General features: G+C 66.6%; 50 protein-coding genes and 1 pseudogene (2 of these 51 only partly in view). 23 read left to right on the top strand and 28 right to left on the bottom strand.

What is annotated here, in order from left to right; all coding sequences use genetic code 11:
• From IEX72_RS08135 to tbsP, 6 genes and pseudogenes are all read right to left on the bottom strand, one after another.
• A protein-coding gene (locus tag IEX72_RS08135; protein WP_188786881.1) for an ATP-dependent helicase crosses the window boundary here: on the bottom strand, positions 1-565 show its 5' end (the start). Its footprint begins 2900 nt before the window's first position; only the first 565 of its 3465 coding nucleotides appear in the window; it begins with the start codon at positions 563-565; its stop codon lies off the left edge, out of view.
• Positions 562-1467, bottom strand: a complete 906-nt coding sequence (locus IEX72_RS08130) for a RecB family exonuclease (RefSeq protein ID WP_188786880.1) — start codon at positions 1465-1467, stop codon at positions 562-564. The genes IEX72_RS08135 and IEX72_RS08130 overlap by 4 nt, the downstream gene beginning before the upstream one ends.
• Positions 1464-3521 (bottom strand): PD-(D/E)XK nuclease family protein, encoded by a 2058-nt coding sequence (locus IEX72_RS08125; RefSeq protein ID WP_188786879.1) that lies wholly within the window; start codon positions 3519-3521, stop codon positions 1464-1466. Before IEX72_RS08125 ends, IEX72_RS08130 begins: the two co-directional genes overlap by 4 nt.
• A 247-nt stretch (positions 3522-3768) precedes the next feature.
• A pseudogene (locus IEX72_RS08120) lies at positions 3769-4019 on the bottom strand (IS1595 family transposase); the annotation flags it as partial.
• Between the two features lie 30 nt (positions 4020-4049).
• Positions 4050-4937, bottom strand: a complete 888-nt coding sequence (locus IEX72_RS08115) for a bifunctional methylenetetrahydrofolate dehydrogenase/methenyltetrahydrofolate cyclohydrolase (protein WP_188786878.1) — start codon at positions 4935-4937, stop codon at positions 4050-4052.
• Between the two features lie 84 nt (positions 4938-5021).
• Positions 5022-5837 (bottom strand): transcriptional regulator TbsP, encoded by an 816-nt coding sequence (gene tbsP / locus IEX72_RS08110; protein WP_188786877.1) that lies wholly within the window; start codon positions 5835-5837, stop codon positions 5022-5024.
• A 93-nt stretch (positions 5838-5930) separates the two neighbouring features.
• Here tbsP and IEX72_RS08105 point away from each other — a divergent pair, with 93 nt between their 5' ends.
• Positions 5931-7622, top strand: a complete 1692-nt coding sequence (locus IEX72_RS08105; protein WP_188786876.1) for a YcaO-like family protein — start codon at positions 5931-5933, stop codon at positions 7620-7622.
• 172 nt (positions 7623-7794) lie between these two features.
• Here the strand turns inward: IEX72_RS08105 and IEX72_RS08100 are convergent, their stop codons facing one another.
• Both IEX72_RS08100 and IEX72_RS08095 read right to left on the bottom strand, forming a co-directional pair.
• Positions 7795-8934 (bottom strand): DUF63 family protein, encoded by a 1140-nt coding sequence (locus IEX72_RS08100; protein WP_188786875.1) that lies wholly within the window; start codon positions 8932-8934, stop codon positions 7795-7797.
• 90 nt (positions 8935-9024) lie between these two features.
• On the bottom strand, positions 9025-9822 hold the full coding sequence (locus IEX72_RS08095) for an inositol monophosphatase family protein (RefSeq protein ID WP_188786874.1): 798 nt from the start codon (positions 9820-9822) through the stop codon (positions 9025-9027).
• Positions 9823-9951: 129 nt separating this feature from the next.
• On the opposite strand from IEX72_RS08095, the gene IEX72_RS08090 reads away from it, so the two are divergent.
• Entirely contained in the window at positions 9952-10233 is a 282-nt protein-coding gene (locus IEX72_RS08090; protein WP_188786873.1) for a hypothetical protein, read from the top strand.
• A gap of 203 nt (positions 10234-10436) precedes the next feature.
• On the opposite strand, the gene IEX72_RS08085 is transcribed toward IEX72_RS08090, so the two are convergent.
• Positions 10437-11384, bottom strand: a complete 948-nt coding sequence (locus tag IEX72_RS08085) for a biotin--[acetyl-CoA-carboxylase] ligase (RefSeq protein WP_188786872.1) — start codon at positions 11382-11384, stop codon at positions 10437-10439.
• 4 nt (positions 11385-11388) lie between these two features.
• A complete protein-coding gene (locus IEX72_RS08080; RefSeq protein WP_188786871.1) occupies positions 11389-13221 on the bottom strand; it encodes an acetyl-CoA carboxylase biotin carboxylase subunit in 1833 nt (610 codons plus the stop codon).
• A 202-nt stretch (positions 13222-13423) separates the two neighbouring features.
• On the opposite strand from IEX72_RS08080, the gene asd reads away from it, so the two are divergent.
• A complete protein-coding gene (asd, locus tag IEX72_RS08075; protein ID WP_188786870.1) occupies positions 13424-14458 on the top strand; it encodes an aspartate-semialdehyde dehydrogenase in 1035 nt (344 codons plus the stop codon).
• 84 nt (positions 14459-14542) lie between these two features.
• Here asd and IEX72_RS08070 read toward each other — a convergent pair whose 3' ends face one another.
• The 8 genes from IEX72_RS08070 to IEX72_RS08035 form a co-directional block, all read right to left on the bottom strand.
• Complete coding sequence (locus IEX72_RS08070; protein WP_188786869.1) at positions 14543-16174, bottom strand: PAS domain-containing protein; 1632 nt, start codon at positions 16172-16174, stop codon at positions 14543-14545.
• Positions 16175-16254: 80 nt separating this feature from the next.
• Positions 16255-16722, bottom strand: coding sequence for a hypothetical protein (locus IEX72_RS08065; RefSeq protein WP_188786868.1), 468 nt, complete (start codon positions 16720-16722; stop codon positions 16255-16257).
• On the bottom strand, positions 16722-18638 hold the full coding sequence (locus tag IEX72_RS08060; RefSeq protein ID WP_188786867.1) for an autotransporter outer membrane beta-barrel domain-containing protein: 1917 nt from the start codon (positions 18636-18638) through the stop codon (positions 16722-16724). The genes IEX72_RS08065 and IEX72_RS08060 overlap by 1 nt, the downstream gene beginning before the upstream one ends.
• The gene (locus IEX72_RS08055) at positions 18635-20068 is read right to left on the bottom strand and encodes an outer membrane protein assembly factor BamB family protein (RefSeq protein ID WP_188786866.1); all 1434 of its coding nucleotides are present in this window, start codon (positions 20066-20068) and stop codon (positions 18635-18637) included. Before IEX72_RS08055 ends, IEX72_RS08060 begins: the two co-directional genes overlap by 4 nt.
• A 204-nt stretch (positions 20069-20272) precedes the next feature.
• The gene (ilvD, locus tag IEX72_RS08050; RefSeq protein WP_188786865.1) at positions 20273-22027 is read right to left on the bottom strand and encodes a dihydroxy-acid dehydratase; all 1755 of its coding nucleotides are present in this window, start codon (positions 22025-22027) and stop codon (positions 20273-20275) included.
• A gap of 65 nt (positions 22028-22092) precedes the next feature.
• Positions 22093-22797, bottom strand: a complete 705-nt coding sequence (locus IEX72_RS08045) for a MogA/MoaB family molybdenum cofactor biosynthesis protein (RefSeq protein ID WP_188786864.1) — start codon at positions 22795-22797, stop codon at positions 22093-22095.
• 69 nt (positions 22798-22866) lie between these two features.
• Entirely contained in the window at positions 22867-23043 is a 177-nt protein-coding gene (locus IEX72_RS08040) for a 50S ribosomal protein L37e (protein WP_188786863.1), read from the bottom strand.
• Positions 23040-23273 carry an LSM domain-containing protein gene (locus tag IEX72_RS08035; RefSeq protein ID WP_188786862.1) on the bottom strand — a complete coding sequence of 78 codons (234 nt, stop codon included), beginning with the start codon at positions 23271-23273 and terminating at the stop codon, positions 23040-23042. The genes IEX72_RS08040 and IEX72_RS08035 overlap by 4 nt, the downstream gene beginning before the upstream one ends.
• 443 nt (positions 23274-23716) lie before the next feature.
• On the opposite strand from IEX72_RS08035, the gene IEX72_RS08030 reads away from it, so the two are divergent.
• A complete protein-coding gene (locus tag IEX72_RS08030) occupies positions 23717-25075 on the top strand; it encodes a ribonuclease J (protein WP_188786861.1) in 1359 nt (452 codons plus the stop codon).
• 1 nt (position 25076) lies between these two features.
• Positions 25077-26123 carry a geranylfarnesyl diphosphate synthase gene (gene idsA3, locus IEX72_RS08025; protein WP_188786860.1) on the top strand — a complete coding sequence of 349 codons (1047 nt, stop codon included), beginning with the start codon at positions 25077-25079 and terminating at the stop codon, positions 26121-26123.
• A gap of 124 nt (positions 26124-26247) precedes the next feature.
• On the opposite strand, the gene IEX72_RS08020 is transcribed toward idsA3, so the two are convergent.
• On the bottom strand, positions 26248-28137 hold the full coding sequence (locus IEX72_RS08020) for a PAS domain-containing response regulator (RefSeq protein ID WP_188786859.1): 1890 nt from the start codon (positions 28135-28137) through the stop codon (positions 26248-26250).
• A 722-nt stretch (positions 28138-28859) separates the two neighbouring features.
• On the opposite strand from IEX72_RS08020, the gene IEX72_RS08015 reads away from it, so the two are divergent.
• The 4 genes from IEX72_RS08015 to IEX72_RS08000 all read left to right on the top strand — a co-directional run bounded on the left by IEX72_RS08015 (position 28860) and on the right by IEX72_RS08000 (position 31422).
• Positions 28860-29243 carry a winged helix-turn-helix transcriptional regulator gene (locus IEX72_RS08015; RefSeq protein WP_188786858.1) on the top strand — a complete coding sequence of 128 codons (384 nt, stop codon included), beginning with the start codon at positions 28860-28862 and terminating at the stop codon, positions 29241-29243.
• A gap of 154 nt (positions 29244-29397) precedes the next feature.
• The gene (locus IEX72_RS08010; RefSeq protein WP_188786857.1) at positions 29398-30552 is read left to right on the top strand and encodes a DUF3179 domain-containing protein; all 1155 of its coding nucleotides are present in this window, start codon (positions 29398-29400) and stop codon (positions 30550-30552) included.
• Positions 30545-31150: a hypothetical protein gene (locus IEX72_RS08005; RefSeq protein WP_188786856.1), complete on the top strand. Its 606-nt coding sequence runs from the start codon at positions 30545-30547 to the stop codon at positions 31148-31150. The genes IEX72_RS08010 and IEX72_RS08005 overlap by 8 nt, the downstream gene beginning before the upstream one ends.
• Before the next feature lie 98 nt (positions 31151-31248).
• The gene (locus IEX72_RS08000) at positions 31249-31422 is read left to right on the top strand and encodes a DUF5786 family protein (protein WP_188786855.1); all 174 of its coding nucleotides are present in this window, start codon (positions 31249-31251) and stop codon (positions 31420-31422) included.
• A 275-nt stretch (positions 31423-31697) separates the two neighbouring features.
• Here the strand turns inward: IEX72_RS08000 and deoC are convergent, their stop codons facing one another.
• Positions 31698-32354: a deoxyribose-phosphate aldolase gene (gene deoC / locus IEX72_RS07995; RefSeq protein WP_188786854.1), complete on the bottom strand. Its 657-nt coding sequence runs from the start codon at positions 32352-32354 to the stop codon at positions 31698-31700.
• Between the two features lie 123 nt (positions 32355-32477).
• Between deoC and IEX72_RS07990 the strand changes: the two genes are divergently transcribed.
• From IEX72_RS07990 to IEX72_RS07975, 4 genes are all read left to right on the top strand, one after another.
• Positions 32478-33290 carry a DUF63 family protein gene (locus IEX72_RS07990; protein ID WP_188786853.1) on the top strand — a complete coding sequence of 271 codons (813 nt, stop codon included), beginning with the start codon at positions 32478-32480 and terminating at the stop codon, positions 33288-33290.
• A gap of 68 nt (positions 33291-33358) precedes the next feature.
• Positions 33359-33886, top strand: a complete 528-nt coding sequence (locus IEX72_RS07985) for a hypothetical protein (protein WP_229663787.1) — start codon at positions 33359-33361, stop codon at positions 33884-33886.
• A 182-nt stretch (positions 33887-34068) separates the two neighbouring features.
• The gene (locus IEX72_RS07980; RefSeq protein ID WP_188786852.1) at positions 34069-34797 is read left to right on the top strand and encodes a nucleoside phosphorylase; all 729 of its coding nucleotides are present in this window, start codon (positions 34069-34071) and stop codon (positions 34795-34797) included.
• Between the two features lie 3 nt (positions 34798-34800).
• Positions 34801-36297: an HPP family protein gene (locus IEX72_RS07975; protein WP_188786851.1), complete on the top strand. Its 1497-nt coding sequence runs from the start codon at positions 34801-34803 to the stop codon at positions 36295-36297.
• Positions 36298-36303: 6 nt separating this feature from the next.
• On the opposite strand, the gene IEX72_RS07970 is transcribed toward IEX72_RS07975, so the two are convergent.
• Both IEX72_RS07970 and IEX72_RS07965 read right to left on the bottom strand, forming a co-directional pair.
• Entirely contained in the window at positions 36304-37653 is a 1350-nt protein-coding gene (locus tag IEX72_RS07970) for an NAD-binding protein (protein WP_188786850.1), read from the bottom strand.
• Between the two features lie 55 nt (positions 37654-37708).
• Positions 37709-37936 carry a DUF7511 domain-containing protein gene (locus IEX72_RS07965; protein WP_188786849.1) on the bottom strand — a complete coding sequence of 76 codons (228 nt, stop codon included), beginning with the start codon at positions 37934-37936 and terminating at the stop codon, positions 37709-37711.
• Between the two features lie 242 nt (positions 37937-38178).
• On the opposite strand from IEX72_RS07965, the gene IEX72_RS07960 reads away from it, so the two are divergent.
• From IEX72_RS07960 to IEX72_RS07950, 3 genes are read left to right on the top strand one after another with little or no spacing between them, the layout of a single operon-like run.
• Positions 38179-38580, top strand: a complete 402-nt coding sequence (locus IEX72_RS07960; RefSeq protein WP_188786848.1) for an ArsR/SmtB family transcription factor — start codon at positions 38179-38181, stop codon at positions 38578-38580.
• Entirely contained in the window at positions 38573-39727 is a 1155-nt protein-coding gene (gene arsB / locus IEX72_RS07955; protein ID WP_188786847.1) for an ACR3 family arsenite efflux transporter, read from the top strand. The genes IEX72_RS07960 and arsB overlap by 8 nt, the downstream gene beginning before the upstream one ends.
• A 6-nt stretch (positions 39728-39733) precedes the next feature.
• Positions 39734-40171 carry an arsenate-mycothiol transferase ArsC gene (locus IEX72_RS07950; RefSeq protein WP_188786846.1) on the top strand — a complete coding sequence of 146 codons (438 nt, stop codon included), beginning with the start codon at positions 39734-39736 and terminating at the stop codon, positions 40169-40171.
• Between the two features lie 22 nt (positions 40172-40193).
• Here the strand turns inward: IEX72_RS07950 and IEX72_RS07945 are convergent, their stop codons facing one another.
• The gene (locus IEX72_RS07945; protein WP_188786845.1) at positions 40194-41120 is read right to left on the bottom strand and encodes a halo transducer protein; all 927 of its coding nucleotides are present in this window, start codon (positions 41118-41120) and stop codon (positions 40194-40196) included.
• 197 nt (positions 41121-41317) lie between these two features.
• Here IEX72_RS07945 and IEX72_RS07940 point away from each other — a divergent pair, with 197 nt between their 5' ends.
• The 6 genes from IEX72_RS07940 (at position 41318) to ppk1 (ending at position 49263) form a co-directional block, all read left to right on the top strand.
• Positions 41318-42493 carry a substrate-binding domain-containing protein gene (locus IEX72_RS07940; protein WP_188786844.1) on the top strand — a complete coding sequence of 392 codons (1176 nt, stop codon included), beginning with the start codon at positions 41318-41320 and terminating at the stop codon, positions 42491-42493.
• A gap of 69 nt (positions 42494-42562) precedes the next feature.
• Complete coding sequence (pstC, locus tag IEX72_RS07935) at positions 42563-43687, top strand: phosphate ABC transporter permease subunit PstC (RefSeq protein WP_188786843.1); 1125 nt, start codon at positions 42563-42565, stop codon at positions 43685-43687.
• Positions 43687-45297: a phosphate ABC transporter permease PstA gene (gene pstA / locus IEX72_RS07930; RefSeq protein WP_188786842.1), complete on the top strand. Its 1611-nt coding sequence runs from the start codon at positions 43687-43689 to the stop codon at positions 45295-45297. The genes pstC and pstA overlap by 1 nt, the downstream gene beginning before the upstream one ends.
• Positions 45290-46201, top strand: coding sequence for a phosphate ABC transporter ATP-binding protein PstB (pstB, locus tag IEX72_RS07925; RefSeq protein WP_188786841.1), 912 nt, complete (start codon positions 45290-45292; stop codon positions 46199-46201). Before pstA ends, pstB begins: the two co-directional genes overlap by 8 nt.
• 3 nt (positions 46202-46204) lie before the next feature.
• The gene (phoU, locus tag IEX72_RS07920) at positions 46205-46894 is read left to right on the top strand and encodes a phosphate signaling complex protein PhoU (protein WP_188786840.1); all 690 of its coding nucleotides are present in this window, start codon (positions 46205-46207) and stop codon (positions 46892-46894) included.
• The gene (gene ppk1, locus IEX72_RS07915; RefSeq protein ID WP_229663786.1) at positions 46894-49263 is read left to right on the top strand and encodes a polyphosphate kinase 1; all 2370 of its coding nucleotides are present in this window, start codon (positions 46894-46896) and stop codon (positions 49261-49263) included. The genes phoU and ppk1 overlap by 1 nt, the downstream gene beginning before the upstream one ends.
• A gap of 53 nt (positions 49264-49316) precedes the next feature.
• On the opposite strand, the gene IEX72_RS07910 is transcribed toward ppk1, so the two are convergent.
• Positions 49317-50003 (bottom strand): metallophosphoesterase family protein, encoded by a 687-nt coding sequence (locus IEX72_RS07910; RefSeq protein WP_188786891.1) that lies wholly within the window; start codon positions 50001-50003, stop codon positions 49317-49319.
• A 271-nt stretch (positions 50004-50274) separates the two neighbouring features.
• Between IEX72_RS07910 and IEX72_RS07905 the strand changes: the two genes are divergently transcribed.
• Entirely contained in the window at positions 50275-50547 is a 273-nt protein-coding gene (locus IEX72_RS07905) for a ubiquitin-like small modifier protein 1 (RefSeq protein ID WP_188786839.1), read from the top strand.
• A gap of 34 nt (positions 50548-50581) precedes the next feature.
• On the opposite strand, the gene IEX72_RS07900 is transcribed toward IEX72_RS07905, so the two are convergent.
• The 4 genes in view from IEX72_RS07900 to IEX72_RS07885 are tightly spaced (at most 19 nt apart) and all read right to left on the bottom strand, a layout consistent with a single transcriptional unit that may run on beyond the window.
• Complete coding sequence (locus IEX72_RS07900) at positions 50582-52597, bottom strand: SpoVR family protein (protein WP_188786838.1); 2016 nt, start codon at positions 52595-52597, stop codon at positions 50582-50584.
• Between the two features lie 19 nt (positions 52598-52616).
• A complete protein-coding gene (locus tag IEX72_RS07895) occupies positions 52617-53972 on the bottom strand; it encodes a YeaH/YhbH family protein (protein ID WP_188786837.1) in 1356 nt (451 codons plus the stop codon).
• Positions 53963-56260, bottom strand: coding sequence for a PrkA family serine protein kinase (locus IEX72_RS07890; protein ID WP_188786836.1), 2298 nt, complete (start codon positions 56258-56260; stop codon positions 53963-53965). Before IEX72_RS07890 ends, IEX72_RS07895 begins: the two co-directional genes overlap by 10 nt.
• Before the next feature lie 7 nt (positions 56261-56267).
• Positions 56268-57671, bottom strand: partial view of a PrkA family serine protein kinase gene (locus IEX72_RS07885; RefSeq protein ID WP_188786835.1) — the 3' portion only. It continues 666 nt past the right edge of the window; the window shows 1404 of its 2070 coding nt (coding positions 667-2070); its start codon lies off the right edge, out of view; it ends in the stop codon at positions 56268-56270.

Genomic DNA, 57671 nt, shown 5'->3' with positions numbered 1-57671 from the left:
CGGCAGACCCGAGGAACCCGTCGATGTCACCTGGCGAGATGTCGCTGCGCTTCATCGACCCAATAAAGCTGAGCAGCTTCGACGCAGCGCCGGACGCGTACCCGTCGCTTCCGTACACGTTGGGTTTGACCGACCGGTACTCGATATCATCCAAGACGTCCAGCACGATGGCGTACTTCTCGGCGTCCGTGGCGACCTCGAAGTCCGGGTCGATCCCGGCTTCGTAGGCGTAGTCAGTGAGGATCTCGTTACAGATCGAGTGGTACGTGTACGCGTCGACGTCGTACCCCGCGGTCCCGAGTTTCGCGTTGAGTTTCTCCCGCATCGAGTCCGCCGCGTTGTTCGTGAACGTCAACGCGAGAATCCGGTCCGGCGAGACGTCCTCCTCGTCGATGAGGTGCTCGATCTTCCGCACCATCGTGAACGTCTTCCCCGTGCCCGCGCCGGCGAGGACACGCACCGGATACGCGTCGGAATCGATGATCGTCTCCTGCTGGGGCTCCGGTGACACGCCTTCTTCCGGAACGGGGTACCACGACGGGTACTCGTCACTGTCACCGCTCATCGTCGCACCTCCGGCGACAGGCGATCAGCACACATCTCTCGGTAGTCACAGTCCGGACACGCCTCCTCGGTGATGAGCTCGAACGGTTCCGGCTCGTAGGCTTCACCCGTGATGCCGTCGTGTGCGTCCCGAATCAACGCCCAGATCGCGGCTCGGTGTTCGTGGTAAATTCCCGTGGTTTCTCGTGGGTACCCACGAGCAGACACCTCGTACCCGTCTGAACTGCTCTCGAACGACGTGCTGTTGAGGAGGCCGTAGAAACTGAACCGAACCGTCATTCCGTCCTCGTAGAACGGTTCGTTCTTCACCCCTTCGACGTATGTCGCCGTCTGGAACGCGTTCCGGACCCGCTTCGGTTCGTGGGCCTCACCGTCGAGATGCTCACCAAGGTACTCGGCCGTCCCCGACGACAGAACCCCGTCCGTGTTTCGCTTGTAGTCGAAAATATGCAGCCCATCGTCAGTCCGGACGACGTTGTCAGCTTTCCCGTGGAGTTTCCGACCATCCACCTCGCACTCCACCCAACATTCCGTGGCGACCGAGTAGCGGGCGTGCTCGATCCCGTCACCGCCGTCCGGATCGAAGAACGACGCGATGGCAGCGCGGTTCTCAGCTCGCTGGTACTCCTGATGCGCAGCGGATTCGTAGTCGTCCGGGATACTGTGTTCGTCCCACTTTGCATCGAAAATCCGCATCGCCCGGTTGTGTATCGTCTCCGGGTCGTCACCGCGGTCAGTCGCATCACACACGTCCTCGATAGTCTCGTGGTAGATCGTCCCTTGGTTGAGATACAGCTCCGTACGATCCGGTGTATTCACGTCCTGTACGTACCGGTAATCGTACAACCGCGGACACGTCGCGTAGTTCGCCAACCGCGACGGGGAGAGCGACTCCGAGCTCATCGCCGCACCTCCCCAGTAGCGAACTCGACACGCGCACGCAATGCCTTCCGAAGTTCCTCCCCACGCGCCCCGCTCTGATCGAGTAGGTCTTGTATTTCTCCGAGTTCCGCTTCGACCTCGTCGAGCGACACCGTCACGTCCTGACTGGTCGCGCGGCGTACCTCCGCGAGCGCGTCATCAACCCGCGACAGCAGGTACTGCTCCGCCGCGTGCTCACTCGTGATGTGTGGCTCATCGGCCTCGGTCACCCACGGAAGATCTGCATACGCCGCCGTGAGGAACCGCGACGCCTGCGCCTGCTCTTCGAGCGCCGTGTCTTCGTACTCGTAGAGACAACAGTAGAGCCGCTCTTCCGCCGCACCCGCACCGACAGCCAACCGTCGCCGCGCGTGCTCCGCGTGGTACTGCGCGAACGGTCGGCCTGACGCCGTTGACGTCGTCGGGAACGTCGCATCCACATCCGCTTCATTGAGTTCCGTTACACCAGGGTAGTCTGGCATCGACGCGACTCGCTCGCCCGGGAACAACCGTGTCAGGAACGGGTCGCCCGGGTACTCGCTGTCGACGAGATTCACGAGGAACACCGCGCGGAAGGACTCGTTCTTGATCGCTTGCAAGTGATCGACGCGGACACCACCGTCAAGCTCCGTCGCGCTTGTCTGATTCTGCTGCGGTGCGTACTCGTGGGCGCGTTCGAGCATTTCCCTGTAAGATTCCCACGTCGCATCCACGAACTCGGTCCCTTCGAGGAACTCGGCTATGCGGAACGCCCGTCGGACGTTCCCGAACTGCGCCCGTGCATCCAACGGGGCCGCCCGTTTCGCGATCCGCTCTTTTAACCCGGAGTCCGTTGCCCACCAGTGAATCGCGTCTTCGAGGCTCTCCGCCTCGCTGACACGGGCCAACCGGTCCGTATCGAGCTCCGGACCGTGCTCGGGCCCATCGTCTTCATCGTCAGCGAAATACTGAACAGCTGCGAGGAGTTCCCGAATCGCAGGGTCGTCACCGAACCCGGTGACGGTTGTCGATTCCGTCGGAATCCCGGCGCCCTCGAACGCTTCGATAGCGTCCGTAACAGCACTCCCGCTTTGCTTCGTGGCGACAGCGATGTCGTTGTACCTCCAGTCCGACTGTGCGACGAGTGCTTCGATCTCGTTCGCAATCTCGGCGAGCTGTTCGTCACTGGAGTCTGCAGCAAGGACGGACACCGACCCGGCTTCCGGATCTTCCGGAACCGTTTCGTCGGCGAAATAGGCTGCCGTCGCAGCCGGTCGCGTCGACGGCGTCCCCGATGCTCCACGTCGGGACTCGCTGAACGTGACGTAGCTCGTGACTGGCCCTGTCTCAACCCACGTCCGGCGCACACTCGCGTTCTCTTCGGCAACACAGACGAGGTCGCAGTCTCCCGCGAGCGCGTCGAGATACGCGCGATCAAGCGGGAAGAACTCCTCAAACTCGACTGCAAGCACCGCATCGAAATCAACGACCTCGTCGCGGGCATCCCCGGTGAGGACATCGAGCGCTTCCGAGATGAGTTGGCCGCGCTCCATGTGCCCGTGCTCGGCGAGCCACGCGTGGAAGCCGTCGAGCGCAGCCGTGATGTCACGGAGTTCAGGAGTCTCGTCAGGCCTGACCGTCTGCCAGGAGATCGTGCCCATCACGGCATCCACGTCCTCGATGAACGACGGCTGCGCAGACGCCCGTTGGAGGGACTCCGTTTCCCACTCGTAGTCTGCGAGGAACCGGTACAGGAGCTCTCGTCGTAGGGCGTCGGAGAGAATGACGCGGTCATCCGTCTGGTTGAGGACATCGGTCGCGTGCACCACCGACGACGTCACGTACGGCGTCGCCGCACCCGGCAGCTCCTCACCTACCGCTTCACGGAACGCGTCCGCGCTCGTCGGCGCACCGGTGATGACGAGCACATCCTCAGAATCGCGCTCGTCGAGAAGCATTCGGTATTCGTTTCGCGCTGTCCGTTCGACGTTTTCGCCCCCGAACGGGACCGTGACTAACGTCCCATCGAACTGCCGGTGAGATGAGTGATCAGACATAGCTAATCCAACTTCGAAACCTGTTCGCGCTTTCAAACTGAACCGCCGGCACCTAAATGCTCGCCTGGATATGCGGGTCGCGTTAAGTTGGAGGATGAGGCGGACGAGTTCTTTGTGTCGGCATTGTTGTGCTGCTACTGCGAGTCCTTCTTTGTAGGTCGCAGTGCTGTGTCTGATGCTGTACGGTGTTGGGTCTCGGTTCTCCAAATCCAGATTAGCTTCTTTGGCGATTTTCCGGAAGACATCTCGGAAGGGGTCTTTGTCTGTACGTTTCACGCCCGCGCGTGGAGAGGCCACGCAAGCGCGACCAGCCGTCGCGTTCGCGGCCTTTGCGTCCGGCTTTCACGCACCGTCGATCCCAACAGGCCCTTCGAGATGGGGCAGAGGCGCGTCCAGCGCCCGCAGGAAGCCCTGGACGCGCCGGTAGATCGTCTTGTGGGAAACGTCGAGTTCCACGTCAAGCTGTCTGAGACTCGTGTTGAAGCGGACGTAGGTGTGATGTCCCCCGGGAACAAGCCCCGAGGCGGATCACGGCAACTCGACGTCGACGCCGCTCTCGTCGCTCGCGGCCTTCACTGTGTTCCACAGCAGCATTGCGCGCGTCATCGGACCCACACCGCCCGGAACGGGCGTGATCGCGCTCGCTTTCTGCTTCGCGCTCTCGAAGTCGACGTCGCCGACGAGTTCCGATCCATCGTCGGTCTCAACGCGGTTGATGCCCACGTCGATCACGACCGTGTCCCCCGAGAGCATATTGCCGGTGATCATCCCGGGGACCCCCGCCGCAGCGACCACAATATCGGCGTCGCGGAGTTTCGCCTCCAAGTCGTCAGTCCGGGAGTGACACACCGTTGTGGTGGCGTTCCCGCCGTCGGACTTCTGGATCAGAAGGTTCGCCATCGGCTTGCCGACGATGTTCGAGCGGCCGACCACGACCGCGTTGGCGCCTTCCGTTTCGACGTCTGCAGCGGCGAGCAGCTTCTGGACGCCGTGGGGCGTACAGGGCTTGAACCGTGGGTTGCCGGCAACGAGCCGCCCTACGTTCTCGGGGTGGAATCCGTCGACGTCCTTCGCAGGGTCGATCCGCCGGAGAACCTCACGCTCGTCAACGTGGTCGGGCAGCGGCATCTGTACGAGGATGCCGTGGACCTCGGGATCGGCGTTGAGCTCGTCGACGGTATCGAACAGCGCAGAGGCTGGCGCCTCGGGATCGAGTTCGATGTCGCGGGTTGCGATCCCAACCTCCTCGCAGTCTTTGTGTTTCATCGAGACGTACGTCTGACTCGCCGGGTCGTTGTTCATCAGGACGGTCGCGAGACACGGGGTGGTTCCCGAGTCGGTGAGGCCGTCGATCCCCGCCACCAGTCCGTCTCTGATCTCTTGGGCGACTTCGTTGCCGTCGATAATCTCCGTCATATCAGTGAGGAGGCAGTCCCGCACTTCAAAGGTGCCGGTTCACGTCTCAAGGCGTTCATATCCCCCCGTTGCGTCCCGTCGCCTCTACGCCAGCACCTTCGACGCGACCGCGGCGAGCCGTTCCGGCGCCGCCTCCCGGAGCCGGTCGTCGCCGAGTCGAAGCCGGAGCCGCGGCCGACCGACGTCAATCGGGACTTTCTCGGTCTCGATGGCGCCGCGTTCTTCGAGTTCGGTCTTCGTTCGCGAGAATGTGGCCTTACTCGCGATTCCGGCGTCCTCACCCCACTTGGAGATGTCGTACAGAAGTACCTGGTTTCGAGCCGCAACGAGGAGGCTGACGACCACCTCGTCGAGATCCGGGCCGTCATCGGGTTTGAGCGACTCGAAAATGGCGTCGAAATCCGACTGCACGTCCGCGCCGAGTTCCGCTTCCAGGGATGCTCGAACCGACGACAGCGCCGGCGTGCGAAGCGTGAATCGGTCGGCCGCCTCGAACTGCGCCCGGTACGTCTCGGTGGCGTCACCGACGAACCCCTCGTCGTCGGTGACGAGTCCGGCGACCCGGTCCCCCACGGAGACGATCGCAACGACCGACGCATCGGTCACGACGAGGGTGTTCCCCGGATCGGTCTCTACGGCTCGGAGTTCGATCGCGCCGCGGTCGACCAACTCCGCGGCGGCGGTCGCAACCGTGAACTCGTCGGCGACCGCTTTCAACACCGACCGACCCGCGAGCATCTTGACCGGCGTCGGCAAGTCGGTTCCGATACCTGTCTCGACCAACGCTCGGAGCATCGACGGTGTGGGCCCGACCACGTACGCCACGCCCGACCCGGATTGGACGGCGGATGTGATGACATGCCCGACGTCGGTGTCGAGCACGTTCCTTTCGGAAGACATACCCTGTATGATTCCCCGGCGATTACTTAATTTTACCCCAGTCAGCGCTGTATACTCCTCGGGTTTTTCACGCCGCCGGCCGAGTTCGGAGGCGTGACCCACGACATCCGGATCGTCGGTGACGGCCCCGCCGCGACGGCTGCGGCGGCCGCCTTCGACGACATCGACGCGACGCTCACGGCTGCGGATTCCCCGGCGCTGACGGTGGTCGTCGTCCCCGCCGGCAGCGGGGTCGATGCCCTCAACGCCGACCACGGGTGCGTCGCGCTCGTCGAGATCGGCGGCGTCGGCGGACACCCGGTTGCCGACCTCGACGCCGCGGTTTCGATCTTTGGGAGCGAGGGGCCCCGGTTCGCCGACCTCCGACAGCGGGTCGCCGCCACAACCGACGCCGACGGGTCGCCGTCGGGGGATCGCAGTGCGGTCCGGTTCGCCGGCGCGGTCGCGGGACGGCGGGCGGTGGCGCTGTTGAGCGGCGACGTGAGCGTCGCCGGCACCGTGGTCGAGGTCGCGGGCACCGGCGTGGCCGCCGAGCGGCGGTTGCTTCCGGTTCCGACCCCCGAGGACCGCGACCGGACGGTCCGTCGCGACCACCGCGATGTCGACGTCGACGACGCCCTGACCCGCGCCGAGCGGGCGCTTGACGAGCGGATCGGCCCGATCGAGCAGGTCGGCGAGCGGGAATCGTTCCCGGTCCCGTACTACCTCGCGGGGGTCGCCGACACCAAGGGGTTCAGCGACGCCCGCGCCGCTGCGTTCGCCGCGGGCGCCGACCGCGACTGGGATCGCGCGTTCATGAAGGCGCTCGGCGAAGGGCTAGAACGGTACTGTGCGGGCGTCTACCGCCGGTCTGAGTTCACCGTTGCTCCCGAACGGACCCGCTCGAACCCGATCCCGCCATCGCGGTTCGTCCGCCCCGACGGGTGGACGCTCCCGGACAGCGACACCCCGATCCCGTGGGTCCGAGGGACCGACCTCACGACCGACGAGTCGGCGTCGCTCCCGGCGGCGTTCGTCCACTACCCGCCGCCGACCGAAGAGTACAAGCCGGCGATCACGACCGGACTGGGGCTTGGAAACGCCGGTGTCGAGGCGCTCCTGTCCGGACTTTACGAAACCATCGAGCGAGACGCGACAATGCTTGCGTGGTACTCCTCGTTCGAGCCGCTGGAACTCGACGTTTCCGACGAGAGCTACGACGCGCTCCGACAGCGCGCCCGCGCGGAGGGCCTGTCGGTCACAACGCTGCTCGTCACACAGGATGTCGACGTGCCGGTCGTTGCCGTCGCGGTCCACCGCGACGGTGAGTGGCCCCGGTTCGCTGCGGGGTCGGCGGCGTCACTTGCCCCCGACGCCGCGGCCCGGTCGGCGCTTTCAGAGGCGCTCCAGAACTGGATGGAACTCCGTTCAATGGGGCCGGAGGCGGCGGCGTCGGAGAGCGGCGCGATCAGCGACCACGCCACGGATCCGACGCCTGCGGCGGACTTCCTCGACGCCGGCGCCGCAGTCCCGGCCGACAGCGTTGGGCCGGCGTCCCTGCCGACCGGGACAGCCGAACTCGACGCGGTGCTCGACCGCGTGACAGACGCAGGCCTCAACGCCTACGCCGCCCGCACAACCACGCGGGACGTCGCGTCGCTTGGGTTCGAGGCGGTCCGTGTGCTGGTGCCGGAAGCACAGCCGCTGTTCCAGGGCGACCCGTTCTTCGGCGACCGCGCACGCACCGTTCCGGCGGAACTCGGCTTCGACCCCGACCTCGACCGACCGTACCACCCGTTCCCGTGACCGACAGACGCCGGACTGCCCGGAAGCGTCGGTGTTCGGTGGGCTGACAGCCGACACGATCGACGACCCGCGCGACGACGTGTCGGACACCTGCGGCCCGTCGCGCGGCTTACCTCGGAGTGATGGGATGACTGGCCCCGTTTCGATACAAAAACCTCCGGCCGGTGCTACGTCAGACCCCGAACGTCGCGCGGAGCATATCCCGCGTTCCGGGGCCGAGCCCGACCGCAAGCACGGCTACCAGGAGCAACATCGTGTACCGTGGACTCTCCTCGAAAATCTCCTCTTCGAAGACCCACAGCACGAACGTCGCGGCAACGAGTTTGACGAGGAGGAACGGCCAGGTGTCGCCGGTCACCGCGAGCACCGACTGCGGCAGCGTGGCGGCGGTGATGTCGACCACAAACTGGTTCACCGGGTGTTTGGGCACGAGATTCGGCCCCGCGCCGAGCGCGGTCATCCAGTCGAGCCCGACCACGTTCGCCACCCCGTCGACCGCGTGGCCCCATAGGATCACGCTCCCGATGGCTCCGGTTCCGGCGTTCACCTCCGGCGCGAACCGCTCGATGAGGACCCAGTTGGCGGCTGCGGCCGCCGTGGCGCCCACGAGGACGACCACCAAGACCTGCGGGTAGAACTCCACGCCTTCGGCGCCGGCCACCCGGAGCGACGCGAGGTATCCGAGCGCGGCGAGCAGGAACGCGGCTCCCATCCCGAACAGCAGCCGCCCGTAGCGCTCCACCGCACCAGCCCGCTCGGCCGCGACAGCCGCGATCACGGCGCCCAGCGTGAGTGCGAAGACAGTAAAATAAATAATCGGACTGATCAACAGCGTGTTCAGCGGGTAAGTGATCAGGGCGTCCGCGGCGGGTACGGCGTCGTTGGCGTCCTCAACGACACGGAGCGCACCGCCGAGGAAGACGAACGGTAGCAGGGCGTAGAAGAAGTCCCGGTCGCCCCCGAGGTCGAGCCGCCGGAGGAGAAACACCACGCCGACGAGCGCCACCAGCAGCGTGACTATGTACCCGACCTCCGAGACCAGCGTGTAACCGGGGTACGCGACCGGTTCTGCTGCGCTCGCGCACGCACCCGAATCGTAGATGTACGCAACCGTACTCCCGGGACGGACCGCACAGACCGCGGAGTTGGCGTCCGCCTGCACCGGGCCCCAGAAGTAGTGCCAGATAACCCCGTCGTAGACCGCCTCGGGGAAGGCGAGTACCCCGACGACGAGTCCCACCAGGGCGGCCGCCACCCCACCGGCCCAGAGGCGTTCGGGGTCGACGCCGACGCGGTCGGTGACTGTCGACATACCCGAACCCCCGGCGTCAGTCGTGTTGAGGATTCCGGTCTTCGGTGCGGCGCGTACACGCCCGCCGGACCTCGTCTATGCCTGCCGAACCTACTCGCCGGCGCTGATCTCCCGGCCGGCGGCGAGCACCGTGTCGTGGATCCGCCCGTTGGACGCCACCAACCCCGCCGAGTCGTGGCGCCACGGGTCGCCGTCGAGGTCGGTCACGGTTCCGCCCGCCGCTCGCACCATCGCGACACCGGCGAGCGTGTCCCAGGGGTTCGGTCGGATGTTCGTCACGATACCGTCCAGCGACCCCTCGGCAACGCCGGCGAGTTCGGCCTGTGCACACCCAATCCGCCGGAGGTCGCCGAACCGCTCGACGATCGCACGACACGCCCGCTCGTACTCCTCCCTGGCGCCGAAGCCCCACCACATCGTCGGTGCGACGGCGCAGGTCTCCGGGTCGGTCCGGCCGGAGACGGACACCGACTCCCCGTTGCGGTACGTCCGGTCTCCGTCGGTCCAGTACACGTCACCGAGTGCGGGCATATTCGTCGCGCCGGCCACGGGGCTCCCGTCGCGGACCGCGGCGACGGCCGTCCCCCACAGCCGGGTGCCGCGAACGTAGTTGTTTGTCCCGTCGATCGGGTCGATCACCCACGCGGCGCCGGACGCCGGCACCCGTTTCAGCGCCCCCGCTTCCTCGCCGACGATGGCGTCGTTAGGGTACGCTTCGCGGAGCACATCGATCACGGCCGCCTGCGCGTCGCGGTCGGCCGCAGTCACCACATCGGTCTTGTTGGCCTTCCGCTCGACGTCGATCCCGCTCCGGAACTGGTCTGCGGCGACCTCGGCCCCCACTTCGGCCGCCCGCTGCGCCACCGACACCCGGTCGTCACCTGTCATACAGAACCTCGCGCGCGCCGGGCATCTAAATGCCGGGGCTCGGAGAGCGCGACGGTCGACACGCTCGTCGTAATTAACTCGATTTCGAGTCGGAGTACACTTTAGTATGAACGGTGTGTTAATCGACGTATGCGCCCAGCAGACGCGGCACAACAGCTCCGGTACGCAGTGGGGTCGCGGACTGGTTCCTCCGAGTACGAACTCGACTACTGGGAGGCGAACGCTTACCAGGACGTCTTCGCCGACGTCGCCGACCGCGGCGACCTCTCGGACGTGATGAACGTGATCGAAGCCATCGGCGACCGGTCGGCCGACGGACGCCGCCCCACCGCCGTCGAAGCCCGACGGATCGCCGACCGGATCCTCACACCCGGCGGCCGCCCGCTCGCGGATGGCGGCGACGGCGACTGATCGGTGTCGGCGACTGATCGGTGTCGGCGACTGATCGGCGTCGGCGACTGATCGGCGTCGGCGACTGATCGGCGTCGGCGACTCCGCCGGCGTACCGGTTGCGTCCGCGTTCGACGGGCCCGCCGATTCTTCGGTTGTGCTTGTTCGCACCGTCGTGGTGTCACGGGGTCCCCGTCGGTGCGGGCGGCTGTTCTTCGCTCGGTTCACCTCGTCGGCCGCAGGTGTTCGCAGTCGCCGGCGTGGACCACGCGCTCGCCGTTATCGGTTTCGACGATCAGACTCCCCGGGAACTGAACGTCGACCGCCCGGCCTTCGACCACCCTGCGGGGGGTCTCTACCCTGACGCGGCGGCCGAGCGTACTCGCGTACTCGCGCCAAGCGTCGAGTACGGCCCGGAGGTCGGCGCCCTCGCCGGTCAGGTCGTGGACCCCTCCGAGTACGCGTTGGAGAAACCGCCGGCGGTCGACATCACCCACCTCCGCCCGGAGGCTGGTTGCTCCTGCCGGGAGGGTCTTGCGGTCGATGTTCGCGTTTACCCCCACTCCGATCACCAGCCACGAGACGCGGTCGGCTTCGCCCTCCATCTCGGTCAGGATCCCGCAGAGCTTCGCTTCTTCGCTGTCGGGGCCAGCCACCAACACGTCGTTCGGCCACTTGATGCTCGCGTTGACGCCCGCCCCACGCGCGGCACGGGCCACCGCGACGGCGGCCGCGAGGGTGTACATCGGGACCGCTGCGGGCGGTCGCTCCGGCCGGAGCACCAGACTCGCCCACACTCCACCAGAGGGCGCGGTCCATTCGCGGTCCAGTCGGCCGCGCCCGCCGGTCTGCTCGTCGGCAACGACAACCACGTCCGCCGCCCCTTCTTCTGCGTGTTCGCGGGCACGATCGTTCGTGCTCGCCACCTGAGCCTCGTACTCGATGTTATACGGCGCTTCGAGTCCGAACGCGAGCGCCGCGGGCCCGTAGTCGGGCACGCCGACCACCCGGTACCCCTCGTCGCCGCTCTCGATCACGAACCCCTCGTCGCGGAGGGCCTCGACCTGTTTCCAGACCGCCGCCCGGGAGACCCCCAGCCGGTCGGCGAGTGTCGGGCCGCCGACCGCGCCGTCTTCCAGGGCCGCAAGCAGGGCGCGGCGCGTTGCGTTCATCGGGTCACTCCAGAACGGCCAGGACGTCGTCCATGTCGACGCTGTCGCCCGCGGCGACGAGGACTTCGGACACGGTCCCACCGCGCTCGGCGACGATGTCGTTCTCCATTTTCATGGCCTCCAGAACACAGACCACGTCGCCAGCGGCGACCGCCTCACCCGCCGCGACGTCGACCGACAGGATCGTGCCCTGCATCTCCGCGGTGATCCGCTCGCCGTCGCCCTCGACCGCCCCGTCGCCACCGTCGTCGCCCTCGGTGGCTTCGTCGGGTCGAGGACGGGTCGCACCTCCGCCGGAGCGACCGCTCTCGATGTCGGCCGCTGGGACCGGAGGCGCGCCGCGTTCCTCGAGTTCGACCTCGAACCGTTTGCCGTTGACTTCCACAGTGAACTCACGCTCGGTGGTTTCGGCAGCGGCACCCTCCTCGTCGTGCTCTGCCCCTTCGGCTGCCCAACCCCACTTCTCGACCGCGCGGTCGATCCGGCCGCGGTCGAACTGTTCGTCGAGGTAGTTCGTGGTGTGTTCGCCCGCGCGGAACGTTTCGTCGGTCACCATCAGCCGGTGAAACGGGACGATGGTTCTCAATCCCTGGATCTCGAACTCCGCGAGCGCCCGCTCCGACCGGGCGAGACACTCCCCACGGTCGCCGGCGTTAACGATCAGTTTCGCGATCATGGAGTCGTAGTCGCCGCCGATGTCGTCGGCCTGCCGGACGGCGTCGTCGACGCGAACGCCCACCCCGCCCGGCGGGTCGTAGGTCTCCAGTGTCCCGGTCGCGGGCGCGAACTCGTCGGCGGCGTTCTCCGCGTTGATCCGGAACTCGATGGCGTGGCCGTTGATCGACACCGACTCCTGGGTGAAGTCCAACGCTTCGCCGGCTGCGACCCGGAGCTGCCATTTCACGATGTCGATGCCGGTGACCTCCTCGGTCACCGTGTGTTCCACCTGGATGCGGGTGTTGACCTCCATGAAGTAGAACTCGGTTTCGTCGCCCGAGTCTTCGAGCAGGAACTCCACGGTGCCGGCGTTGGTGTACCCCGCCTCCCGGATGCCCCGGCGAGCGGCGTCGCCGATCCGTTCACGGAGGTCGGCGTCGAGCGCGGGTGAGGGCGCCTCCTCGATTACCTTCTGGTGGCGGCGCTGGAGCGAACAGTCCCGTTCCCCCAGATGGCGGACGTTACCGTGCTCGTCCGCGAGGATCTGGACTTCGACGTGGCGGGGGGCCTCGAGATACTTCTCGACGTACACGGAGGCGTTGTCGAAGTACGCCTCGCCCTCCCGTTTCGCGGTCTCGAACCGCGTTTCGACCTCGTCGGCGGATCTGACCACCTGCAGCCCGCGTCCGCCGCCGCCGCCCTCGGCCTTGATTGCGACGGGGTAGCCGTACTCCGCGGCGACGTGCTTTACCTCCTCGGCGGAGTCGACCGGGTCGGTCGTCCCCGGAACCACGGGCACGTCCGCCGTCTGCATCAACGACCGGGCCTTGGTCTTTTCGCCGAGTTGCTCCATGGCGTCGGCCGGCGGGCCGATCCAGACCAGTTCGCTCTGCTGGACGCTGCGGGCGAACTCCGCGTTCTCAGCGAGGAAGCCGTACCCCGGGTGGACCGCGTCGGCGTCGGCCGTCCGCGCGGCCTCGATCACGGCGTCGTGATCCAGATACGAGTCCGCCGCGCGGGCGGGGCCGACGTTGTACGCCTCGTCGGCCATCCGGACGTGCCCGGCGTGTTTGTCGGCGTCGCTGTAGACCGCGACGGTGCGGACGCCGAGGTCGCGACACGCCCGGATAACCCGCACCGCGATCTCCCCGCGGTTGGCCACGAGCACCTTGTTGAACATTTACCGACCCGTTCCTCGACACGCTACCTCTATCTGTCGGTTCCGTACGAACCCCCGTTCGACGATCGTCGATTCTTCTCCCACGCTCACGGATCCGACCGTTTGTTGGGTCTCTGTTCTCAGTACCGGTTTCGGCCGAACGTTCGTGAGAGTACAGCCGAACCCAAACCGCCTTATGCGTGTGTCTCCCACGCCCACGGTAATGCCAGTACGCGTCGGTATCCTCGGTGCAACGGGCGCTGTCGGACAGCGGTTCATCCAACTCCTCGACGACCACCCCACCTTCGAGCTCGCGACGGTCACGGCCTCCGAAGCCAGCGCGGGCAAGACCTACCGCGAGGCCGCCAAGTGGCGGGTGAACACGCAGATCCCCGACGACGTCGCGGAGATGACTGTCGGCGAAACGGCCCCCTCGGCGGTCCCCGACGACGTCGACTTGCTCTTTTCATCGCTGCCGTCGGGAGTCGCCAGAGAGGTCGAACCCGCGTTCCTGGAAGCGGGGTACGTGGTCTCCTCGAACTCCTCGAACGACCGGATGGCCGAGGACGTGCCGCTCACGATCCCGGAGATCAACCCCGGCCACCTGGATCTCATCGAAATCCAACGCGACGAGCGCGGGTGGGACGGCGCCCTGGTGAAAAACCCCAACTGTTCCACCATCACGATGGTCCCGACGCTCGCGGCGCTCGACGAGTTCGGGCTGGAGTCGGTCCAGGTCTCGACGCTGCAGGCGGTGTCGGGCGCGGGCTACTCCGGCGTCACCTCGATGGAGATCATCGACAACGCCATTCCCCACATCGGTGGCGAGGAGGAGAAAATGGAGACCGAATCCCGGAAGCTCCTCGGCGAGTTCGACGGCACCGGGATCGATCTTCACGGGATGGACGTCGCCGCGTCGTGCAACCGGGTCCCGACGCTCGACGGCCACCTGGAGAACGTCTTCGCTGAGACAGCGGAGGACGCCTCGCCCGCCGAGGCCGCCGAGGCGATGCGGGCGTCATCCGGCGTCGACCTCCCGTCCTCGCCGGAGCAGCTCATCCACGTCTTCGAGGACTTCGAGCGCCCGCAGCCCCGGATGGACCGGGGGCGTGGCGACGGAATGCAGATCTCCGCGGGCGGTCTCCAGGAGACCACCGACGGCCTGAAATACAACTGCCTCGCGCACAACACCATCCGCGGCGCCGCCGGGGCGTCGCTGCTCAACGGTGAACTGTTGGTCGCGGACGGCTGGGTGTAGCGCCGGTCCGGCGGAAAAGCGGTGAGTGCAGCTTCAGCCGGACGACACGGTACCGAGCCGCCGCCGGCGTTCGCTTCCCCGGCGTCACCGAGCCTCGGGCCCGACGAACTCGACCCCGGTGATCTCGAACCGCGCGCCGCCGTCGGCCCCATCGGTCACGCGGATGCCCCACCCGTGTGCCTCAACAATCTCCGCGACGATGCTCAGTCCGAACCCGGTTCCCCCTTCCGACCCGGAGTAGCCGGTCTCGAACACCGCCTCCCGCTCGTCGACCGGGATCCCCGAACCGTTGTCCGCAACGTATATGCCGTCGTTGAATTCGCCGACGGTGATCGTCACGGCGTCGCCCCCGCGGCCGATGGCGTCGTCAGGTTGCGCGTGACTACCCGTCGAGCCATGCTCGACGCTGTCACCGGGCTTCGCCCGGTTGCTCGTGGAACCGTGTTCCACGCTGTTCCCGTGGGGGTCCGAACGGGAGCCCGTCGGGCCGTGCTCGACAGCGTCGTCGGACTCCGTCCGACTGCCCGTGGAACTGTGTTCCACGCTGTTCCGAAACAGGTTCTCGAACACCTGCTGCAGACGGTCCGCATCGCCCTCGATCCACCGGGACGCCTCGTTCCGGAGGTCCGCGTCGCCCGTCTCGACGCCCGCCCAACAGGCGTCGACCAGCCCGCACAGGCCGACCGGCTCCGGTTCGGCGACGGGCGTGCCCTCCCGAGCCAGTTGCAGGAGGTTCCGGATCAGTGTGTACATCCGGGCGTGTGCCGCCTCTGCGGTCACCAGGTGGTCGCTGTCGCATTCCCGGCGGGCCAACTCGACTCGACCCATCGCGACGTTCAGTGGGTTCCGCAGGTCGTGTGACACCACGGACGTGAACCGGTCGAGCCGCTCGTTCTGACGTTCGAGCTGCCGTTCGCGGGCTTTCACCCGGGTGATGTCTTCGGAGACGACCAACACGCCCTCGATCTCGCCGTCATCGCCGCGGTACGGGATGGCGTCGGTTTTCATCCACCGCTCGCGACCCGACGGCGTCGAGAGCCGGCATACATCCCCCCGAACGGCCGCACCCGACTCGATCACCCGACGGTCCACCTCGTAGAACTCCTCGCCGTGGTCCGGAAACAGCTCCCAGGCGGTCGCTCCTTCGATCTCCTCGCGCGGACGATCGAGGTACTCTGTGACCGCGTTGTTGACTCTGAGGAGTCGGTTTTGCGTATCTTTCCGGGTGATCATGGTCGGAACCGTGTCGTAGATCTGCTGGAGGTCGTCAGTGGTGCGTTCGAGCCGCGCCCGTGTCCATCGGTTCTCGACGGTGGAAACGACCGCGTTGGCCAGCGTCCGGTACCACGCGGGGGAGTAGCCGCGGAGGAGACACCGGTCGGCGCCCCGATCGATCGCGTCGTCGATCGCGTCTGTAGCCGTCGACCCCGACACGAACACGAACGGGATCGAACCGTTGCGTCCCCCCCGGACCCGACACACCAGCTCTGCGGCGTCCAGATCGCCGACGAGCCCGTCTGTGGCAACGACCGCGTCGTACATCCCGTCTTCGACCGCCGAGAGCGCGCCGCGTCCCGACCTGATTCGGGTGACGACCGGGTGAGACGCGGTCACGGCTAGCGCCGCCTCCAGGCGTTCTTTGGTCACCGCGCCCCCGCCGACCAGGAGCACTCGCACGGATTCCACCTCCCTCGCGTCGACTTCACGTGTCCGCATAGGGGGGTGACTACGACGGCAACTGATATATACTCGCCCGTCCGCCTCGCCAGCGGATGCCCGGCCGAAGACGGGCCGAGCTACCCTTCTGACACGTCGACCGACCACCGATCGCGGGGGATCGACGCCCCGCCGTCGTCGTCGGCGACCCCAACGCTGAGGTCGACGTCAGCCGGCGCGACGGCGCCGCCGAACGTCACGGTGAACACGACCTGCGGCTCCTCGGCCGCTCCGACCGACCCCGAGAGGTCCGCCGCCCGGACGACAACCGACGCGCTGTCAACGCCGCCGTTGACGACTTGAAACTCGTTGCCGTCGACCAACACCGGGTCGACCGCGGTGATGGGCTCTTCACCGTCCTGTGAGAGAGTACACCGATAGCGTTGGAGCCCGTTCGGGATCCCCGAAAGCTCCACGGTGGCGGTGGTCTCGGCGTCGTCAAGTGCGGCCCCGCACCCCGCGACCCCGACTGACACCCCCGCTGCGGCGGCGCCGAGGAGTCGTCGTCGCGTCAGTTCCGAACGTGTTGGTGTGTGGTTCCGGGACATTACTCGAATGCGAGTGCGACCGCGTCGTCGATGTCCAGGTCGCCGTCGCTGTCGAAGTCGACGGCTGCGACCTGTTCGTTGTTCAGTTCGCTGGCGTCGGCGAACGACAGCACAACCGCGTCGTTGAACGTGACGTTCCCGTCGCCGTCGACGTCCTCGTACCGCCCGTCACGGTCCGGATCCCCCGGGGCAGCGTCGGTGCTGGCGCCGGGAAGCGGCTCGTCGAACAGGGAACCGGACCGCACTTCGACCGAAATGCGATCCCCTGGCACGGATGTTCGGTTATCGTCCCGGAGGTTCCCGACCTCGATCTCGACGTCGTCCGGGCTCAGCTGTTGGTCGTAGGTGAGGCGTGCGATGGTCCGCTCCTCGTCGAACGCACCCACGTTCCCGGCGAGGTCGACCGCCTGGACCGTCGTCGTTCGCGGGTCGTCGGAGACAACGCGGAGTTGACTGTCCGAGACCAGTTCGGCTCGGGTCTCGGTCACCGACGCGTCGGTGACGGTTCGGACCGTCACGCTCGCCCGCTCGAAGCCCGTCGGCATCTCGGACACCGAGAGGACGACATCCGAGCTTCCAGCCTCCGACTCGCCGTCGTCTTCGCTTCCGGTGTCGCCGACCGAGACCGTCACCGCCGTGGTCCCGCCGACCGCGTAGGACGTGCCCGACTCGTCGCCGAGAGAGTCGACCTCGACGCGCATCGACGTGGTGCCCTGTTCGGCACCCTCGACGGTCACTGTCGCGATGTGTGCGGCCCCGGCGTCGTTCGTGTCCATCAGCGCTCCGCGGACGACCCCGGTGGTTGCGTCGGTGCCGATGTCGGTCTGTTCGACCCCGGCGCCGCCGGCGACTTCGAGGTCGGTGATGGTCGCGGCCGCGGAATCGACCGATATCTCCGCTTCGACCGCACCCACACCGCCGTCGACGCCGGTCGCGACCAGCCGGAGTTCGGTCTGCTCGCCAACGCCGACCGAGGTAGACGCGGGCTCGAATGTCACCCGCGGGCCGTCACCGGGAGCGGGCGTCGCGGTGGCGGTGTCGGCCGGCGTCGCCGACTCTTCGCCGTCCAGATCCAGTGTGACCGAATCGTTCCGGAACGTCTCGTCGTCGGTGGACTCCTTCGACGCGACCGCGGTCACCGTCCCGGCGTCGCTCGCCATCGACTCGTCGATTTCGACGGTCGCCTCGCCGTCGATCCCGGTGTCGTACGAGTTGTCGCCGAGCGCGACCGTCGCCGACACGAGCGCGTCGCTGTCGGCCCGCCGGACGGTGAAGGTCACGTCGTCGCCGGGGTCGACGCTCGACGCGTCCGCCGAGATGTCGAGATCGACGCTCTCGGCGGTGTCCTCGACGGTGAGCGAACTCCCGGGCGTCGTGCCCACATCGTACGGATCTCCGTCCTCGTCACCGAGGGAGTCGACCGTGGGGTCGATGTCGGTCGTCCCCGGACCGGCCCCCTCGACGGTGAGTGTCCCGACCGTCACCGACCCGGAGTCGTCGGTGTCCATCAGCGCGGCGCGGACGAACACCTCGGAGCCGTCGTCGGCGATGTCGATCGTCTCGGCGCCGGGGTCGCCGTTCAGACTCACGTCGGTGATGGTCCCGACCTCTGTGTCGTCGACCGTGACCGTGGTGGTTATCGCGCCCACCCCGCCGTCGGCGTCCGAGACGACGATGTCGAACGTCTGCGTGCGGCTCTCGTTGATCGTCGCCGTGGTCGGCGACAGCCGCACGGATGTCGACCCGGCCGCGGCTCGAACGTGACTGCCGGCCGACATTGCCGCGGCACTCTCCGTGGATGTACGTTGTGTGTCCGCGATCGTACTCTCCGCGGTTGCGACACCCGTGAGCCCGCCGACGACGACGACTACGACGACCGCGATCACGAGACTCCCACGTCGGGTGTCAGGGCTCATTGTCCTCCGTCGAGCATCGCAAAGAGCGCTTGGACGTCTGTGATGTCAACCTGGCCGTCGCCGTTGAAGTCGAACAGCTCCTGGTTCCGCTGTACCGCGTCGCTGTCGAGGTTCGCAAAGAGCGCTTGGACGTCGACAGCGGTGAACGATCCGTCGCCGTTGATGTCCTCGTACAACCCGTCGCCGTCGGGGTCGCCCGCAGGACTGCCGTCGCCCGTGATGTCGGGCGCGTCGACCCCTGACCCCTCTTCGAGGGCGTAGAGGATCCCGTCCGTGCTCGCGGCGTACACGCGGTCCTCAACGACGACCGGGGGCGCGACCACCGAATCACCGGTTTGAAAACTCCACAACTCCTCGCCGCCGTCGGCGCCGTGGGCGTACACGTAGTTGTCGTCCGCGCCAAAGTAGAGCGCGCCGTCGGCGTACACCGGCGAGGTGGGCGTCCCGTTGAGCGACTGCTTCCACTGCTCGGTTCCGATAGACGCGTCGAGCGCGTGGAGTGCCGGCTCCTCCGTTGCTACGTATACTGTACCATCGGCGAAGGTCGGGACTGTATTGATAGAACCGAGATTAGTGAATTGCCAGTTTCGATCACCACTGGCTGCGTCTCGTGCTTCGACGACTCCAGGCCCATCCCCGACAAAGATTGTCCCGTCGTCGTAGCTGGCGTACGCCACCGCGCTCGAACTATTTAAATCGTCATATCTGTTCCCCGGGAGGTCGGCTCGCCACACTTCGTCCCCATCACCGAGTGAATGCGCAGCGAGAACGTGGCCGCCGGACTCGGCCCGACAGTAGACGTAGGCCCGTTCCTCCGCGAGCACCGGCAGTTTAAAACTGAGTGCGTACGGAACCTCAAACCGTTGCTGTTGCTCTCCCGTCGCGGAGTCGAGATCGTAGATGTAATCCGCGGAGTTGTCGGTTTCGCCGAACACGATCCCATCGCTCGTTAACGTCACCGCGCTCGGCGCGTCAACGCCAGTCGAATTGGACCACTCGCCGGATCCGTTTGCCGCCGACAGCGCGATAATACGGCCGGTTTGTGTAGAGAGATACACGATACTACTTCCGACTGCGGGCGTTCGCACTAGTGACTGGTTCGTCCCGGCTGACCACTTCTCGGAACCGTTGTCGCCGGAGATAGCGTACATCCGCGAGTCCTCGCTCGCCTGGAAGACGGTGCCGTTGCTAACGACCGGCTGTGCAGTCAGCCGCCCGTCCGTCTCGAACGTCCACACGTCCTCGACCTCCTCTGTCGGCCCGCTCGCCGGCGCGACACCGCTGTTGTGGGCGTCGTACCTGCACATCGGTACCGTCTCCGAGTCGGCGGTCTGCGCGCTGCCGCCGCCGCTCGCGCCGGCGAGCGCGAACGCCCCTCCAGCGGCCGCGGCGAGTCGGATGGCGTCCCGTCGTGAGAGTGTCTGGTCCATTGCCCCGGTAACAGTACCACGTGATATGTCTCGGTACAAGTACTTTTCCTCGCGTAATCAGCCGTGAAAACGCATCACAGCCCCGGGGCCGCGGCCCGAACACACGGGAGCCCCCGGGAGAACGATGGCCCCAATGCGTCCGTTCGCGGTCGGGTCACGGGACCCCCCTCGCTCGAAACGCTGGACCGAAACCCGACGCTCCGTCTACCGCTTCGCGCCGGGGTTCGTCACCGCGCCGTTCGCGGCCGACCCGAAGTCGTTGCCGTACTTCGCGAGCACGCCCGAGGTGTACGCGGGTTCGCCGGGGTCCCACTCCTCCCGGCGCGCTTCGAGCCCCGACGCCGACACGTCGACCGAGAGTTCGCGTTCGGGGATGTCGACGGTGACCTCGTCGCCGTCCTCGAGCAGTGCGATCGGCCCACCAACCGCGGCCTCGGGCGCGACGTGACCCACCATCGGGCCGCGGGTCGCCCCGGAGAACCGCCCGTCGGTCAGGAGCGCAACGTCGTCCTCGTGGCCCTGGCCGACGACCGCGGCGGTGACGCCCAGCATCTCGCGCATGCCGGGGCCGCCCTGGGGGCCCTCGTTGCGGATCACGAGCACGTCCCCCGATTCGATGCGGCCCTCCTGGACGTACCGCATCGCTTCCTCCTCGCCCTCGAAGACCCGCGCGGGCCCGGAGTGGTGGAACGCGTCGTCGCCGGTGACTTTCAACACGGCCCCGTCGGGCGCGAGGTTGCCGGTGAGGATCTTGATCGCGCCCTCCTCCTGATACGGATCGTCGACGGTGTAGATGAACTCACCCTCGATCTCGCTGTCGTCCGGGATGTCGAGTTCGGCGAGTTCCTCCGCGATCGTCCGCCCGGTGACCGTCATCGCGTCGCCGTGGACGAGTCCTGCCTCGAGGAGCCGGCGAATCACGACCGGCACCCCGCCCTCCTCGTGGAGGTCGTTCATAGTCTTCGTGCCGCCGGGCTGGAGGGTCGCGATCTTCGGCGTCTTTCGGGAAATTTCGTCGAACTCCTCGATCGAGAGATCGATCCCGGCCTCGGCGGCGAGCGCGAGCAGGTGGAGCACCGCGTTGGTGGAGCCGCCGATCGCGACCTGCAGCGCGATGGCGTTCTCGAAGGACTTCTTCGAGAGGATGTCGGAGGGGCGGCGGCCGTCCTCGACGGCTTGGAGCACGGCCTCGCCGGAGCGGCGCGCGACATCGTACCGAGCCTCCGACTCCGCGGGCGCGTCGGCGGTACCGAGCGGCGCAAGCCCCAGCGCTTCCGAGATCGACGCCATGGTGTTCGCGGTGAACATGCCGCCGCAGGAGCCCGCACCCGGGCACGCGTTGCGCTCTAAGTCGTCGAGCTCGTCGGCGTCCATCTCGCCTTGGGCGTAGGTGCCGACGCCCTCGAAGACGTTCTGGATGGTGACATCCCGGCCCTGGTGCTCGCCGGGCATAATCGACCCGCCGTAGAGGAACACCGAGGGGAGATCCGTCCGGATCGACGCCATCATCATGCCGGGCAGGTTCTTGTCACACCCCGCGACAGTTACCAGGGCGTCCAGCCGCTCGCCGAACGCGACGAGTTCGACGGAGTCGGCGATGAGTTCCCGGGAGATCAAGGAGGCCTTCATGCCCTCGGTCCCCATCGAGATGGCGTCGGAGATGGTGATGGTCCCGAACTCGATCGGCATCCCGCCGGCGTCGTCGATCCCCTCGACCGCGGCGTCGGCGACGTCGTCGAGGTGGACGTTACACGGCGTGATGTCCGCTGCGGGGTTGGCGACGCCGACCATGGGCGACCCCAGGTCGTCGTCGTCGAACCCCATCGCACGGAACATCGCCCGGTGGGGCGCCTTGTCTGGGCCCTCGGTCACGTCGGTGCTCGGAAGGTCGGGATCCTTCCCGCTCGTGAACGGCTCCTCGTCATCGTCGCCCACTCCGGGTGACCTCTGTCTGCTCATACACGGATGTGGGTCACAGGCGCATTAAAAGGATACGCTCGATCGCACACCCCCGCGGCCGACCCTCACTCCTCGTGGTCGGGCCGCGTCGCCAACCCCGTGAGGTGGGGCGCTTCCGGCACGATCAACTCCTCGCTCCCGAGTCGCGCGGCGTTCTCGCTGCCGGGGAGACAGAAGGTGGGCACGCCTTGCACGATCCCGGCGGTCGCCCGCGTGCCGACGACGCGGGTGCCGATCTCGTCCTCGGAGCGCCGCCGGAACAGCTCGCCGAACCCCGGAAGCTCCTTCCCGAAGAGGCCGCTCACCGCCTCGATCGTCACGTCGTCGGGGGTGACGCCGGTCCCGCCGGTGGTGACCACCACGTCGACGTCGCCGCGGCCGGCGAGGCGGTCGACGACCGACTGCAGCGAGTCGAAGTCGTCGCCGACGACTTCCCTGACTGCGACCTCGTGGCCCGCCGAGTCGAACGCCGCGGAGATGGCGTCGCCAGCGGGGTCGTCGTCGAGCGTCCGGGAAGTCGAGACCGTGACGACCGCGGCCGCGAGCGACTTGACGTCGTGCGCGTGGTGGTCGTGTGCGTGGCCGTGACCGCCGTGATCGTGGTCCCCGTCAGAACTGTGACTGTGGTTCTCGTCAGAACTGTGACTGTGGTTCTCGTCAGAACTGTGACCGTGGTTCTCGTCGCCGTCACCCTCGCCAGAACCGTGGTTGTGGCTCCCGCTGTCGGAACTGTGGCTCCCGCTGTCGGAACTGTGACCGTGGTCAGCCATACAGACGGGTTCTTGGCCGGCGGATAAAGCTTCCACGACGAAGAACGGACCGCGTGCCGCGACCGCGGTCTAGTTGTCGCCGGTTTTCGACTGCCACGCGTAGTCGCGTCGCTTCGCGGATTTCCCGAAGCCACACGAGGAGCAGACCTTCTTCGTGACGTGGTAGGACTTCTCGCCGCACCGGCGACATTTGACGTGCGTCGTCTTGTTCTTCTTGCCTTGACTCGGAGTTCCAGCGCCCGTCATACTTGTATCGTCACCACGTTATCGCCGCGTATAATCGTTGTGTCTTCGACCGGTGTGACGTCCAGCCCACCGCCGAGTTCGTCGTCGACATCCGCCGCCGGCTCCAGCACGGCGTTCATATGCTGGTCGTAGCCCGCGAGCGCGCCGTAGTACGCGGTGCCGTCTTTCAGTGTCACAGTGACGACGTCTTCGAGTGCGGCTTCGAGCACGTCGAGTGGGCGTCCGCTCATACCCCCAACGCCTCCCGTTTCGGTCTTAAACCTGCCGGACCGGGCCAGATCGGTGGGCTCACAGGTGGCGGTCGAGCACCCCCGTGTTCGATCGGACCGGGACGTTCCGCCGCGCTCCCGCGGGGCCGTGGTCGCGACTGAGACGAACCCGGATAGTTTTTAATACCTGGCCGTGAACGTACAGTACCAACCTCCCGCGGGCAAGTGTCCCGACGCTCGGGACACGCGGGGCCGACGACCGACGCGCTGTAAGACGCCGGGGCCGATCGGTCCCGAACACGCCACATCCGGTGGCTGCCGACAGACGGGACGTTTCAGTGAGCACCCCTCGCCACACCGGACGGGCCATTGTGCTCGGGTTCCGGGGATCGCGACCCTCACGGGCCGCGATCCCACCCCGGGTTCACACCCCTGTCCGTGGCTTTCGATGCTCGGACACGACTATGGAAATCGAAATTGCGACAATCGGCGGTTACGAAGAGGTCGGTCGACAGATGACGGCAGTTCGCGCGGGCGACGACGTCGTCATCTTCGACATGGGCCTGAACCTCAGTCAGGTCCTGATCCACGACAACGTGGAGACCGAGAAGATGCACAGTCTCGATCTGATCGATATGGGCGCCATCCCGGACGACCGGGTGATGTCCGACCTCGAGGGTGACGTGCAGGCCATCGTTCCCACGCACGGACACCTCGACCACATCGGCGCGATCTCGAAGCTCGCCCACCGCTACGACGCGCCGGTCGTTGCGGCGCCGTTCACCATCGAACTGGTGAAACAGCAGGTCGAAAGCGAGAGCAAGTTCAGCGGGAGCTTCGACAACGATCTCGTGAAGATGGAGTCGGGTGAGACGATGTCGATCGGCGACACCGGCAACGTGGAACTCGAGTTCGTCCACGTCACCCACTCGATCATCGACGCGATCAACCCCGTTCTCCACACCCCCGAGGGCGCGGTCGTCTACGGCCTCGACAAGCGTATGGACCACAATCCCGTCCTCGAGGATCCGATCGACATGGACCGGTTTCGCGAGATCGGCCGCGAGGGCAACGGCGTCCTGTGTTACATCGAGGACTGCACCAACGCGGGCCGGAAGGGCCGGACGCCCTCCGAGTCCCACGCGCGCAACCATCTCAAGGACACCATCCACTCGATGGAGGACTACGACGGCGGGATCGTCGCCACGACGTTCTCCTCCCACGTCTCCCGGGTCTCCTCGCTCGTGGAGTTCGCAAAGGAAATCGGGCGCCAGCCCGTCCTGCTCGGGCGGTCGATGGAGAAGTACTCCGGGACCGCCGAACGCCTCGGGTTCGTCGACTTCCCCGACGACGTTGGGATGTACGGCCACCGGAAGTCGGTCGACCGGACCTTCAAGCGGATCATGAAGGAGGGCAAGGAGAACTACCTCCCGATCGTCACCGGCCACCAGGGTGAACCCCGCGCGATGCTCACGCGGATGGGCCGCGGTGAGACACCGTACGAACTGGAGAACGGCGACAAGGTCATTTTCTCGGCGCGGGTCATCCCCGAGCCGACGAACGAGGGCCAGCGCTACCAGTCCGAGCGCCTCCTGCGGATGCAGGGCGCGCGGATCTACGACGAGATCCACGTCTCCGGCCACCTCCGCGAGGAGGGCCACTTCGAGATGATCGACGCGCTCCAGCCTCAGCACATCATCCCGGCCCACCAGGATCTGAAAGGCTTCGCGCCGTATGTCGACCTCGCCGAATCGCAGGGGTACGCCCTGGGACGGGACCTCCACGTCACGCGGAACGGGAACATCATCCAGCTGGTGGAGTGAGATGAGCTCGGACGCGGCGGAACAGCGGGTGCTCGAGGCGGTCGAGGAGCGTCGCGAACTCGTCAACGACGCGCTCGACGACGACGTTCCCATGAAGTCGCCCGACCGGCTCTACGAGGCCACCCGCTACCTGCTGGAGGCCGGCGGCAAGCGACTCCGACCCACGGTGTCGCTTCTGACCGCGGAGGCGCTCGCCGACGTCGAGCCGCTCTCTGTCGACTACCACGCCTTCCCCGCGCTCGACGGCGCGGAGATCGACGTGATGTCGGCCGCCACCAGCATCGAGGTCATCCAGTCGTTCACGCTGATCCACGACGACATCATGGACGACGACGACCTCCGCCGCGGCGTCCCCGCAGTGCACAAGGAGTACGACACCGAAACCGCGATCCTCGCGGGCGACACCCTCTACGCGAAGGCGTTCGAGCTGCTGTCGGAGACGGGCGCGGATCCGGCGAACGGGATCGAAGCCGTCCGCCGGCTCGCCACCACCTGCATCCAGATCTGTGAGGGCCAGGCGCTCGACATCGAGTTCGAGCGCCGCACTCAGGTCGTCCCCGAGGAGTACCTGGACATGGTGGAGCTGAAAACCGCGGTGCTCTACGGCGCGGCGGCGGCGACCGCGGCGACCCTGATGGACGCCGCCGACGAGACCGTTGAGGCGGTCTACCGCTACGGCATCGACTCCGGGCGGGCGTTCCAGATCCAAGACGACGTGCTCGACCTCACGGTCCCCTCCGAAACGCTCGGGAAACAGCGCGGATCGGACCTCGTGGAGAGCAAAGAGACGCTGATCACGCTCCACGCCCGCCAGCAGGGCGTCGACGTCGACGACCTCGTGGCGGCGACCGATGTCGACTCGGTCACGGAAGCCGAGATCGACGACGCCGTCGCCACGCTCGAGTCTGTAGGGTCGATCGACTACGCGGAGTCGAAAGCCCGCGAGCTCACCGCGAACGCGAAAGACCACCTCGGGGTCCTCCCCGACAACGAGGCGCGGTCGCTCCTGCGGGACATCTCGGATTACCTGATCACTCGTAGGTACTGATCCCGTCGGCGCCCGGGACCCCCCTACGATGGGCTACGTCGCCGAGGACACCGACCGAGCAGCCAGCGTGCGTGTTACCGATGCTGACGGCTTCGTCGCGTCGCTCGGTCCGGTGGCCGAGTTCTCATCCGTTCTCGATCCAGCCAGTCCTGTTCTGTGACACTGCCATCGTGTGGGTGATCTCCCCGTCACCCGCTCGCACAGGCACCGTTTGGATCCGATAGTGCCTCCCCTGGTACTCCTGTTCGAACGTGCGACTCCTTCCGGCAAACGCATCTTGGAGACTCCGAGTCAGTCCCTCGGAAATGTCGGGTGGATACCGGTCCTGTGGTGTGGTTCCCTCGATCTCCTCCGGAGACAGACCAACTTCGGACAGCTCGGTTCCACCAGCACGGACGACCTGCAGATCACGGTCGTACAGGAAGATGGCACCGTCAGGGAAGTTCTCGACCAGTGTCTGGTACTGACTCTTGATCTCACGCAACTGTCTTTCACGCTCTTTCCGGTCCGTGATATCCCGTAGTGTCCCGACCGACCCGTCGAACTCGTCGCCTTCGTACGGCAGGACGCCCATATGGTCGTCACAGACAACCGGGTCGCCGTCGCGGGGCCGCACCACCACCTCGAACGTGACCGCTTCCGGCCCGCCGCCCGACAGCAACCGACCCAACTCCCGCTCGGCCCGTTCGACGGCCGCGTCGTCTTTGATCAGCGATGGTGTGTTCCCGAGGATCGTGCTCCGGTCGTAGCCGACCAACTCGACGAACTCGTCGTTGACATATTTGAACTGCCCCTCCCCGTCGAGCACGTACACCGCGTCGCTGAGTGCCTCGATGATCGTCTCGTACTCCTGTAACTCGGTCTTGCGCCGCTTGCGGTCGGTTATGTTCCGTGTCGAACCGGCGATGTACTCGACACTGTCTTCGACCACGACCGGTGCGACCCTGGTCTCCCAGTAAGTCGGGTCCGACCCGAACTGCAACTGTTCGGTGTACTGGAGCGGTTCCCGGCGCTGGACGCACTCACGATAGCTGGCTTCGATCGCTGCGCCTTGCTCCTCGCCGAGTAGCTGTGTGGGTGTCCGATCCCGGATTTCAGACGCCGACACCCCTGTCGCGTCCTCGTACGCCGGGTTCACCCGCTCGATACTGAACTCCTCGTCGACACCGATCAGGAACAGCGAGTCCTGTGCGTGTCGGAACAGAGTTTCGACCGTCTCAAGATCACGCTGGCGCTCGCGCTGTTCGGTGATGTCCTGGAACACGACGACCAGTTGCGTGATCTCACCGCTCGACTCCACGGGGCTGACCTGACACTCCCGGATCACCCGGCCGACGGGCAGGTCGAGCGTGAGGGTATAGTTGACGGGCTCGCGCTGCTGGGTACACGCGCGGTAGGCGCCGACGACTTTCTGTCCGTTCTCCGGACCGAGCGCGTCACGCGGCGTCCGACCCACGATGTCGGCCTCGTCCCGCCCGATGAGCTCGGCCGCCCGCGGGTTGCACTGTTCGTAGCGAAACCGACCGTCCTCGATACCGATGAGCAGGAGGCCGTTCTTCGCGTTCTCGAAGACAGCGCCGTACTCCTCCCGGGTTTCCCGGAGCCGCTTCTCCGACCGGTGTTGCGTGACAGCGTTCCGTATCCGATTGGCCAACAGGCTGTACTGTCCGGTTCCGGACTCCTTTCGAAGGTAGTCGGTTGCGCCCGCCGACACGGCGTCGCTCGCCACCTCCTCGGTACCCTTTCCGGTGAACAGGATAAACGGGAGGTTGGGATGTTCGTCCCGGACAGCCTGGAGGAACTCAAGCCCATCTCTGCCGGGCATGTTGTAGTCCGAGACGATACAGTCGGGCGGACGGTCACCGAGTGCCTCCAGGCCACCGTCGGCGCTCGCCGCCGTTTCGACAGTGAACCGGTCGTCCTCCTGTTCCAGAAACGCGCGGGTCAGGTCGGCAAAATCCGGTTCGTCGTCGACGTGAAGAATCCGGATCTGCTGTCGAGACGTATCGGACATCAATTAAACCGTTGTGACTTCCATTAGAAACACGTTGTGGACGAGTCACACTATTTGATTCAGCGGCAGGGCTGTGGTGGTGTCGCTCGTCTACACCGCCAGGGCGTCGCCGGCAGGGAATGCGTCGACACCTCGCGCCTCCGCCGTGCGGTCCGTTCAGCGTGGCGTGGAAGCATTGACATCCTCCTCCGCGTGAACGCGGAGGAATCCCGAGCGGTGGGAGTTTCAGGTTCGCAACTACGGACGCCGCCACTTTACGGGAACTTATTTAATTCAGTCGTCGTGGTCGGTGGCTGTCTGGCGGTGCCAAACCGCCGTTACTCCTATCCTCGGTGCCGTTGGCTCCCATCTGTTGTTTTTGCCAGCAGGGAGTCGCTGACACGTCAGGGGATTCGGAGATATCTTCGGGCTTGCTCAACCGACGGGCACGAGACGAACCCTTCGAGGATTCGCGTTCACCGCGTTGGCGTTTCGGATACTGTCTCATCGCATTGGATTAGCGGCAAGGCCGCCTCCAAAGGTCGTTCGGAATCCGGTCCGTTCCGACCTGACCATACCGTTGTGTAGTGGGTTTCCTCATTTGAACGTATGGATTGGAAACCCAAAACGTGCTACCGAACCGCTGTTTGATCGCCAGTTGTCGGATTCATCCTGCGGCTGAAGCCGCACGTATTCTCCTCGATTCTGTATAATTATGATGCCGGGGATCGTTACCTCTCGGTATGTCAGACGAGCCGGAGGAACCGGACACCGCCGGACAACTCGAAGTGTGGTGTGCCGGCGAGGACTGGTGCCCGGTTACGTCGACGTCGTCGCTAATCTGTAAGAAGTGGCACCCCGTCATCGTCCACCGGCTGCTCGAACATGGTCCCAGCGGGTTCAACGAGCTCGAACGACACGTCGACGGCATCTCGAGCAAGGTGCTCTCGGAGAGCCTCGACGACCTGGAAAAAAAGGGGTTGATCGCTCGGGAACAGATCAGTGAGACCCCGATTCGAGTCCAGTACTCGCTCACTTCCCGGGGTGCGTCATTGCGGCCGGTGATCGAGGCGATGCGTGACTGGGGCCGCGAGCACCTCACCGACCCCACCGGGGGCGACGCGTAACACCCTGCCCGTTGCGACCGTTGCGGCACTCCCCATCGGGGCCGCCTCAGCGCGCCCCGTCACGGAGTACCGGCCGACCCGTTGTATCGATCGAAGCACCGAGTTACCTCGTGGTTAGCGCGGGCTTTTCACCGTGGCCGGTATATGGTGTGATATGACACAGCACACGTCGCGCCGAGCGTTCCTGGCCGCGGTCGGTGTGACCTCCGTCGCCGGTTGCGCCGGCGGGCGGCAGGCCGGCGGTTCGGGTGGGGGAGCCACCGACACCCCGAGAAGCACCGCGGAGCCGACCGGGAGGCCACAGGCCACCTCAACCGAAGAGCCGGGAACCGGCACCCCGCCGCCGCGCGTCACCCCGTCGCTTCCGCTCCCGATGGCGCCGGCCGAAATCGAAGGGGAGGCGGTCTCGGGGGGGCCGCCGAAGGACGGGATCCCGTCGATCGACGACCCCTCGTTCGTGTCGGCCGACTCGGTAGCCGACCGGTTCGAGCCGGGCGACCCGGTGTTCGGACTCGAACGCGGTGGCGAGGTGAAGGCGTATCCGCAGAAGATCCTGGTCCTCCACGAGATCTGCAACGACGTGGTCGACGGGACGCCGGTGAGCGTGACCTACTGTCCGCTGACCGGGACCGCGATGGGGTTCGAGCGCGGCGACACCACCTTCGGGGTCTCCGGTCGGCTGGTCAACAACAACCTGATCATGTACGACCGCGGAACCGAGACGTGGTGGCCCCAGGTGCTCGCCACCTCCATCCCGGGGCCGTGGAACGGGGCTCCGGAAACCACCTCGCTGTCGGAGTTTCGGGTAATCTGGACCACGTGGGACAGGTGGACCGCCACACACCCCGACACCCAGATCCTGTCGTTCGACACCGGGTTCGCGAAGAACTACGCCCAGGACCCCTACGGTGCGTACAACCCGCGGGAGGGCTACTACGCCGATGACGCGTCGCCGATGTTTCCCGCGCTCAACGAGGACGACCGACTCGCGCCGAAGCGCGCCGTGATCGGTACTCGGACGGCCGAGGGCGCGGCCGCGTTCGACAAGCAGGCGTTACGGTCGGAGAGGCTCCTCGAGGGCGACCTGGCGGGGTCGCCGGTCGTGGCGGCGTACGACCCCGAACTCGACACCGGGTACGTCTTCCGGAGCCCCGACAATCGGCGCTTCGAGTACCGCGACGGACGGGTCGCCGACGGCAGCGGCGAGACGTACGCCCCCTCTGCGCTCCCCACCGAACGGCTCTACGCGTTCGACGCGATGTGGTTCGCCTGGAGCGGGTTCTACCCGGAGACGCCCCTCTATGACTGACCCCGGTCATTCAGCGTCGACTCCGACCCCTGCAGGACGCGGCCTGTTCGACCGGACGGGTGCGACGCTCGGGGTTGCAGTCCGCCGGCGGGACTCCCTGTCGGTCGTCATCGTCGCGACGCTGTCGTATCTGCTCGTCTACCTCGCGACCGTGGGTGACCTGGCGTTCGGCGGCGCCGGCGGCGTGTCGGTCCGAGTCGTCGACGACCTCTCGCGGGCGTTCGCCAGCCAGGGATTCTTTCGCTTCGGCGCGGTCGCGGTGGTGGGTGCCGGCCCCGTGACCTACCTGTTCTCGCCGTTGAACGCGGCGCTGGCGGTGGTGCTTTCGACCCTGGTGGGCGCGAACCTCGGGCTCACATACTTGGGCCTCATCCAACCCCGCGCCTGCGGGCTGGAGAGTTCGACGGGCGTTCTCGCGGGCGTTCCGGCGCTCCTGTCGGGGGCGGCGTGCTGCGGCCCGACCATCCTGCTCGTGGTCGGCGTCCAGGCCAGCGCGACCATCATCACCGGGTTCCAGTTTCTGGTACCGTTGGCGCTGGTGCTTTTAGTCGGCAGCCTGCTCGCCGTCGGCCGGCGGGTCGACCCCGAACTCCTCTGACCCGGGGCAGTGCCCGCACGCGACGGTCTGCGTGCGACTCTCACTCACTCCCGCGGCCCCTCCGTGCCTTTCTTCACCGGTGAGCGCCACCGTAACCTATGGGATTTGGTAGCTACGACGAGTCCGAACAGCAGGAACAGTCCACCGGGAGCAACGATGATTCCGAAGCCGTCAACGTCCACGAGCACGACCACGACGGCGACGTCAACGTCGAGTCCGACGTCGACACCGACGACCTGGTCGACCGCCTCGGCGAGATGCGCGAGGAGTAGTCCCACCGAGCTTTTGTTGCGCTCGCTTCGCTCGCTTGCAAAAGCTCGGTCAAAAGCACGGCGTCATCACCCGCTCAGTCGTGGCTTCGCCGCTCCGTTGCGGGTTCCTTGGCCCGCTCGCGGTGAGTATGTGGCCTCTACTGACCGATTCCTGGTTGATACGGGACGCCCTCACAACGGGTTGATTTGGGACGCCCTCACAACGGGTTGATTTGGGACGCCCTCACAACGGGTTGATTTGGGACGCCCTCACAACGGGTTGATATGGGACGCCCTCACAACGATCCGTCTCGCTCGTCCGCCGGGAATCCCTCGACGATCTCGACCCCGGCGGACGCCCCGATCCGCTCGGCGCCCGCATCCAGCATCGCCGCCGCGTCCTCGTAGGATCCGATGCCGCCGCTGGCTTTCACGGGCAGGTACTCCGTCATCAACTCCACGTCGTCGACGACGGCGCCGCCGTCGGCAAAGCCGGTTGACGTCTTCACGAAGTCGGCGCCCGCCGCCGCGGCCGCCTCGCAGGCCCGCCGCTTCTCGGCGTCGGTCAGGAGCGCGGTCTCGATGATGACCTTCACCGGAATCGGGACCGCGGCGACCACCTCCGCGATGTCCTCGCGGACGCCCTCGTCGTCGCCGGCTTTCAGCCGCCCGATGTTCGCGACCATGTCCACCTCGTCGGCGCCGGACTGCCAGGCGTCGACCGCCTCGCCGTACTTTGCGGCCGTGGCGTGTGCCCCGTGCGGGAACCCAATCACGGTCGCGAGGGTCACCCCCGGCGCAACCGCTACGGCCTCGGGGACGTAACACGGCGGGACGCACGCGTTCGTGCCGTGGCTCGCCGCCTCCTCGAGAACGCGTTCGACGTCCGCGGGGGTCGTGGTCGGCCCCAGGACTGTGTGATCGATGCGCGAGGCGAATTCGGCTCTGTCCATACCGTGGCCACGAGAGCGAGTGAAAAACGGTTGGCGGTTGGCCGGGGCAGGTGCGAACGGCCCCACCGGGCCGAGACGACCCGGCTTCGGTACCGTTTTGCCCGCGGGTTCGCTCCTCACAGTATGGCGATCCTCCCCGAAGGGTTCGCGTTGCCGCCGCTGCCGTACCTCGTCGGCTTGGGTGCCGCCGTCGGGGCTGTGGCGTGGGCCGCCGAGCGGCGTCAACCCGCCGTGACCACGGGTCGAGTGCTCTCGTTCGCGCCGTGGATGGTGCTCGGATCGGCGGTTCACGTGCTCTACACCGCCGGCGCGCTCCCGGACGCGGTCCACCCCCTCGGCGGGACCCCGGCGGTCTACGTCACGGTCGGCACCGTCGGCGTGGGGGCGTGGGTGCTGGCGGACGCGGCCTTCGAGGAGTCAACCGTTGCGCCCGCGCTCGCGACCTCCGGCGGGGTGCCCGCGCTCGGGGCCGTCGTCGCGGTCGGTGTCGCCGGCGGGTCGCTGTCGCCCGCCGCCCCGGCTGTCGCGCTCGTCGCGGCGTCGGCGCTCGCGGCCGCGGCGTGGGCCGGACTCACGCGCGCCGTGCCGGAGGTCCGGGAGACCGGTTCGCTCGGGGCGTTCGTGGTCTTCGCACACCTCCTCGATGGGGTTTCGACCGCGGTCGGCGTTGACGTACTGGGGTTCGGTGAGCGCACGCCGCTGTCACGACTCATTATCGAGTTCGCCGGGGGGCTCCCCACGGAGCCGATCCTGGGAACCGCGTGGCTGTTCGTGCTCGTCAAACTCGGGGTCGCGTCGGTCGTGGTGTGGCTGTTCGCCGACCTGATGCGGGCGGAACCGGCCCGGTCGCGGCTGCTCTTGGGGTTCGTCGCGGCTGTGGGGCTCGGGCCGGCGGTTCACAACCTGCTGTTGTTCACGATTGCGACCCCCGGGTGACGCCGCGCGAGGGCCGACCACATACCGAACCGATGGTGTTTTGCGGGTTCGCACCGGCCTACAAAATCGTGTTACTCACGCCCCCGTCCACGCCGCTCGCCGCGACGGCCGGCGACCTCCCGACCGGCGAGGCCGCGCCGTTCGTGGTCGTGTGTGTGGCTTGCGGCGTGCTCGCGGCGGTCGTCATGGATTTCCCGATGGCGCGGCAGGCCGAAGGGTTCACGCCGGCGTACACCGCCGCGTCGGTGCTAACCCGCTCGCCGCCGTCGTCGGTCGCGTTCCGGAGCGCGTTCGTCGTCCACCACATCGCCGGCGGCGCCGCGGGCGTACTCTACGCGCTGGTGTATCTGCTCGGCGTCGGCACGCTGCCTGCTGTCGCGGCTGTCGGCGGGGTGGGCGCGGTTCCACACCTCCTCGCGACGCTCGTCGTCTCCGGATTCATCTACGCGTTCTTCGCCCACCTGGTGCTCCCGCGCCGGGGCCGAGAGATCTACGAGGACCGCGCGACCGCGGTCCGCGGACAGTGGCTCCGGGCGGTCGTCGTCTTTGGCGTCACCGTAGCGGCGGTGGTTCCGGCCGTGACAAGCGTGTTTTGAGAGATCGGCGCCGTGGCGGGTCGTACGTACTCAAGCGACAGCCCGCCGGGAACGCGCTCTCGGACGGGAGTTGACGGGGCTTCCAAGCCCGTGTCCCCGCTACCTCCACCACCTCAGTCCTCCCCGACCAGTACCCCACACCGACCGCGCGGTTTTTCACTGCCTCTCCCGACGCACCAGGTATGGCGAAACAGCCGCATCTGCTGATCGAGTCCGGTGATGTCGAACGTACCGCGCTCATCCCCGGCGACCCCGACCGCGTTGATCGGATCGCCGCACAGTGCGATGACGTGGAGAGGGTCGCTGCGAACCGCGAGTACAAGGTTGTGAACGCGACCCACAACGGTGTCCCGCTCACGATCTGTTCGACCGGGATCGGGTGTCCGTCCGCGGCCATCGCAGTGGAGGAACTCGCCGCGGTGGGCGTCGACACACTGATTCGGGTCGGAACCATCGGGGCGCTCCAGTCCGGGATTGAGATCGGCGACATGGTCGTCGCCACCGGCGCGGCGAAGGAGGAAGGCACCTCGAAACGCTACGAGTCGGAGGTGCTCCCCGCGGTTCCCGACTACGGCGTGCTCTCCTCGCTTGTCGACGCCGCCGAGGAGAACGACGAGGCCGTCCACGTCGGGCCGATCGTCTCCGACGACGCGTTCTACGCCGAGACCGACGCCTACGTCGACGAGTGGTCGGCTGCGGGGCTGCTCGCCGTGGAGATGGAGGCGGCGGCGGTGTTCTCGCTCGCCCGCCGGAAGGGTCTCGCTGCGGGCGCGATCTGTACGGTCGACGGCAACCTGGTTGCGGGTACCCAGAAGGGTGCCGACTCCGAGTCGGAACTCCCCGAGAAGGCGAAAGACAACGTCGAACGCGCCATCTCGATCACGCTAGATGCGGTCGCGGCTCTCGCGTAACCGATGTCGGATCGTCACCCGCTCGATCCGGTGCTCAATCGGTTGGTGGCGGCCCGCAGGCGGCTTCGCCGGATCGAGCGGCGCGAGCTCTCGGAGTTCCGGCGGTGGATCCAGAACACCACCAACCTGCTTCACGTCTCCGTGGTGGTGGTCGTCCCAGTCCTGCTTGCGGTTGTGACCTCGCTCTCGAACCGGATCCAGGTTCTGTCGTTCCTGCTGTTCCCGCCGCTGGCCGCGGGGACGTACACGCTTTTTTCCGACCCGGAGGGCAGATACGCCAACCCGATCCGGTTCGTCGCGAGCCTCACCGCCGGCGCGGTCTGCGGGCTGGCCTCCTACTCCGCCGTCGCGGCCGCCTACGGGGGGATCCCAGTCGGCGTGATCCGTCCCGAAAGCGCGGCACTCGCCGTCTTTCTCACCGGGATCGTGACCTGGGCCGGGAGAATCGAATCCCCCTCGGCGTTCTCGACGGCCCTTCTGGCGCTCGTGACCGGAGAGGTCGATCCCGTGATCTACGTCGTCAGCATCGCGCTCGCGTCGTCGTTCGTCGCCGCCGTCTTCTGGGTCTGGCGCGGCCGGTTCTACGAGCGCCGGGCGGAGTATCTCTACGAGACGGTCCGCGGTGACGACCACGTACTGGTCCCAATGTACGGGGAGGCGGCGGACCGGGCCGCCTTCTTCGGCGCCCGCCTCGCCGCCGCCCACGAGGCGGGGAAGGTCGTGTTACTCGAACTCGTCTCCGAGACGGACTCCCCGGCCGACGACGAAACCGGCGTTGATGTCACCGTTCCGACCGCCAGCGGCGTCGCTGACGGGAGTGAGCGATTCAGTATCAACCTATCGGCCTCCGACGACACCGACAGGTCGGTCCCGCCGGAGACGGCTGAGGTCGTTGCTCGATTGGAGCAGCAGGCGGCAGCCATCCGGACGGAGGTCGGTGTCCCCGTGGAGGTCGCCGTGGTCGCCGGGCCACCGGTTGGGGCGACGCTTCAGGCCGCCCGTGAAGCCAACTGTGACCTCGTGGTGATGCCCCACGAGGTCGGTGACGACGCCCAGTCGGCGTACCTCCGCGGGATCTTCGGGGGGCCGATCGACGCGGTTGCGTTCCGGTCGCGGTCCGAACGCCGGCGGTGGCGACGCGTGCTGGTGCTCGTCGCTCGCCCGGGCGACACAGCACACGGGATGATCGATTTCGCCACCCGACAAGCCGGCACCGGAACGGTGAGTGTCACCACCTGTATCGACGACGAGTCCGAGCGGCGTCGGGCGGAGACGCGGCTGGAGCACCTGGTCGAGACCGCTGACGGCAACGTCGAGACGCGCGTGGCACGGACGTCCGTCGGTGCGTTCGTCGACGCGAACGCCGGGTCGTACGACCTGCTTGTGGTGGGGTCAAGCGGCGAGCGCTCGCCCGCCTCGCGGCTGGTGTCGCCGCCAACGTTCGGCCGACTCGAGGAGTTCGACTGCGACGTGGCGGTGTTCAACCGCGGCATTCCGTGACGGCCGTCACCGCCCCGCGCTGCCGTCCAAGTCGTCCGGCGGTTCGCCACCGTCGCCCCCGGCAGTCCCGCCGCTCCCGCCGCTCCCGCCGCTCCCGCCGCTCCCGCCGCTCCCGCCGCTCCCGCCCGCGGACGCCTCGCCAACGCGGTCGCTTTCGTCCGCCGCGTCCGCGGGCTTTCTATCGGTGCTGACCGCGTTGAGGTCGTCGGTGCCGAGTAGTTTGTTTTCGATCGCCTCCGCGCCCGTGTGGCCGAGGGCGGACTCCGCGAGGAAGTGCGCACCGAGCACCGCCGGGCTAATCACCGTGTCCGCGCCCGCCCGCCGTAGCTTGTTCACGTTCTCCCGTTGGGTCGCGGCCGCGACGATGGTGAGCTTCGGATTGAGTTGGCGTGCGGTCAGAATCGCGAGTGCGTCCTCCGCGTCGTCGCTCGTGGCCGTAATAACGGCGCTGGCGACCGCTATCCGGCCGCGGTGCTGTGTGTCCTCGTCGCTGGGGTCGCCTGTGAGGACGGTGTAGCCCCGGTCGGTGAGTCGGCGCGCACGCTCCTCGTCCGGCACGACCACGAGTGTGTCTGTCTTCCCGGTGAGTTCTTCAACTATCGGTTCCGTCAGGTCCCCGAATCCGAGCACGAGGACGTGATCTTCCAGGATGTCGAGTTGTTCTTCGGTCATGTATCCGAGTGCCTTCGACAGCCGCGCTTCGATGAGTGGGGTGAAAACGACTCCGAGCACCACCGCAAACGAGGAGACCGTCACCAGAAGCACCGACAGCGCAAAGACCTTCCCAACCGGCGAGGTCGGGGTTACGTCGCCGTAACCGACGGTGCTCCCGGTGACCAGCGAGAAGTAGAACGCGTCGAGCAGGGTCGACACGCCATCGAAGTCGTCCCGAAGCGCGAACGCCCCCGCGGTTCCGTACGCCTGTGCGCCCGCCAGTGCCGACAGCGATGCGACCTGCGCCGTTGTCAGCGACGCCGTTCGGTCGAAGATCCGGATGTTCAGCCCGACGACGAACACGGCGATAACAGAGAGGCCGACGAGCGGCAGCGACAGGTGGGAGGTCTGCAGCACCCCCTGCGTGGCGGTGACCGGAAACAGCACCATCGCCGCGTACCACGCAGCGCGGAGACGGCGCCGGAGTCCGAACGCGTTGACCAGCAGGACGAACCCCGTCAACGTCCCGGTGAATGCGGTTGCCTGCCGCACGACGCCGGGGACGACGACGCCCGCTACCCGGAAACCGACCGTGCCACCGGTGCCGATGCTGGCGATCCCGGTCACGACCGAGAGAACGCCCACGAGGAGCGTTACGACCACGGACGCGCGTGCGCCGATCCAGTCCCGGGATAACGCCATACCCGGATTTCCCACCGTACTGTAACAAAAGAATATCGTACCGCGACGGAGCCGCCTACCGCCACGCCGCCAGGTCGACCACGGCGGCGCAGTCCGTCGACAGCCACGTCTCCGTCCGGGCGATGCCGGTCAGGCCCCGCGGGTGGATTGTCGCGCGGTCGGGACCGTCACTGCGGCGGACGACGACGAGGTCAAGCGTCGGTAACGGGGCGCCTCGCGGCGGCCGTCCGGTCGGCGGACGAGCGGTAGTGTCACCGCCGCGGCCCGGAGGCGACTCGCTCATGGTTCGAGTCTCCCGTCCCACGGGGACAGAATAACTGCTGCTAATTGGGCTCTATACCGCTATACACGGTACATGTCCGACCGCAACGCCCGGCGAACTGATCGCAGTCGACTGCTCACTGGTTGCACAGAATCTAAAACGCTGTTTCCACTGGTTACTTTAGAACACTACTCAGAGGCTCAAAATAGACATTTGTATCTATCTTCGAAGGTATTATTTGAATATGTCTTCAACTGCAATCGATGGCACAATCCACGGATCGGCTCCGTCGCTACCTCGGTGAGGAACTCGGGGACTGCCGGGACGAAGACGTTGAGCGCCGGCTCGACGAGTTGGGGACCCTCGAGGCGGCGCTCGGGACCGAACGGGTAGACGCCGAACTCGACGTGGTCTCGGCGCTCGCAAACGGGACGCGGTACACGCTAACCCGCGTGCTCGTCGCCGCCGGCGAGGAGCTCTGCGTCTGCGAACTCGCCGCTGTCGTCGACGTGAGCGACAGCGGACTCAGCCACGCGCTCTCGACGCTCGCCGACGCGGGGCTCGTTGCGGGCCGGAAGGACGGCCGCTGGAAGATGTATCGTGCGACCAACCGCGCGGTGGCACTCGTGACCGTGCTCAACGGAAGCGTGACCGTCAGTGAGTAACACCACCCACGACCACGGTCCGAACTGTGGCTGTGACGCCTGCGGCGACCCGCGGTCGATGGATTTCCTCGACAGATACCTCACCGTCTGGATCCTCGGCGCGATGGCGGTCGGAGTCGGACTCGGGTTCGTCGCGCCCGCAGTCACGGGACCGATCCGGGAACTCCACCTCGTTGAGGTCGGACTCATTTTGATGCTGTACCCGCCGCTCGCAAAAGCCGACTACTCGCAGCTCCGGGCGGTCTTCAGCAACCACCGCGTATTGAGTCTGAGCCTCGTCCAGAACTGGGTCATCGGGCCGACACTGATGTTCGGGCTTGCGGTCGTCTTCTTCGGGGGGCTCATCCCCGGACTGCCAGCACGCCCCGAGTATTTCCTCGGGTTGGTGTTCATCGGGATGGCGCGGTGCATCGCGATGGTCCTGGTGTGGAACGAACTCGCAGAGGGGTCCACCGAGTACGTCACCGGGCTGGTGGCGTTCAATAGCCTGTTCCAGATCGTCACCTACGGGGTGTACGTCTGGTTTTTCGCGCTCTTTCTCCCGCCACTCTTGGGAATGGAGCCGCTTGTCGCCGGGATCACCACCTTCGACATCACCCCGACGCAGGTGTTCGAGGCGATCGTCGTGTTCCTGGGGGTCCCCTTCGGCGCGGGCTTTCTCAGCCGGTACGTCGGCACGCGCGTGAAGGGCAGGGAGTGGTACGACGAGGAGTTCGTCCCGCGGATCGACCCGCTGACCCTCGTTGCGCTGCTTTTCACTGTGATCGTGATGTTCGCAACCCAGGGCGGCCGGATCGTGGGCTCGCCCGGGGACGTACTCTTGATCGCCGTCCCGCTCACGATCTACTTCGTGGTGATGTTCCTGGTGAGCTTCGGCATGGGTCGCGGCATCGGCGCGGACTACTCCACCACGACCGCGATCGGGTTCACCGCGGCGTCGAACAACTTCGAGCTCGCGATCGCGGTCGCGGTCGCAGTGTTCGGGGTCGGCTCGGGGGTCGCGTTCACCACCGTGGTCGGCCCCCTGATCGAGGTGCCGGTACTCCTGGCGCTGGTGAACGTCGCGCTGTACTTCCAACGGCGGTACGACTGGGCCGGTCGCGGCGACGGCTCCGGGCGCGTCCCCGACCCGACGACTGACGACTGATCCACCATGACCCACGACACTCACTCAACGGATCCGACCCGAATCGCGTTTATGTGCGTCCGGAACGCCGGGCGGTCCCAGATGGCCACCGCTTTCGCCGAGCGCGAGGTCCGCCGCCGGGGACTCGACTGGGGGATCCTGACCGGCGGCACCGCCCCCGCCGCCGCCGTCCACGACGTGGTGGTCGACGCGATGGCCGAGGTCGGGATCGACGTCTCCGACCGCACGCCCCGGGCGATCACCGAATCCGAGCTCCGCTCCTGCGACGTGGTCGCGACGATGGGGTGTTCGACGCTCGACGTCGGCACCGTCGGCGACGACGTCGACGTCCGCGACTGGGCGCTCAACGACCCTAGCGAGGCCCACCTCGACGACGTGCGCGCCATCCGCGACGAGGTCGAAGAGCGGGTGGTGGTGCTGTTCGACGAACTGGCGACGAAGTGACTGCCGGGTGGGCCCGTCGACGCTACCGAGCCCCGTCACCGGTCACGGCCGGCCGGTGGTCTTCTAGGATCCGGTCGACAGTCTCCCACTCGACCGGCGGGTCGAGCGGAGCGAGTCCGCGCTCGAGTGCACCGATGTCCGGCCCGAACCGGTCGCGCCACGTCGGGACGGCGCGGGCGGCCAGCACAGACTCGACCGCCTCCAGTCGGTCCGCAGCGGGGTCCAGCGCCGCGCCGAGGCCGTCCCGGATCGGATCCCCGGTTCGCTCGGCAACCGCGCGGAGGTCGCGACGTTCGGCTTGGAGGTCGGCGACGAGCAGCGACAGCACCTCTACCCGCATCGTCGCGTCCGCCCACTGGACTGCAGGGTCGTCGGCGTCGGCAAGCGCGTCGGCCGCGGTGTCGAGGTCTGTGACCGACTCTCTCACTAACTCGACGTCCTGCTCGAACGCGTCGTACCGCCGGCGGGGATCGGTCGCCCACAACTCGAACTGCTCGGCGTCGAACGAGAGGTCGTCGGCCGCCTCGATCGCCTCCTGTGCGGTCGCCACGACGTCGCGGATCTCGACGGCCAGGTCGTAGACCACCCCGGGTCGGTGACGGACGCCATCGGGTATCACGAACCCGGGGCGGAGTTCCGGGACGAACGACTCCACGGCTGACAGCCGCTCGCCGGACGCGTCGAGCCGCCTCCGGACCGAAGGCACGTCAGCGATCGGGGCGGCCGCTTCGGCAGCATCCGCGCGGGCGTCCCCCGCGAGTTCGATCCGGGTCTCCGCCGTTGCGAGCAGTTTCGAGGTGTCGGAGACGGCGGCCTCGACTGCCTCGCGGGTGACGATCCCCCCCTCGGTGACCGGCTCCAGGGCGTCGCGTACGACGTCGGGGTCGGGTTCGTCGACCGCGTCGATCACGTCGGTGGTAGTAATCCCGTTAGGCTCTGCAGTCTCCATACCGCGCTGTGGGGTCGTCTCCCCCGTAGCTCTTGGTAAGTTTCGTCCCCCGAAAACCCGACCCGTACGGAGACCTACAAAGTTGTATATAGCTCAACACCCCCACACTGTCCGATCCGTTCTGAAACGGGGTGGAACAACCCACCTGATAGGGGTATTATAAACCGCTTTAGTCAGTTCCGGGGTACCAACTGGTGATGTCAGAGGGCAACGCGGGTGGCACGCGAGTATCGCGGCGGAAGTTTCTCGTCACGTCCGGCGTGGTCGGGGCGGCCGGGCTGGCGGGCTGTGGCGGCAGTTCGGCTGGTGGCGATTCGACCGCAACATCGGGTGGCGATTCGACCGCAACATCGGGTGGCGATTCGAGCGGCGACTCCGGGATGAACACGGAACTCCTCGACGCCGAGGGCTCCTCAACCGTGTACCCCATCTCGAACAAGGGCGCGTCTTACTGGAACGCGAACGCGCCGCCGAGCGACGGCGAGTACTGGGGCTCGAACGACGAGAGCACCGTCCCCGGCTGGGACGACCTCGACACCGATATGAATCTCGCGGACCATTTCGCGAGTCTCTATGGGTTCGAGCCGACGGGGCAGCGCTCCGACCCACCGTACAACGCGACCGTGAGCCTGAGTCACTCCGGCACCGGGTGTAAGGCGGTTCGCGACGGGCTGGTCGACATCGGCAACTCTTCGGGACCGATCACCGCCGAACTGGACCTCAGCGAGGAGGAAGCCTCCGAGAACTACGTCGACCACGTCGTCGGTCGCGACGGCCAGCCGGTCGTCGTCAGCAGCGACATCTACGACGCCGGTGTCACCCAGCTCACGGGCGAGCAGGTCCGGCAGATCTACCAGGGCGGGATCGAAAACTGGTCGGAGATCGGCGGGCCAGACCAGGAGATCTTCGTCATCGGCCGCTCCGAGGGGTCCGGCACGGACACCTCGTTCCGGCTGAACATGCTGGGTAGCGCCGACGCGTCGATGGACGGTGTCAACACCCGGTTCGGCCAGAACCAGCAGGTCGCGGAGGCCGTCTCGAACAACGACGGCGCCATCGCGTACATGGCGCTGGCGTTCACGAGCGACTCCGTCCAGCCGATCGGAATCGACTTCGACGGGACGCTCTACGAACCCGACAAGAACGCCGAGAACACCATCTTCGACAGCGCGTACCCGCTCAACCGCGACCTCCACATGTACACGCGGATCACCGACGACACGCCCGACGGCACCGACCTCCGAGAGGGCGCGTTCCTGAACATGTTCTTGACCAACTTCGGCCAGACCGTCTTCGTCGAGCAGAACAACTACATCCCACTCCCCACGTCGGACATCGAGTCCGAGGCGGCGAAGCTTCCGGACCAGGCGTAACGCTGCTGTCTATGTACAGCCCTCGTCCGGTCTTTTCGAAGACACCACGCGGACACGAACCGGTATGACATGATCGGGACACAGGTACTCGCCGCGCGCAACGCGGTCACGCAACAGGTACGGGCGTTGTCGAACTTCATCGAGGATCAAGACCCGACAGCCCTCGCCGTTGTGAGCGTGATGACTGGCGCACTCCTCGTGGCGTTCGCCGGCTTCCTCTCGGTCTCCTCGCTTGCGATCGTCCCATTCTCGATTTTCGTCGTGGCAGCCGGCTACGGCTGGCTCAACCACCAGGGGCTGACCGCCCGGATGCTGACGTTCGCCATGACTGTTGGGACGATACTGATCCTACTCCTGATAACGGTCTTCATCTTCGTGGAGTCGATCCCCGTGTTCGTCTACGAGAGCACCACGGTGTTCGGGATCTCCGTCCCGGGGCTTCGAATGTTCACCCAGGCCGAGTGGGACGCGGTGTCGCCGCCGATCCGGTACTCGATGGTGCCGATGATCCACGGCACGGTGATGGTGACGCTGATCGCGACCGCGGTGGCCGCGCCGCTCGGGATCTCGGCGGCGCTGTTCCTCTCGGAGATCGCGCCCGCAACACTCCGTGAAGCGGTCAAACCCGGCGTGGAGATCCTCGCCGGCATCCCGTCGATCGTCTACGGGTTCATCGGCTTCACCATCCTGAGCCCGTGGGCGGCCGACCAGTTCCGGACCACCGGCCAGGGGTCGTACCTGTTCGTTGGGATCGTCGTCGGGCTGATGGCGCTCCCGACGGTCGTCTCCGTGGCCGAGGACGCGCTGAGCAGCGTGCCCGAGTCGATGAAGAGCGGATCGCTCGCCATGGGCACCACCGACTGGCAGACCATGGCCTCGATCACGATCCCGGCGGCGTTCTCCGGGGTCTCCGCCGCGGTCCTGCTCGGCGTCGGCCGCGCGATCGGCGAGACAATGGCGGCGACGGTGATGCTCCGCGGGGTTCCGCAGCTCACGAAGCCGCTCTACAACGCGTTCTACGGCCAGTCGACGCTCACGTCGCTGATCGCGAATAACTACGGCGAGGCCGACGGGCTCCAGATGGACGCGCTGTTTGCCGCCGGCGTCATCCTGTTTATTACGGTCCTTGCGATCTCCGTCGGCTCGCAGTACATCGAGTGGCGGATGCGCCGCAAGCTCGGGGGTGAGAACTGATGGCGGGCGCGGCCGAGACCCGGCTCGTCAGCGGTGACACCTCCCGGAGCAACGCGGTTGCCGCCGCCGCTGTCGCGCTGGCTGCGGTCCTTTTCGTGACCTCGCTCGCGGCGCTGTTCGAGGTGATCACCATCAGCGACCCGTTCGCGGGCGTCCCGGTGGTGACGGTCCTCGGCGGTACTCTATCGCTCCTCGGGGTCGCCGTGATCACGTTCGGCGTGGGCTCCTACGTGGGCGCCGTCGAGACGGAACCGAGCCGGAGCGCGGGGCTCGTCGCCGCCGTCGTGTTTGGAGTCGTCTGGTTCGCCGTCGGCGGCGCCGTGACTTCGCGCGTGCTCGGCATCGGCGGGGTCGCGTGGGCGTTCGTCGCCCTCCTGACCGGTGCGGTCGCGTCCGCGGTGACCGCCGTCCCGCGTGAGGACATCGGCTCGACGCTCCCGGCGGGTGCGGTGACACTTCTCGCCGGTATGACGTTCCTCACCGGTTCCGTCGGGCCGGCGTGGGTCTGGGAGTTGGAGTTCGAGCAGCAGGCCTCGCTGACCGCGGAGTTCGCGATCCCCGTGGTCACCCTGTTCTGTGCGCTGCTGGCCGGGTGGGCCGCGGCGAAGGCCTACGGCGGGTTCGGCGCCCGCGGCCGGAAAATGGGTGCGTACCTCCTGATCTATCTGAACGCCGGGTCGATCGTGAGCGTGCTCTTCATCCTGATCGCGTTCACCGCCTTTCGCGGGATCCCCGGGTTACTCAACGGGACGGAGTTCGGGCTCGGCACCGGTCCGACGGTGTTCGGGTTCGCCCTGCCCGTCTCCATCCCGTTCGTGATGCACGGTGTCTCGCTGTTCAACGACTTCCAGGGCGTGTTGCCAGCGATCGCGGGGACGATCTGGCTGGTGGTCGGCGCGGTCCTATTCGCCGTCCCACTCGGCGTCGGCGCCGCGATCTTCCTGACCGAGTACGCCGAGCGCGGCCGGTTCACCCAGGTTGTCGAGGTCGCGACCAACGGGCTCTGGAGCACCCCGAGCATCGTGTTCGGCCTTTTCGGGTTTGCGTTCCTGATTCCCCGGTTCGGCGGCGGGAAGTCCCTTTTGTCGGGGATGTTGACGCTCGGGTTCATGCTCTTGCCACTGGTGTTGATCACGAGCCGCGAGGCGATGCTTGCGGTCCCCGACGAGTACCGCGACGCAAGCGCGGCCCTCGGCGTCTCGAAGTGGCAGACCATCCGGAGCGTGGTGGTTCCGGCGGCCCTCCCGGGTGTGGTGACCGGCGTCATCCTCGGGGTCGGCCGAATCGCGGGCGAAACGGCGCCGATCCTGCTGACTATGACCGGCGGAACGTTCGTGCCGGGGGAAAGAACCGTCGACGTCATCGGCGGCTTCGAGTTCGTCTCGACCCCGCCGTTCGTTGCGAACCCGGAGCTTCTGCGGGCCACGACGGCTCTACCCTTCCAGTTGTACGCGCTGATCACCGCCGGGGTCGGACTGGGCGACAACGTGAGTTCCCCGACGGAGTTCCAGTGGGCGACCGCGCTGGTACTCCTCCTCGTGGTCCTGTCGTTCTACGCGATCGGGATCGGGGCGCGGTACTACTTCCGGAGGAAACTCGACTATGAGTAAGACCACATCCACGACCGAGACAGACCGCACCGACACCGAGCGCGTCGGGACAACAACGGGCGAGACCGACGAGCACGTCCGCGACGAGTGGCGCGACTACTCCTTCGACGCCCCCACGAAGATCGGGGTCGAGGACCTCGACGTCTACTACGGCGACGATCACGCGCTGGACGGCGTCTCAATGGACATTCCCGAACAGAGCGTCACCGCGCTCATCGGGCCGTCCGGCTGTGGAAAATCGACCTTCCTCCGGTGTCTCAACCGGATGAACGACCGCGTGTCCAGCGCGCGGATCGACGGCTCCGTCACGCTGGACGGCCAGGAGGTCTACCAGGAGGGCGTCAACCTCGTCGAACTCCGGAAACGGGTTGGGATGGTGTTCCAGTCGCCGAACCCGTTCCCGAAGTCCATCCGGGAGAACATCTCCTACGGCCCGGAGAAACACGGCGATATCGACACCGGGCTGTTGGCCCGGGTGCTCGGTCGCAGCGACGAGGCGGCACGCGAAGACCTCGTCGAGCAGTGCCTCCGCGACGCCGCGCTGTGGGATGAGGTCGCAGACCGGCTCGACGACAACGCGCTGGGGCTCTCCGGCGGGCAACAACAGCGGCTCTGCATCGCCCGGTGTCTGTCAGTCCACCCGGAGGTCATCCTGATGGACGAACCGGCGTCGGCGCTGGACCCGATCGCGACCGCGAAGATCGAAGACCTCATCGCCGAACTCAGCCAGGAGTACACGGTCGTGATCGTGACGCACAACATGCAGCAGGCAGCCCGGATCTCGGAGCAGACCGCTGTGTTCCTCACCGGCGGCGAACTCGTTGAGTACGGCGACACCGACCAGATCTTCGAAGACCCGGAGAGCGACCGGGTCGAAGACTACATCACCGGGAAGTTCGGGTAACGGATGCCACGCCGCGACTTCCAGGACTCGCTCGACGCCCTCCGCGCCGACGTTGTGGACATGGCGGCGGTGGTGTTGGATCGGCTCGACAACGCGCTCGGCGCGCTCGATGCCGGCGACGCCGACGCCGCCGAGGCCGTGATCGACGGCGACACCGAGATCAACGACCTGTATCTGGAGCTCGAATCGGCGTGTATCGATCTCTTCGCGCTCCACCAACCGGTCGCGAGTGACCTCCGGTTCGTCGCGGCGTCGTTCAAGATCCTGACCGACCTCGAACGCGTCGGCGATCTGGCGGCCAACCTGGCGGGCTACGCCCTCGCCGCGGACACCCGGTACCTCCCGGACGTGGATCTGACCCATATCGGCGCGCGCGCACACGGCGCGGTCGCCGACGCGATCGCGGCGTACGCTGATCGCGACGCTGCGGCGTGTCGCGAAATCGACGCGCGCGACGACGAGATCGACGCGCTGTGTCACGCCGCGAGCGAGCATATCGTCCGCGACCTCATCGAGCGCCGGGCCGCCGCCGGCGACAGCCAGGGTACCCCCTGGGACGTCGAGGCGGTTCTTGACGACGTCTCGCGAGTGTTGCTCACGCTCCGAGACCTCGAACGCGTGGCGGACCACGGAGTTAATATCGCGGCCCGAACACTCTACGCCGTCGACAACGACCCGGAGCTGATTTACTGATGAGCGACCCCAATCCGACCGACACCGAGTACTACCTCAACCGCGAGCTCTCCGAACTCGCCCTCCAAGAGCGCGTGCTCCACGAGGGGATGGACAACCGGAACCCACCCCTGGAACGGCTGCGGTTCCTCGCGTACTTCACGAAGAACACCGACGAGTTCTTTATGAAACGCGTCGGAGGGCTGAAACAGCAGATCGACGCCGGGGTCACCGACCGCACGCCCGACGGCCGGACCCCGAAAGAGCAGTGGCGTGAGGTGCTCGACACGGTGCGCCCGCTCTTTCGGAAGCAGTCCGACTACTGGACAGCGACGTTGCGGCCGGCGCTCGCAGACGCCGGGATCCACATCCGCGAACCCGAGACGCTGTCCCCGGGCGCCCGTGAGGCGCTCCAGACCCGCTTCGAGGAGTCGATCCTCCCGACGCTCACGCCGCTTGCGTTCGATCCCGCCCACCCGTTCCCGTTCATTTCGAACCTCTCGCTGTCGCTTGCGGTGCTCTCCGAAGACGGCACCGGCGAGACGACGTTCACTCGGATCAAGGTCCCCCCGAACCAACCGCGGCTGCTCGACCTCCCGGACGATCCAGGGGGGTACGTTCTGCTGGAGGACCTGATCGAGGCCAACCTCGACCTGTTGCTCCCGGACATCGACATCGTCGACGTCTCGAAATTCAAAGTGACCCGCAACGCCGAGGTCCGGCGGAACGAGGAGGTCGCCGAAGACCTCATCGACATGGTTGAGGAGGTGCTCGAACAGCGCCGGTTCGCGACCGTCGTGCGGCTGGAAGTCGACGCCGACATGCCAGCGGCGTCGGTGTCGATCCTGAAAGAACACCTCGATGTGAGCGACCGGGAGGTGTTCCACCGAACGGGACCGATCGACTTCGAGGACTTCTTTACGCTGACGGAGTTGGACCGGCCAGATCTCACGCTCCCGACGTGGACGCCGCGTCCCCACCCGCGGCTCCGACCGCCGGCCGCCGACTCCGGCAACGGGACGAACATCTTCGACGAGATCCGCAAAGGGGACATCCTGGCACACCACCCGTACCACTCCTTCGAGGGAACGGTCCAGCGGTTCCTCGACGCGGCCGCGACCGACCCGGACGTGCTCGCTGTGAAGGCGGCGATCTACCGGACCGCCAGCGACTCGAAGGTGATCCAGAGTCTCATCGACGCCGCCGACGCGGGCAAACAGGTGGCGGTGATGGTGGAGCTCAAAGCCCGCTTCGACGAGCGGAACAATCTTGAGTGGGTCCGCCAGCTCGAGGAGGAAGGAATCCACGTCGCGTACGGCACCGTCGGACTGAAAACTCACACCAAGACCGCCTTGGTTGTCCGCCAGGAGGACGACGGTGTGGAGCTGTACTCCCACGTCGGGACCGGCAACTACCACTCCGAGACCGCGAAGGGATACTCCGACCTGGGCCTCCTGACCGCAGACCGCGACGTCGGCCAGGACCTCACGAAGGTGTTCAACTTCTTTACCGGCCCGACCCTCGACGACCGCTTCCGGAAGCTGCTGATCGCCCCGGTCACGATGCGAGAGCGGTTCACCCGGATGGTCCGCCGGGAGGCTGAGCACGCCCGTGCCGGTCGCCGGGGTCGCATTGTGGTGAAAGTCAACGGGCTCGAGGACCCGCAGATGGTCGAAGAGCTCTACCGGGCGTCGATGGCCGGCGTCGAGATCGACCTGATCGTCCGGGACATCTGCCGGCTCCGCCCCGGAATCGAGGGGTTGAGCGACACGATCCGGGTCCACTCGATCGTGGGGCGCTTTCTTGAACACGCCCGCGTCTTCTACTTCGAGAACGCGGGCGACCCGAAATGGTACCTCGGGTCGGCCGACTGGATGACGCGCAACCTCGACAACCGAGTTGAGGCCGTCACCCCGGTCGAGACGGTGGCGCTCAGAGAACAGCTCCGGTTCATCCTCGAAGCGTCGCTGGCGGACAACCGCCGCCGATGGGAGATGCGCTCCGACGGGAGCTACGACCAGGTGGTACCGGGCGAGGATCCGGTGCGGGACATCCAGGAGATCCTGATGCGGGCGACCGACGCGGCGCTCGACCGCGGCCACGGGGCGGGGATCGTCGTCGACGAGGACCTGATCGAGGGCGACCTCCTCGTGGAGCCGTCCGTCGAGTCCGCAGAGCAGCCGTCGTCCGGGGGACACGACGCCGACACCAGGGCGTGGAGCGACGACTCGGGCCCCGGAGCGGGGTCGGAGGGCGACAGAACGGACAGCGAGGACGAGGCGAACGAACCGGACGAAACAGCCGGATCACATGGACTGGATGGGTCGGACGGAGTAGACGAACCGGACAGAACGGACGAGGCGGGCGAAGCAGGCGCACCGGACGAGTAGTTGCGGCCAAGCCGGGGTCCTCCTTCGACGGAGGGTGACGCCGACAACCCGCCTCAGGGTACCGGCGCGATCTTCTCTGCACTGCGGCTCTGGTGCGTCGTCGCCGGGTCGACTGTGACGAACTCCCCGCGGCGGTCGTCGTAGGCTGTGAGCTGGCCGCCGTACACGCACCCGGTGTCGAGCCCGATCGCGTGGTCGCGTTCCACCGGGCGCTCGTGGACGGTGTGCCCGAAGAACACGCGGTAGGGGCCGTCGTAGTCCTCGTACCAAAACGGACCGTCGTACCCCGACCCGTGTGGCGCACGCATCGTCAGGAGCTCCTCGGCCGCGTGTGTCGTCAGCGCGCGCTCGGGGTCGATGCCGCCGTGGACCACAATGGCGTCGTCGAACGAGACGACGATCGGTAACGACTCGAAGTACGCCCGGTCGCCGTGCCGAAGCCAGCTGGGATCTTTGTCGCCGCGGACGATCTTCTGTTCGTTGTTCCCGCGGACGCTCACCAGCCGGTCGTCGTCGCGGACCAGATCGATCACGCCAGGGCTGTCGGGGCCCTTCCGGACGAGGTCGCCGACGAAGACGACGAGGTCTTCGGGGCCCGGATCGAGGCTCGCGAGCAACGCTTCCAACGCGGACCGGCTTCCGTGGACGTCGCCGACGACGTAGATGTCACGGTATGCGGTGCTGTCGACTCGTTCGTGCCCCGGTTCGACGGCCGGGCTGAATGCAGGGGGTTCGATCATGGACGGATCGGTCGTGTCGCCGCGTCGCCCGCGGCTGACGTTCGTGCGTGCCGGTTCTTCCGGCACGGATTAATGGCTTGCTACTAGTGGACTATACCGGTACATAGTCACACCCCGGGGTCGGGGTGGACTCCGGAGGCGGCTGGTGGCCCCCGACGCGGTCCGACGCTGGCGTCCGTCACCCGTGGGGCTACCAGCGACCGACGGGGTGGCGACCCCGGACTGCACCCACAACCGACAGTATCAACTCCAACGACGCGCGAGAACGGGTATGGGAACGGTCACTTGGCGGCTGTTCGCGGACCTCGCCGAGGTCGCGGAGGGGCGGGAACACACTGTCTCCGTCGACCCCGACGGCACCGTCGGCGACGCCATCGACGCGTTGCTCGCGGAGTCAACGGGGCTGCGGGAGCGGATCTTCGACGGCGACACCATCGCCGACGACGTGAACCTGATGCGGAACGGGTCGCCGGCGGACCCGACAGAGTCGGTCGCCGACGGCGACGAACTCGCGATGTTCCCGCCCGTGACCGGCGGGCGGTAGAACGGGACCTCCCGGCCGACCCCACCGACGCCGACTACGACAGCCACTCGTCGGGCTTCGTGTCGTAGTCGACGTCGGACGCCTGGATCCGTTCTTCCAACTCGGGGTCGAGGTCGGACTCCGAAAAGGAGTCGCCGTCGTACCGGATCCGGACGCCGTGCTCGGTCGGCTCAGGCTCTCGATTGCGGCGCCGCGCCACCTCGACTTCGTGGTCGTCGTAGTCCTTCCGGATCGTCATCAGGTTCACCGGCCGCCCCCACAGGTCGTGGACCCGCTTTACGACGTCGCGAGCCTCGTTGATGTCGAGCATAATGCCGTTGTAGCGGTGGCCCAAGAGGAGTTCACCCCTGTTCTCGAAGTTGTCGTCGAACACGGCGATCGTGGGCTTGCCGAAGTTGGTGAACTGCAACAGCAGTTTCTTTTTCACGTCGTCGGGGTCGGTCGAGGCCACCCGGAAGTCGCCGGTCGACCGGGTGTACTCGTAGGTGAAGTAGTCGTTGTCCGTCACGAACTCCCGGGAGAGGAACGCGTCAACGAACGTCACGTCGTTGTGGCTCTCCCTGACCGCCCGCATCCGGTCCCACCCGGCGGTCCGGTCGACGTCCGCGATCGCGGCCTCGATGTCCGCGTACTTGTTATCGTCAAACATGTACCTGGACAGCTGTTCGAGCTCCGACCGCTGGATCCCCCGGAGGAACCCCCTGTTTTGCGGCTTCACCAGCGAGAAGTGGCGTTCGGCCAGCCCCTCGTATGTCAACACCTTCCACGGATACCGGTCGACGCCGACGGCGTCCGGCTCGGACAGCGCCCGGTCGAGCGTCTCCCAGTCGACCCGTGGGTCGTCGTCGGGCAGCGCAGTGAGGTCCTCTAGCGTGTCGCTGCGGATCGCGTCGATCTCGGGTGCGGGCTCCAGAAGCGACTGCACCCGGTCGAAATCGACCGTGTCGTGGAAGTTCCGCCAGGTGATCCCCTCGACACGGAGGAGCGTCTCGGCCACCGCCCGGCGGTTCTCGGTGTTCTCGACGTACTCCCACAGTTCCTTCCCGAGTTTGTAGGGGTTCATTCCCGGCGACCCCAACACCCGCGCTTGGTGGTCGGCGTAGGTGAGGAACTCGTCGGTGCCGGCGAAGCGTTCCTCGCCCATCATGAGCGACTCCCACAGGGCCGCCCACCCCTCGTTCATGACCTTCGTCATCTTCTGGGGCGCGAAGTAGTACGCTTCCCGTCGGAGGATATCGAGCACGTCCTTCTGCCACGACTCCATCTCGGCGGCTTCACCGGCGTCGTCGTCGTAGACCATCCCGTGCTCGCTGAGAAAGCCTAACACGTCCGTTCGCGGGCGGTCGAGATCCGCGGCCGCGGCCTCCGACTCCGCGAGCTGGTCGAGCCACTCGTCGTCGAAGACCTCGCCTTTCACGTCCGCCGAGAGGTCTATGCCGTCGAGCCGCTTGCGGAGGTCTGCCGGCTCGACCCGTTCGGTGTCGGGGTCGTCCGAGAGCGGCCGGTGCTGGTCGATGGTGTCCTCCAGACAGGTCACCGCGTCGACGAACCGCTCGACGTCCTCGCGGTCGATGTCGGCGTCGTCAATGTATCGTTGGATGGTCTCGGCGTGGCGCTCCAGCATCGCCGCGGCGTCGAGTTCGCGATCGCCCGAGAAGCGACTGAACCACTCGTTGTTCCGGAAGAAGTCGGCGTGACCTTCGACGTGGGTGATGACCGCCTTCTGGTCCGCCAGCGAGTTCGACTCCTGGAGGAACGCGTGGCTGGGGTCGTCGTTGTTGACGATCTCGAACGCCTTCCCCATCCCGAACTGGTCCTGCTTCCGCTGGCGGTCGTAGGTCATGCCCCACCGCCAGTGGGGGTACCGGTGCTGGAACCCGCCGTAGGCGATGAGCTGGTTCATTTCGTCGTGGTCGACCACCCAGTAGTTCACCGGGTACGGGTCGAGCCCGAGCTTCCGGGCGAGGGCGGCGGCCTCCGCCACCGGCTCCTCGAGCCGATCGGCCTCCGCGCGTGCTGTCCGCCTGAAACGTCGTAGTCGTTCGGTCATGGTCTGTGGTGTGGTGTGGTCACGGTCCCGGTGCGTCCGGCGTCGTCGCCCGCTCCGCGGACGGCGACCGGAGGATCTGGTAGATGGCGTCGGTCACATCATCGGGCGCGCCCACCGACGCGACGACCACGCCGTCGTCCCCGTCGAACGCGCGTTCGACCTCCTCGGCGTGGGTCGCGTTGATCGCGGTGCCCCCCGGCTGCGTCTCGACGTAGGCGTGTCGGTTGGCGTCGATCCCTTCCATCAGGGGGATCACGTTCTCTGTGGTGTCGTTCGAGGAGTTCTCGGAGTCGCCCGCGGCGAACACGTAGCGGTTCCACTCCGACCAGGGGTACGCCTCGTCCAGGATCTCCCCCGCGAGTTCGTACGCGCTGGAGATCCTGGTGCCGCCGCCCGAGCGGATCCCGAAGAACTCCTCGCGGTCGACCTCCCACGCGTCGGCGTCGTGGGCGATGTAGACGAACTCCGCGTTGTCGTATTTCCCCTGGAGATACCAGTCCAGCGGCGTGAACGTCCGCTCGACGAGTTCGCGTTTGGTCTCCCGCATCGACCCCGACACGTCGCGGATGTTGACAACAACCACGTTTCTCCGTTTTTCCTCCTCGATCTCGGGGTGGCGGTACCGCTCGTCGTCCCGGCGGAACGGGATCTGCTCGATCCCCTCCCGGCGGAGCCGCCGGGCCGCGCTGTCGCGGTCGACCTCCCGCTCCATCTCAGCGAACGACCTCCACCGGCTCCGCTCGTCGTCGGGGATGTCGTCCCACTCGGCGTCGATCCACGACAGCGACACGAGGATCCGCTTCTCGCGACACCATTGGTAGACCGACTTCGGCGTCTCGCCGGCGACTCTCATGGCCTCGCGGACGAACCCCTCGTCGAAGTCGGTTGCGAGCTTCCGCTTGAGCCCTTGTTTGAACAGCCGCTCGAAATCCAGTGTGGAGTTGGGGCCGGTGCGCGTGACGTCGGTGAAGTCGCCCTCGATCTCCTCTATGACCTCCTTGCCCTTGGGTTCGAGGTCCAACCCCAGCGCCTCGTCGAGTTCCTCGGCGAACTCCTCGGGATCCATCTCGTAGTGGCCGTGCTCGCCGCCTTCCTCGCCGGGTTCGCCCGCCTCGTCGCCGTCGTCGTCGGCCTCACCGGGTTCGGGCTCGCCGATCGGCTGGCCCACGTCGGGCGTGCCGCCCTGGCCCTGGCCGACGCCGCCGCGGTCGAGTTGATCGTAAGTGAACTCGGGCAGGTCGACCACCTTGATCGGGATCTCGATCCGGTCGGAATCGGACCCGCTGAGGTCGCCGTACTGAATGAACTCCTCCAGATCCTGGCGGCGCTCCTCGCCGACCTCCCGGAAGCGTTCGAGATCCTCTCTCAGTCCCATCGGTGACGCACCTCCCGCATCACCGCGCGGCTGGTGAGCTCCGCCGACGCGGGGGTGTACCCGCGATCGACGAGTTCGTCGATCGTCTGCGTCTTCAATCGCTCGGTCTCGGTGTTCTCCGGGGGGTCGTCCCACTGTGTTGGGTCGAAGTCCTCGTAGAGCCGCCGGACGTCGTCCCAGTCGTTGGTGTCAAGCACCGAGCGGATCACCGGGATCGCCGAGAGATCCACGTCGTCGACGGTGAACCCCTCGTCGCGGTTCCGCCACGCGTAGCGGTTCAACGCGGTGATGACCTTCTCCCGGCGGAACGTTTTCACCCTCTCGGTGGGTTGATTGCCCAGGTAGTCGTCGTCGTCGAACCGCCCGAGCTGTTCGGTCTCAAACAGCTTCACGAGCAGGGGGTCAGGGTCGACCGGCCCACGCGCGGTGTCAACCTTCTCGTCGCCGTCCCACGCGTACACGTGCTCAACGTACTCTCCGACCGTCTCCCGGTCGACCGACCGATCCGCCAGAAGCGCCGCCAACACGTCGGCTTCCTGTCTGTCGAGCGCGTGCTCTTTCGCGAGCGTCACCCGCTCTTCGTACTCCGCGCGCTCGGAACGGGAGAACACCGGCGCGTCCGGCAGCCCCTCGGCCATCGCGTCGAGCACATCGCCGGGAAGCACCACGCTGCCGACGTCAAGGTCGGGGTGCCACCGATCGGTCTCCTCGTGGAGCCGGTCCGCGATGATGTCGCGCGTGTACGTCACCGGGATCCCGTGGATCCCCTCGTCGACGCCCTCGAACCCGATGTCATCGATCGTGACCCGGGTGTCGCCCTCCTGGATGTGGCCGTGATCGAACAACAGCGCCTTGTCGAGGAGGTCGTAGCCAGCGGGCACGTCCTCGCCGTCGAGTCTGGTGAGCACGCTGTACATCGCGGCGGCCTCGACGGTGTGAGGCGCGAGCTCCCGGGTCCGAACCGTCCCGTCGCTCCCCCGGATGTCGGCCACGAGCGGCGCGCGGACCCGCCTGTCGAGTTCGTCCTCGCTCTCGATGTCCCAGACTGCGGTCTCGTCAGTGAGCTCCCGACGGATCAACTGCGCCTCCAAGGAGACGTTGGTGAGGTACCGGAACTCGTGTTTGTCGAGCCGGCGCTTCAGCGCCTTCAGCGGATCGCGGCCGTTTCTGTCGGCGTACTGGTCGAGTTCGGCGTCGAGGTCGGGGTTCGAGATGATCAGCAGTTGGGTGTCGACGTCCATACCGACCGCCTTGTCGAGTTTTACCCGGCCCTCGTCTGAGACGTTCAGGAGCTTCCGGAGCAGGTCGGCGTGCTGGGCGGCGTCCTCGACAACCGTGAGCAGCCCGTTGCCCTGCGAGAGCACCCCGTCGTAGCTGAACGCCTGGGGATTCTTCCGGCCGCGGGAGTCGAGTTCGCGCAACATTCCCGGCATCCACGACCCCACCAGCCGCTCTTTGGGCGTGCCGTCGTCCTCGGAGTGGAGAACGCCGATCCCCCGGCCGACATCGACGACGTAGTTTTTTACCCGGAGGTGCGAGGAGTCTGTGACCGCCGAGAACAGGTCGTGGGTGCCGTTTCGACGGTAGAGCTCCTCGAGGTGGTCGTACGCCTCCCGGGAGAAGGGATCGAGTTCCCCGCCCACCGTCACCGGGACGTGGTCGCCGGAGGCGTCGTTGAGTTCGGCCAGGAGTTCCTCGCGCACGTCGGCGGGGAACACCGACAGCGGGTGCGACTGGACCGGGCTCTCGTACCAGTCCGAGTCCCGGTCGCTCCCGGTTGTCTCCCCGCCGTAGGAGAGCCCGCGGGTGTCGTCGGCGGCGGTGACGTTCCACTCCACAGTGTAGCGCCGGCCCGCCTCAGTCGTCGAGTACGCCCGCAGCCCGTTGACCAGACACCGCTTGAGCTCTGACTTCCCCGTCGCCGTGGGACCGTCGAACCACAGGATCTTCTCCGATTTGCCGCGCTCGGCCGCGATAGTCCGGAGGTCGTTGACGAACCGGTTCAGGACCTCAGTGTTGCCGAGAACGGCGTGTTCGCCGTCGTTTTCGGGGTCGTCGAAGAACCGGTACCGCTCCCTGGTCTCGCCTTCCTCTAGGACCGTTCTCGTCCCCATCGACTCGATGGCGTCGAGGAGGTATTTCGAGGCGTGGGCCGCGATCGACGGCCGTTCGAACACCCTGTCGACGTACTCCGCGAGGCTCATCGGCTCCTCGTAGGTGCCGCGGAGGTGGTCGTCGGCGGCGTCGACGTACTCGCGGGCCGGGTTCGACGCGGGGCTGGAAGTCATCGCGTCATCACCCTTCCAGTTCGCTCTTTGCGACCTCGGCGCCCGCGAACTCGAGCACCTCCCGCGCGCCCTCCGGGGAGTAGCCCTGGTTCACCAAGGCGTCGATCCACGCGCTGCGTTCGTCGTCGTCGAGTTCGTTCGCACTCACCAGCGCCGAGAAATTGATGTTGTGCTTTTTGTCCTCCCAGAGCTTCCGTTCTAACGCCCGCCGCAGCCGGTCGTTGTCCTGCGGGTCGAAGGAGGTGCCGTCCCGAGCGCGTCTGGAGACCCAGTTTGACACCTCCTGACGGAAGTCGTTTTTCCGGTCCTCGGGGATCTCGAGTTTCTCCTCGACCGACCGGAGGAACGTCTCGTCCGGTTCCTGCTCGCGGCCGGTGAGTTCGTCCTCGACGGTGTCGTCGTCGATGTACGCCATAACGTGGTCCATGTACTTCTCACCCTGGCGCTGGATCTCCTCGAGATCGTACGCCAGGGCGTGGCGAACGTCCTCGATGGCGCGCTCTTTGTACTCCTCCCGAACGAGTTCGAGGTAGCGGTAGTACCGCTCGACGTTGTCCTCGGGGATCGACCCGTGGTTCTCGAGGTTGGCCTCGAAATGCGAAAACACCGACAGCGGCGAGAGGTACGACCGGCCGCGGTGCGTGGAGTCCATGATCGCCTCGGCGATCTCGTCGCCGATGAACCGCGCTGAGACGCCGTCCATCCCCTCGCCGATGTCCGCGGACTCCTCGCCGTTCTCCCGGAGTTTCCGGGCGTCGATGTCGTCGCTCTCGTCGATTTCTCCGTTATACGCCTTCGCCTTCTGAACCAGTGAGACTCCCCCGTCGGGGTCGGCGACCCGGGTGAGCACACCGAACAGCCCCGCCATCTCAAGCGCGTGCGGCTCGATGTGCATGTCCGGCACGTCGGCGTTCCGAAGCATCTTCCGGTAGATCTCGGCTTCCTCGTCGTACTCTAAGACGTACGGGAAGTCGATCCGCTTGGTGCGGTCGTTGAACGCCTCCATCTTCTCGTCGCCCTTTTTCTCCCTGTATTCGGGCATGTTCGTCCGGCCGACGATCACCTGATCGATGTCGATCCGGGGGTTATTCTTCGGTTTGATCGTCTGCTCCTGGGAGGCGTGCAGGAAATCATACAGGAACTCCCGCTGGAGTTTCAACAGCTCCTCACCGGAGAACAGCCCCCGGTTGGCGTTGCAGAACGCGCCGGCGTAGTCGAACGCACGGGGGTCCGACTCGCCGTAGATCGCCAGCTTCGAGTAGTTGACATCCCCGGTGAGTTCGGTTTCGTCTTGATTCTTCTTGTCCTTCGGCTCGAAGGTCTCGACGCACTGCCGTTTGTTCTCGGAGGCGACCAGCCGGATGACTTCGATGTGGTTCTCCAGGACGGCTTGCAGGTCGTCGTCGTAGTG

The organism is Halobellus salinus, from assembly GCF_014646875.1.
Taxonomy (GTDB): Archaea; Halobacteriota; Halobacteria; order Halobacteriales; family Haloferacaceae; genus Haloquadratum; species Haloquadratum salinum.
Note: the sequence above shows the minus strand (reverse complement) of the source record. Positions and strands in the feature narration are given on the sequence as shown.

Coding starts and splice junctions, on each gene's coding strand:
- IEX72_RS07975 (WP_188786851.1), top strand. CDS start 34,801: ATGTCGGATCGTCACCCGCTCGATCCGGTGCTCAATCGGTTGGTGGCG.
- IEX72_RS08130 (WP_188786880.1), bottom strand. CDS start 1,467: ATGAGCTCGGAGTCGCTCTCCCCGTCGCGGTTGGCGAACTACGCGACG.
- IEX72_RS08070 (WP_188786869.1), bottom strand. CDS start 16,174: ATGCGGACACGTGAAGTCGACGCGAGGGAGGTGGAATCCGTGCGAGTG.
- IEX72_RS08015 (WP_188786858.1), top strand. CDS start 28,860: ATGTCAGACGAGCCGGAGGAACCGGACACCGCCGGACAACTCGAAGTG.
- IEX72_RS08095 (WP_188786874.1), bottom strand. CDS start 9,822: ATGACAGGTGACGACCGGGTGTCGGTGGCGCAGCGGGCGGCCGAAGTG.
- IEX72_RS08035 (WP_188786862.1), bottom strand. CDS start 23,273: ATGAGCGGACGCCCACTCGACGTGCTCGAAGCCGCACTCGAAGACGTC.
- IEX72_RS08000 (WP_188786855.1), top strand. CDS start 31,249: ATGGGATTTGGTAGCTACGACGAGTCCGAACAGCAGGAACAGTCCACC.
- IEX72_RS08060 (WP_188786867.1), bottom strand. CDS start 18,638: ATGAGCCCTGACACCCGACGTGGGAGTCTCGTGATCGCGGTCGTCGTA.
- IEX72_RS07940 (WP_188786844.1), top strand. CDS start 41,318: ATGTCAGAGGGCAACGCGGGTGGCACGCGAGTATCGCGGCGGAAGTTT.
- IEX72_RS08020 (WP_188786859.1), bottom strand. CDS start 28,137: ATGTCCGATACGTCTCGACAGCAGATCCGGATTCTTCACGTCGACGAC.
- pstA (WP_188786842.1), top strand. CDS start 43,687: ATGGCGGGCGCGGCCGAGACCCGGCTCGTCAGCGGTGACACCTCCCGG.
- IEX72_RS07960 (WP_188786848.1), top strand. CDS start 38,179: ATGGCACAATCCACGGATCGGCTCCGTCGCTACCTCGGTGAGGAACTC.
- IEX72_RS08005 (WP_188786856.1), top strand. CDS start 30,545: ATGACTGACCCCGGTCATTCAGCGTCGACTCCGACCCCTGCAGGACGC.
- IEX72_RS07965 (WP_188786849.1), bottom strand. CDS start 37,936: ATGAGCGAGTCGCCTCCGGGCCGCGGCGGTGACACTACCGCTCGTCCG.
- IEX72_RS07890 (WP_188786836.1), bottom strand. CDS start 56,260: ATGACTTCCAGCCCCGCGTCGAACCCGGCCCGCGAGTACGTCGACGCC.
- IEX72_RS07980 (WP_188786852.1), top strand. CDS start 34,069: ATGGCGAAACAGCCGCATCTGCTGATCGAGTCCGGTGATGTCGAACGT.
- IEX72_RS07900 (WP_188786838.1), bottom strand. CDS start 52,597: ATGACCGAACGACTACGACGTTTCAGGCGGACAGCACGCGCGGAGGCC.
- ilvD (WP_188786865.1), bottom strand. CDS start 22,027: ATGAGCAGACAGAGGTCACCCGGAGTGGGCGACGATGACGAGGAGCCG.
- IEX72_RS08115 (WP_188786878.1), bottom strand. CDS start 4,937: ATGACGGAGATTATCGACGGCAACGAAGTCGCCCAAGAGATCAGAGAC.
- idsA3 (WP_188786860.1), top strand. CDS start 25,077: ATGAGCTCGGACGCGGCGGAACAGCGGGTGCTCGAGGCGGTCGAGGAG.
- IEX72_RS07945 (WP_188786845.1), bottom strand. CDS start 41,120: ATGGAGACTGCAGAGCCTAACGGGATTACTACCACCGACGTGATCGAC.
- IEX72_RS07905 (WP_188786839.1), top strand. CDS start 50,275: ATGGGAACGGTCACTTGGCGGCTGTTCGCGGACCTCGCCGAGGTCGCG.
- IEX72_RS08100 (WP_188786875.1), bottom strand. CDS start 8,934: ATGTCGACAGTCACCGACCGCGTCGGCGTCGACCCCGAACGCCTCTGG.
- IEX72_RS08045 (WP_188786864.1), bottom strand. CDS start 22,797: ATGGCTGACCACGGTCACAGTTCCGACAGCGGGAGCCACAGTTCCGAC.
- pstC (WP_188786843.1), top strand. CDS start 42,563: ATGATCGGGACACAGGTACTCGCCGCGCGCAACGCGGTCACGCAACAG.
- phoU (WP_188786840.1), top strand. CDS start 46,205: ATGCCACGCCGCGACTTCCAGGACTCGCTCGACGCCCTCCGCGCCGAC.
- IEX72_RS07910 (WP_188786891.1), bottom strand. CDS start 50,003: ATGATCGAACCCCCTGCATTCAGCCCGGCCGTCGAACCGGGGCACGAA.
- pstB (WP_188786841.1), top strand. CDS start 45,290: ATGAGTAAGACCACATCCACGACCGAGACAGACCGCACCGACACCGAG.
- IEX72_RS08055 (WP_188786866.1), bottom strand. CDS start 20,068: ATGGACCAGACACTCTCACGACGGGACGCCATCCGACTCGCCGCGGCC.
- IEX72_RS08080 (WP_188786871.1), bottom strand. CDS start 13,221: ATGTTCAACAAGGTGCTCGTGGCCAACCGCGGGGAGATCGCGGTGCGG.
- IEX72_RS07990 (WP_188786853.1), top strand. CDS start 32,478: ATGGCGATCCTCCCCGAAGGGTTCGCGTTGCCGCCGCTGCCGTACCTC.
- deoC (WP_188786854.1), bottom strand. CDS start 32,354: ATGGACAGAGCCGAATTCGCCTCGCGCATCGATCACACAGTCCTGGGG.
- IEX72_RS08010 (WP_188786857.1), top strand. CDS start 29,398: ATGACACAGCACACGTCGCGCCGAGCGTTCCTGGCCGCGGTCGGTGTG.
- IEX72_RS07950 (WP_188786846.1), top strand. CDS start 39,734: ATGACCCACGACACTCACTCAACGGATCCGACCCGAATCGCGTTTATG.
- asd (WP_188786870.1), top strand. CDS start 13,424: ATGCCAGTACGCGTCGGTATCCTCGGTGCAACGGGCGCTGTCGGACAG.
- IEX72_RS08125 (WP_188786879.1), bottom strand. CDS start 3,521: ATGTCTGATCACTCATCTCACCGGCAGTTCGATGGGACGTTAGTCACG.
- IEX72_RS08085 (WP_188786872.1), bottom strand. CDS start 11,384: ATGAACGCAACGCGCCGCGCCCTGCTTGCGGCCCTGGAAGACGGCGCG.
- tbsP (WP_188786877.1), bottom strand. CDS start 5,837: ATGTCTTCCGAAAGGAACGTGCTCGACACCGACGTCGGGCATGTCATC.
- IEX72_RS08030 (WP_188786861.1), top strand. CDS start 23,717: ATGGAAATCGAAATTGCGACAATCGGCGGTTACGAAGAGGTCGGTCGA.
- IEX72_RS07895 (WP_188786837.1), bottom strand. CDS start 53,972: ATGGGACTGAGAGAGGATCTCGAACGCTTCCGGGAGGTCGGCGAGGAG.
- IEX72_RS07970 (WP_188786850.1), bottom strand. CDS start 37,653: ATGGCGTTATCCCGGGACTGGATCGGCGCACGCGCGTCCGTGGTCGTA.
- ppk1 (WP_229663786.1), top strand. CDS start 46,894: ATGAGCGACCCCAATCCGACCGACACCGAGTACTACCTCAACCGCGAG.
- IEX72_RS08065 (WP_188786868.1), bottom strand. CDS start 16,722: ATGTCCCGGAACCACACACCAACACGTTCGGAACTGACGCGACGACGA.
- IEX72_RS08090 (WP_188786873.1), top strand. CDS start 9,952: ATGCGCCCAGCAGACGCGGCACAACAGCTCCGGTACGCAGTGGGGTCG.
- IEX72_RS08040 (WP_188786863.1), bottom strand. CDS start 23,043: ATGACGGGCGCTGGAACTCCGAGTCAAGGCAAGAAGAACAAGACGACG.